Raw genomic sequence first — 54,004 nt, 5'->3', positions numbered from 1 at the left:
ATACATCGATTACTACAACCATGATCGAATCAAGATGGGGCTGGCCGGCCTGAGTCCCGTGGCATACAGGAATCAGGCCGCAGCAGCCTAATCAAAGATTGTCCAACAAATGGGGCGCACCTCAGGGACATCACAAGCCTTGAGGGCTGTGGAGAACCTGTGGGAGCGGGTTCACCCGCGAAGAGGCCGGTACAGGCTTAAGCTGAAAGCCCAGCCAGCGCCTGCTGTGCCTCGTCCAGCTCCAGCTCGCTGAACACCAGCACCCCCGCCCGCCGCAGCAATGCCGTGGTCACCCCTTCCCCCGCCACCTTCACACCAGTGAACGTGCCGTCATAGGTCAACCGGTTGCCACACGAAGGGCTACCCGCCTTCAGCACCGCCACGCGAATGCCGTGCCGGCGCACCAGCTCCAGCGCCCGTTGCGCCCCGGCCAGGAACTCGGCGCTGACATCCTCGCCCGTCACCGTCAGCACCTGCGCGCCACCGTCGAGCACCTCACCACCCTGCCCGCCCGGTATCTCTGCCGGCGGCCGTGGTGTCGGCAAGCCACCGGCCACTTCCGGGCACAACGGCACCACGCGCCCTTCGGCCTGCCAATGCTGCAAAAGGTCGGGGTGGCCACTGGCGCGGCCGTCATAGCGCACTGGCTGCCCCAGCAGGCAGGCGCTGACCAGCACCTTGGGCAGGTCAGAACAGGTCATTGCCACGGCGCCGGAACCACCCGGTCAACGAAAGCCGCTCACGCCCGGCCGGCAGCACCTCATGGGGCACCTCGCCCGACAGGAACACTACCAGGCAGCCAGCCACCGGCTCGACATCATGCTCGACACCGTCCGCCAGGAACATGCGCAACTGGCCACCGTCCTGCGGCTGCCAGTCTTCATTCAGGTACAGCACCGCCGACACCATGCGCCGGTCATCGTCACGGAAGCGGTCCAGATGCCGGCGATAGAATGCCCCCGGTGGGTACAGGGCAAAATGGCACTCGAAATCCTCCAGGCCGAGGAACAGGCCCCGGTTGATGGCCTGGCGCAGTTGGTCCATGGCGGCCAGGTACTGGTCGCAGGCCTCGGCCTGGCCGGGGTCGATCCACTGGATCTGGTCGCCGCGGATGGCCTCGCGTACCTCCTGGGCAGCACCGCGCCCAACCCCCGCGGGGTTGAGTTCGCCTTCGGCATCACGGCGCCGGCACTCGGCCGCCAGCGCGCGCACCAGGTCGGCAGGCAGAAACAGCGCCTGCTGGGACCAGCCATGGGTGGCCAGATCGTCGACGACGGCCGCAAGCATCGGGTGTTCAGGGGAGATGTGCATGGCGCGCATCATATCCATTAGCCATGCCGGCGCACAGCGCCACTTGGCCGAGAAGCTCGCGGATATCTCGACAAACCGGCGCCCGGCCAAGGACAATAGCCACCTGCCGACAGGAGTCCTGAATGCGCCGTCTGTTTTCCCTGATTCTGCTGATGATCTGCACCGTGCCTGTCTGGGCAGACAACCTGGATCAACTGTACAAGGCCGCCGGCTGGCCCGACCAGCGCGCCCATTTCAACGATGCCCTGACCGCCGCCCAGGAACGCTACCGCAACAGTTTGCCACCCGCCGTGTACCAGGCGCTGGTCAACAACAGCAACCAGCGTTTCCAGGCCCAGGCGGTGGACCGGCGCGCCCAGGCGCAGCTGCGCGCAACCTTGGCCAACCCGGCACCGGCGCTGGCCTTTTTCCGCTCGCCGCTGGGCCGCAAGGTGGTAGCCGCCGAGCTCAAGGCCACACGCAAGGATGAACTGGCCAGGAATGCCAAGGGCCTGCCGAAAATCCAGGCCAGCGACGACCGCCTGCTGATCATCGGCCACCTGGCCCAGGCTCTGCCGGCGCGCGAAGCCGGCGCCGAAGTGAGCCTGGCCATCGCTGGAGTGGCGGCCGATAGCCTCAGCTCGATGATCCCCGGCCTGTTCGGCAGCGGCCAGGCCCAGGGCCTGCTCGACGGCCAGCGCCAACGCCTGATGAACCAGATCGGCGAAGACCTCAACAACACCTTGCTGTATGTCTACCGTGACCTGTCCGATGCCGAGCTGGAAGAGTTCGCCACCTTTGCCGAGTCGCCAGATGGCAAGGCTTACTACCAGGCCGCCCTGGCCGCAGTGCGCGCAGGCCTGGCGGTTGGCCAGAGCACCAACGACCTGAAGTGATCAGCCCAGGCGCTGGTCGATGAAGTCGAAGTAGCGCTGGCGAATGCCCGGTAGCTCGTTGGCCAGGTGGTGACGGGCCTCAGGCAGCATCAATATCTGTGGCTCGGCAAACTTGGCCTTGAGTACTTCAAGGTTGTACGGCCAGTCCACTGTGCCATCCGCCTCTCCTTGCACGATCAACGGCCGCCGCGTACTGCGCGGCGCGGCCTCGATGCGCTTGACCCAGGCAATCAAGGCGCCCACCCAGGCCGTTGGCAGGCGGCGCGGTTGCAGCGGGTCGGCTTCCAGAAACGGCAGAAAGGCCGGGTCATTGGTGTTCTCACTGAAACGCCGTTCGATGCCGTTCACGAAGTGACGCAGCACGCGATAGCTCAGCTTCGACCAGCGCCAGGCACAGGGCCGCACCAGCGGTGCCAACAGGATGACCTGGCCATCGATGGGGCTGCGCGCGCCCTGGTTCAACAGGTGGTCCACGGCGATGGCGCCACCGGTGCTTTGCCCGCACAAGTGCCAGGGGCGCGGCAGTTGCAGCGTGCGCGCCTGTTCGAACAATGCCTCCAGCACCTGCTGGTACACCGCGAAATCACTGATGCTGGCCCGCTCGCCGCTGGACAGACCGTGGCCGGGCAGGTCGCAGCTGATCACGGCGAAACCCTGTTTGAGCGCCCAATCGATCACATGCCGGTAGAGGCCCATATGGTCGTAATAGCCGTGCAGCAGGAACAGCGTCGCGGTCGGCTGTTCGGGTAGCCAGACCTGCCCGACCAGGTCGAACCCGGCAGCCTGAAAGCCACCCAGCCAGCTATGTGCCGGCAGGTTCAGGCCATAGAAGCGCTGATAGTCCTGCGCCTGCGCCGACAACGGCTGGCGAGCGGTCAGCGGCGCCAGGCTGGTGCGCAGGAGGTCAGGGTGAAAGGCAGCGGGCATCGGGTACATCCACAGTGAAGCAAGTATTGATCTGGGATATTCAGCTCTGGCTGGCGTCGTGGCAAGCTTGCTCACCTTCGAACCACCAGCACCGCTCCTACAGGGACCGCGGAAACTTCATGAAGACTCGGCTCATCAAACCGCTGTGCACGGCAATCACCCTTCTGGTCGGCGTGACCATCCTCTGGCAGGCCTACACCACCTTCCAGGCCCGCTACCTGCGACCGTTCGACAACCAGGCGACGCTGTTCGATGGTAGCCAGCTGCGACTGCCCACCGAACTGGCTGGCCCCGGCCCGATCCGGGTAGTGCATTTCTGGGACCCGGCCTGCCCGTGCAACGTCGGCAACCAGCAGCACCTGGGCGACCTGGTCAGCCAGTTCGCCAGCCAGGGCGTGATCTTCCACGTGCTGCAAAAGCCCGGCAGCCACGGCCAACTGCCCGCCAACCTCACCGCCCTCAAGCCACTCGCCGGCCTGCCCGGCAGCGAACACCTGCCCGCCTCCCCGGCGGTGGCTATCTGGGACCGGCAAGGCCACCTCGCCTACTTCGGCCCCTACAGTGAAGGCGCGGTGTGCAACGCCAGCAACAGCTTCGTCGAACCGATCCTCAAGGCGCTGCTCGACGGCCGCCAGGTGAGCGCCTCCAATACCCTGGCGGTGGGCTGCTACTGCTCTTGGGCCGGCTGACGCACCCGAGCCGGGTTGCCCACGACTACCGCGCCCGCCGGCACGTCACGGGTGACCACGCTACCGGCACCCACCACGGCGTTGTCACCGATGGTCACCCCCGGCAGGATGATCGCCGCGCCGCCGATCCACACGTTGTTGCCGATGGTCACCGGCCGACCGCTCTCCAGCCCGGTGCGGCGCACCTCGGGGTCGAGCGGGTGGTCGGCGGTATAGATCTGCACGTTGGGGCCGATCTGGCAGTCGTCACCGATACGCACCGGCAGCACGTCGAGGATCACGCAGCTGAAATTCATGAAGGTATTGCGGCCGACGCTGATGTTGTAGCCATAGTCGCAATAGAACGGCGGGCGGATCACCGCGCCTTCACCGACCTGGCCAAAGTGCTCTAGCAGCAGCCCGTGACGTGCGTCGTTGAGCAACTCGACACTGCTGTTGTAGCGGTGCATCCAGTGCTTGTTGGCGATCTGCTCGGCCTGCAGCTCGGGGCAGCCAGCGTGATAGAGCTGGCCTGTAAGCATTTTCTGTTTTTCGCTAAGGGACATGGAAACTCCTTCCTGGGGCTATGCTCTGTTCGCGAATCCGCCGATCATCGGACCACATTTTTCGCTTGAACGCACAAGGAGCCTGCATGAAGCGCAGCCTGACCCTGTTGGCCGTGGTAGTTGCCGTGGCCGCCGGCGCCGGATACTGGTATGTGCAGGGCAAGCTGCCACAACGCGAGGGCGAGGTGGCCATCGCCGGCCTGCAGGCCCCGGTCAGCGTGCGCTACGACGCCCGCGGCGTACCGCACCTGCAGGCGCAGAGCGAACCGGACCTGTACCGTGCCCTCGGTTACGTGCATGCCCAGGACCGGCTGTTCCAGATGGAGATCCTGCGCCGCCTGGCCCGGGGCGAGCTGGCCGAGGTGCTGGGTGACAAGCTGCTGCCCACCGACACCCTGTTCCGCAGCTTGCGCATTCGCGAGCAGGCAGCACTGATGGCCAAGCGTCAGGACCGGCAAGCGCCCGCCTGGCAAGCCCTGCAGGCCTACCTTGAGGGGGTGAACAGCTGGCAGGCCAGCCACCCCAAGCCCATGGAGTTCGACCTGCTGGGCATCACTGCGCGCCCGTTCAGCGCCGAAGACACCCTGAGCATCGCCGGCTACCTTGCCTACAGCTTTGCCGCCGCGTTTCGCACCGAGCCCGCGCTGACCTACATTCGCGACCAGTTGGGCCCCGAGTACCTGAACATCTTCGATCTCGCCTGGCAGCCCGAGGGCGCCTTGGGTACACCGCTGGCCGCTGCCGACTGGCAAAGCCTGGAAGCCCTCGCCCGCCTCAGCCATGAAGCACTGGGTGACGCGGGCATCCCGCAATTCGAGGGCAGCAACGCCTGGGCCGTGGCCGGTAGCCGTACCCGCAGTGGCAAGCCACTGCTGGCCGGCGACCCGCACATCGGTTTCGCGGTGCCGGCGGTGTGGTACGAGGCCGAGCTGTCGGCGCCCGGTTTCAACCTGTATGGCTACTTCCAGGCGCTCAACCCGTTCGCCCTGCTCGGCCACAACCGCGACTTTGGCTGGAGCCTGACCATGTTCCAGAACGACGACGTCGACCTGATCGCCGAACGCACCAACCCGGCCGACGCCAACCAGGTGATGGTCGATGGCAAATGGCAGGCGTTGGAGAAGACCGAGCAGCAGATCGCCGTCAAAGGCGAAGCACCGGTCACCCTCAGCCTGCGCCGCTCGCCCCACGGCCCGATCGTCAACGACGTGCTGGGCGCCACCGCCGGGCCCACGCCTATCGCCATGTGGTGGGCGTTCCTGGAAACCGAAAACCCGATTCTCGACGGTTTCTACCAGCTCAACCGCGCCAATACCCTGGGCAAGATGCGCGAGGCCGCGGCCAAGGTGCATGCGCCGGGGCTGAACCTGGTCTGGGCCAATGCCCGTGGCGATATCGGCTGGTGGGCGGCGGCGCAGTTGCCGATCCGCCCCGACGGCGTCGATCCCGCGTTCATCCTCGACGGTGGCAGTGCGCAGGCCGACAAGCTCGGCTTCTATCCATTCAGCGTCAACCCGCAACAGGAGAACCCGGCGCGCGGCTACATTGTCTCGGCCAACTACCAGCCGCCGGCGGTGGTGCCGGTACCGGGCTATTACAACCTGCCGGACCGTGGCCGCCAGCTCGACCGCCACCTGGCCGACCCCGAGGTGAAGTGGGACACCCAAAACAGCCAGGCGCTGCAACTGGACACTGCCAGCGACCATGGCCCGCGCACCCTTGCACCACTGCTGGCAACGCTACGTGCAGTGGCCGAAGGTGACGAAGAGAAAGAGCTGGTCGAGCAACTGGCAGCCTGGGGCGGCGACTACCCGCTCGACTCTACCAGCGCCACACTGTTCAACCAGTTCCTCTACGAACTGGCATTCGCGGCCCTGCATGACGAACTGGGCGACACCTGGTTCCCGGTGCTGATCAGCACCCGCGCCATCGACGCCGCCCTGCCGCGCCTGGCGGCGGATGCCGATTCGCCCTGGTGGAGCACTCGCGGAGGCAACCAGCGCACCGACCGTACCGCCGTGGTACGCACGGCGTGGCAGAACAGCTTGAAGCACCTGCGGGAGACTGTGGGCAGTGACCCGGCCAGCTGGCAGTGGGGCAAAGCGCATACCCTGACCCACAACCACCCGCTGGGGGTCAAAAAGCCGCTGAACCTGCTGTTCAACGTCGGCCCGTTCGCTGCACCGGGCACCCATGAAGTGCCGAACAACCTCTCGGCGAAAATCGGCCCGGCGCCATGGCCGGTGACCTATGGGCCGTCGACTCGGCGGCTGGTCGACTTTGCCGATGCCGGGCAGGCGCTGACCAGCAACCCGGTCGGCCAGAGTGGTGTGCCGTTCGACAGGCATTTTGCGGATCAGGCCGAAGGGTATGTGCAGGGGCAGTACCAGAAGGCGCAGATGGGGGTGATTCCGGCGCAGAGTACCTTGCGTCTGGTGCCAGTACCGTAGGGCTGCAAAGCGGCCCTCGACAATTTCGAATACCCTACAGCACTCCCGGCCGAGACCCATTCCATGCAAAGACACTTCATCGAAATCGACGGCGCCCGCATGAGCTACATCGACCAGGGCCAGGGTTTCCCGGTCCTGCTCGGCCACAGCTACCTGTGGTCCGCCGAGATGTGGCAGCCACAAATCGAGGCCTTGTCAGCACACTTCCGCGTCATCGTCCCCGAACTGTGGGGCCACGGCGGCTCCGATGCTCCGCCTGCCACGACCATCGACATGAGCGCCCTGGCCCGCCAGCATCTGGCACTGCTGGACGCCCTGGACATTGGCAAATGCCATTTGGTCGGCCTGTCGGTCGGCGGCATGTGGGGCGCGCAACTGGCCCTGGAACACCCCGAGCGGGTAGACCGCCTGGTGCTGATGGACACTTACCTCGGCGCCGAGCCGGAGGCGACCCGGCTCAAGTACTTCGGCCTGCTCGACGCCGCCAGTGCTGCGGGGCTGTTCCCGGAGCCATTGTTGGATATCGTCGTGCCGATCTTCTTCCATGCAGGCGGGCAGACTGTGCCGGAAGTGCGCGAAGGCTTCCGCGCAGCATTGAAGGCGAACAGCGCCGAGGTGATTCGGCACAGTCTCGATCCGATGGGGCGGGTGATCTTTGGCCGGCCAGACCTGTTGTCACGGCTGGGAGAACTGGCCAGTGAGCGGACCATCGTTGTCTGTGGCGACCAGGACATCCCACGGCCGCCGGAAGAGTCCAATGAAATGGCACGGATCATTGGCTGCCTGGCGGCGCAGATTCCGTTTGCGGGGCATATCTCCAGCCTGGAGAACCCGCGGGTGGTGAATGAATTCCTGTTGAACTGGCTGCCGCGCAACCAGTGATATTGCCGGGGCTGCCTTGCAGCCCTTGTGGGAGCGGGTTCACCCGCGAAGCAGGCAACTCGGTGTATGACACCGGCTTTGCCGGTGTTCGCGGGTGAACCCGCTCCCACAACGGCCCCATTTACCCGACTAACCCTGCCACTTGCCCCCTTCCACAATCACGCTTTCCGGCTTGGTGTCATCGCTCAGTTCCTTGCGTACATACTGGTCATACAGCTTCAGCAGAAACTTCTCCTCCCCCAGCTTGGCCAGCTCGGCATTCACCCAGTCACGCAGCTCGGTGTTGCCCTTCTTCACCGCCGGTGCAATCGGGGCTTCTTCACCCAGCAGCTCAGGCAGCACGCGGTAGCCCGGGTTCTGCTTGGCCCAGCTGAACAGAATCAGGTTGTCCTGTGCATAGGCATCGCCACGGCCGGTGGCCAGCGCTTGCAGCGACTCGCTGTTCTTCTCGAACTTGAGCAGTTTCCAGTCCGGATGGTTCTTGGTCAGCCAGATATCAGCGGTAGTGCCGGTGGTGACGATGATGGTCTTGTCGGCCAGGTCGTCGAGCTTCTGCACCGGGCTGCCATCCGCGACGATGGCCTGCACGGCAACGCGCAGGTTGGGGTTGGTGAAGTCCACCGCTTCCTTGCGCTCCGGGGTCACGGTCATGTTGGCGAGGATCAGGTCGACCTTGTCGCTCTGCAGGAACGGGATACGGCTGGCCGGCTCCACGGCAACGAACTCGACCTTGTTTTCATCGCCCAGCAGGTCCTTGGCCAGGCGCCGGCCGATGTCGGTATCAAAGCCCACGTAGCGGCCCTTTTCATCGACGAAACCGAACGGTGGCTTGTCGGTGAACACCCCGACGATCAGCTTGTCACGGGCCTTGATGGTTTCCAGGTAGCTGGTGGACGGCGAGGCCGCCGCGGGCTTGGGTGGTTCTTCAGCCTTGTTGCAGCCGGCCAGCAGGGCCAGGCCGAACAGCGGCACCAGCAGTTTGGTGAGGTTGGCAGTTTTCATGACAGTTCCTTGTGCAGTGTCTTCGGCAGGCTTTCTACGAAGGAGAATTTCTCCAGGAACTGCTGCGCGCGTGCGGTCCGCGGTCGGGTGAAGAAGCTCTCGGGGTCACCCTGTTCAAGGACCCTGCCGGCCTCCATGAACACGATGCGGTCGGCCACCGCGCGAGCGAAGGCCATTTCGTGGGTAACGATGAGCAAGGTCATACCGTCGCGGGCCAGGCCCTGGATCACCTGCAGCACCTCCTTGACCATTTCCGGGTCGAGGGCCGCGGTAACCTCGTCGAACAGCATCACCTCGGGGTTCATGCACAGCGAGCGCACGATGGCGATGCGCTGTTGCTGGCCCCCGGACAACTGCCGGGGAAAGGCGTCGCGCTTGTCCAGCAGGCCGACCCGCGCCAACAGCGCCTCGGCCTGGGCCTGCGCTTCGGCGCGCTCGCGCTTTTGCACCTTGAGCGGGCCAAGCAGCAGGTTGTCGATCACGCTCATGTGGCCGAACAGGTGATAGCTCTGGAACACCATGCCGACCCGCTGACGGATTTCGCGCCAATCGGTGCGCGGGTCGAGCAGCTCCTGCCCGGCCAGGCGCAAGTGGCCGCCGTGGGCCTGCTCCAGGCCGTTGAGGCAGCGCAGCAGCGTGCTTTTGCCACAGCCGCTGGGGCCGAGAATGACTACCACCTCGCCGGCCGCCACCTGGAGGTCGACGTCCTTGAGCACCTGGTGCTCGCCAAAGAACTTGTTGAAACCCTGGAATTCGATCAATGCGCTCATGAGTGGGCCCAGCGGCGTTCCAGCACGCGTGAAGCGGCGGACAGCGGATAACAGACGATGAAGAAGAACAGGAACAAGGCACCGTAGATCAGCACCGACTCGTAGGTGCGTTCGATGATCTGCTGGCCGGCCTTGATCACCTCGACCACGCCGATCAGCACCGCCAGCGAGCTGGTCTTGATGATTCGCGTGTAGATGTTGATGGTCGGCGGGGTCATGCGCTTGAGCGCCTGTGGCAACAGCACGTAGCCAAACAGCTGCCAGCCGGCCAGGCCGATCGACAGCCCCGCCTCGCGCTGGCCGCGCGGCAGCGAACGCAGTGCGCCTCGCACCACCTCACCCACCTCGCTGGCGCCCCACAGGCCCAGCACCAGCACCGCGCACCAGAAGCTGGGGATGCTCAGGGCAAAGAAGATCGGCAGGCCGAAGAACACCAGGTACAGCCAGACCAGCACCGGGATGGCACGGAACAGTTCCAGGTACACCTGCAAGGCGATATTCAGGGCCCGGTTGCCCAAGGTTGCCAACACACCATAAAGCACACCGCCCAGCGTCGCGAAGAGGATGCCCAGCGCGGAGATGGCCAGGGTCTGCGCCGCACCGCCTGCCAGCTGCGGCAACGCCTGCAACAGCAGTTCAGACGCCGAACTGGGCATGTTGCAGCCTCCTTTCGACATGGCGCAGCAGCAACGACAGCGGCAGGAACAGCAGCACGCAGAGCAGGGTCAGCACGGTGAGCATTTCATAGGTCTTGTAGTACAGCGCGATGTAGTTCTTGGTGGTGTAGAGGATTTCCGGCACGGCCACCGCCGACACCACGGTGGTTTCCTTGAGCAGGAAGATAAAGTTGGCGAACAGCGCCGGCAGGCTGAGGATGCCAGCCTGCGGCAGCACCACGTGGCGCAACAGCTGGCCTTCGGACAGGCCGATGGAGCGCCCGGACTCCAGCTGGGCACGGGGCACGGCCTCGACGCCGGCACGCAGCACTTCGGTCAGGTAGGCACCGCCCATGAAAGTCATGGTGATGATTGCCGCGGCAAAGCCGGAAATCTTCAGGCCCAGGCTGGGCAAGGCGAAGTAGACGAAGAACAGCTGGATCAGCAGCGGCGTGTTGCGCGCCAGCTCCACGTAGGCTTTTACCAGGCGCCACAGGTACGGGGTGCGCAATACCAGCAGTGTGGCGTTGACCAGGGCGACCAGCAGCGAGGTGGCGATGGCGATCAGGCCGACCTGCAGGGTCACGCCCACTGCCTTGAGGAAGGCGGGCAGCGTGCTGAGGATGAATGCGGTGTCGAGGGTCATGGGTAAAGCAGGTCTGCAGGGTGCGCGTGGGCACGATAGATAGACTCTAATGATCTAAAAACTTTTTAGTAAATACCTTTATAGAATATTCATATCACCGAGACGTCACGCAGTACCCTGTGGGAGCGGGCGCGCCCGCGAACACCGGCGTAGCCGGTGCCATCCACCGCGTCGCCTGCTTCGCGGGCGCGCCCGCTCCCACAGGGTCCTGCGCCCACAAGCAAAAACGCCGACACATGGTGTCGGCGTTGGGTCATGCAAGGTAATGCAAGCGCATCAGAACGCCGGCAGCACCGCACCCTGGTACTTCTTGGCGATGAATTCCTTCACTTGCGGGCTGGTCAGGGCCTTGGCCAGTTTCTGGATGGCTTCGCTGTCCTTGTTGTCCGGGCGGGCGACCAGGAAGTTCACGTATGGCGAGTCGCTGCCTTCGATCACCAGCGCGTCCTTGGCCGGGTTCAGGCCGGCTTCCAGAGCGTAGTTGGTGTTGATCATGTCCAGGTCGACCTGGTCCAGCACACGCGGCAGCATGGCCGACTCAAGCTCGCGGAACTTCAGCTTCTTCGGGTTCTCGGCGATGTCCTTGGGGGTGGCCAGGGCGTTCTTCGGATCCTTCAGGGTGATCAGGCCAGCCTTCTGCAACAACAGCAGGGCGCGGCCGCTGTTGCTGCCCTCGTTAGGGATGGCAACGGTGGCGCCTTCCTTCAGTTCGCTCAGGCTCTTGACCTTCTTCGAGTAACCACCGAAGGGTTCGACGTGCACGCCGATCACGGTATCCAGGTGGGTGCCCTTGCCTTCGTTGAAGTTCTGCAGGTACGGCAGGGTCTGGAAGTAGTTGGCGTCCAGGCGCTTCTGGTCAACCTGCACGTTCGGCTGCACGTAGTCGGTGAAGACCTTGATCTGCAGGTCCACACCTTCCTTGGCCAGGGTCGGCTTGATCAGCTCGAGGATTTCGGCGTGCGGTACCGGGGTGGCGGCAACTACCAGTTTCTCGGCGGCGGCAGCCAGGCCGGCGAACGACAGGGCAGCGGCCAGGGCAGTGGTCAGCAGGGTCTTCTTCATGGTGGTCCTTGTTCTGGTTCTGGGCCATCGACGATGGCGAATCGGGTGCCCAACCGGTTCACCAGCGGGCGTGAGGCGGACAATACCTAGATTTTTTATTCCGTAACAATATCTTTTATTTAGCTGCTTATTCCAAAAACAGACTGCCATCAGCCACTTTGCTTATGAGCCGTGTCTAGCGCGCGGGGTCGGGCAGGTCGAGGTCCTCGGCCAGGATCTCTTCGCCGTCATTCACCAGCAAGGCGAAGTGGATGACGTTCTCCAGTTCACGGGTGTTGCCGGGCCAGGGGTGCGCCTCCAGAACCTGCTGCGCCGCCTCGCTCACCAGCGGCACAGGCCGCTGCAGGCGCACGCTGTAGATGCCCACGAAGTACTCGGCCAACGGCAGGATATCGCCCGGCCGCTCGCGCAGCGGCGGCAGTTCCAGCGCCCCCTCGCGCAGGTACTGGTACAGGCGCTCGTTGAAACGCCCCGCACGCACCACCCGCGCCAGGTCGATACTGGTGGCGGCCACCAGGCGCACGTCCACTGGTTGCGGCTGTTGCGCGCCCACCCGGGTTACCTCGCGGTTTTCCAGGGCGGCCAGCAGCTTGCCCTGGATGGCCAGCGGCAAGTCGGCGATTTCGTCCAGGTACAACGTGCCGCCGTTTGCCGAGCCGAACCAGCCGGCACGGCTGCTGGCTGTACCGCCCTGGCTGCCGGCGCTGTAGCCGAACAGCTCGGCATCGGCATAGGTAGGGCTGATGCCTGCGCAGTTGACCGACACGAACAGCCCGCTGCGGTCGCTGGCCCGGTGGATCTGCCGGGCCAGCAGTTCCTTGCCGGTGCCGGTTTCGCCACGGATCAGCACCGGCAGGGGTTGCGGCGCCAGCTGCTCCAGCTCTGCGCGCAACTGCTGCGAACGCGGGTCGATGAACACCAGCGCCTTGGCGCGGATGCTCAACGGGCTCTTGTCCAGCTCGGGGAAGGTCAGCAAGGGCTGGCCAAAGGGGTTTTGAAAAGTCATGACGAACTCCCGCCCCAGGCCTGCAGTGGCCGGGCGTCAGGCAAACGGTAAACAGTAAGGGCGATCAGGCGCGGCGCAGTGCGCGCTGCTCGACCCGGCTTTGCAAGCGATACAGGTAGGCGAAGCCTTGTTCCCAGCGCTCATGGCCGGACTTGACGTTGATATGCCCGGCGTTGGTCAGCAGCCCTGCTTCGGCGCCCCATACCTGGGCCAGGTACAGCGCCCTTGGCACGCTCACGGCCGGGTCGTTGTCGGAGCTGACCACCTGGCTTGGGAACGGCAGTGCCTCGGTCGGGATCGGCGCGAAGTTGCGCAGGGCTGGCGCGCAGGTCGGCCGCTCTACATCAGCGGGTGCCACCAGTAGCGCGCCGCGTACACGCCGCAGCAGGGCCGGGCTGGCTTGCGCGGCCCAATGAGCGACGGTGATGCAACCCAGGCTGTGGGCGATCAGAATCACCGGCGAGCGCTCGGCGGCAATCGCCTGCTCCAGCGCTTGCACCCAGTCCCGGCGTTGCGGGGTCAGCCAGTCGTGCTGCTCGACCCGGGCACTGTTGGGCAGGGTGCGCTGCCAGTGACTCTGCCAATGGTTGTCTGGCGATCCTTGCCAGCCCGGCACAATCAGGTAGCGAATCGACTCATTGCGCATGGGGACGCCTCCAGTGAGTTTGCGTGCTTGGAGACAAGTATAGAGAGGGAGTTATATCAGTAAAGGAATAAGAAGCTATTTGTTAATAACTAAAATGCAATCCCTGTGGGAGCGGGTTTACCCGCGAATGCGTCGGTGACGCCTACATCGCATTCGCGGGTAAACCCGCTCCCACAGGGGGCATCGATATCAATGAAATCCAGACAAAAAAAGGGGCCATCCCCTGCCAAGAGATATGGCCCCTAAGCACTTGCCTGAAGAGAAGTGGCAGGTTTAGCGCGCGGTAATCACCGCCAGCTTGCTGATCCCGGCACGTTCGATAGCCGCCATGGCCCGCGCCACCTCGCCGTAGTTCACGCCGTCATCAGCCTGCAGCTGTACACGCACGTCCGCGTCCTTGTCCTTGGCAGACTTGAGGCTGGTTTCCAGCAGGTCGGGCTGGATCTCGTCCTTGTTGATGAACAACTTGCCGTCACCATCGATGCTGACCACCAGCGGGTCCTTCTGCTCCACCGGGGCCACGGCCTCGGTCTTGGGCAAGTTGATGGGGATGGCATTGGTCAGCAGCGGCGCAGTGACGATGAATACCACCAGCAGCACCAGCATGACGTCCACCAACGGCGTGACGTTGATTTCACTGAGGACTTCGTCGCTATCCTGGGTCGAAAAGGCCATGTCAGGACGCCTCCTTCACCGGCTGGGTGAAGCCGGCCTGGGGCCTGTGCACCGCCGGGTGCACCAGCACGCGGAAGGCACTCTTCTGCGCCAGGCTGTAGAAGTCGTGGGCGAAGTCATCGAGGTCGGCGGCGGTGAGCTTGAGGCGGCGCAGGAAGTAGTTGTAGACCAGCACCGCCGGCACCGCGACGGCGATACCCACGCCGGTGGCCACCAGTGCCGCGCCAATCGGCCCGGCCACGGTTTCCAGGCTGGCGGAGCCGGCCGCGCTGATGCCCTTGAGCGCTTCCATGATGCCCCACACGGTGCCGAACAGGCCGATGAAGGGCGAGGTGCTGCCGATACTGGCGACCACCGCCAGGCCGGTTTCCAGCGAGCGGCGCTCACGCACGATCTGCTGGCGCAGGGCACGCTCCAGGCGGTCCTGGTGGTTGATGGCGTGGCTCAGGTCGTTGGCCTGGCTGTCACCGACGGCGATGGCAGCGTAACCGGCCTGGGCAACGCGTGCGGCCGGGCCAGGCAGTTCGTGGCTGGGCTCGGCAGCCGAGTCCAGGCTCGAGGCGGCCCAGAATTGCTGGTGGAAGCGCTTGTCCTGATGCTTCAGCCGCACGAACTGCACGACCTTGACCAGGGCCAGGCCCCAGGTGACGACAGAAAAACCGACCAGCAGCCAGATGACTGCGCTTTCAACGGATTCGAGGGGGGATGCCAGCAGGCTCATGATGATGTCTTCCTGTGTTCTGCGAGAAAGTTAGCGAAGCTTGAAATCGATCGGTACGCTGACCCAGCCGGTCTGGGCCACGTCGCCCTGCTTGGCAGGCACGAAGCTCCAGCGCTTGACGGCGGCCAGTGCGGCAGCGTCGAGGGCATCGCGGCCGCTGCTCTTCTGGATCTGGATCTGCCCGGGCTTGCCGCTGGGCAGCACCTCGACGCGCAGCAGTACGGTGCCTTCCCAACCGCGGCGCTGAGCCATCTGCGGGTACTCCGGCGCCGGGTTCTTCAGGTACGCCGCGTTGGCCGAGGCCGGGGTGACCGGGGCCGGCGCGGGTGGCGCTGGCGGTGCCGGGGCGGCCACAGGGGCTGGCGGCGGTGCCTCGACCGGCTTGGGCTGTGGCTTGGGCTGTTGCTTGACCACCGGCTTGGGTGCGGGTTTTGGCTTGGGTTTGGGCTTGGCGGCCAGTTCGTCGACCACAGGCGGCGGTGGCGGCTGGACCACCGGCGGTGCCGGGGCTGGTGGCGGTGGCTCGACTACAGGCGGCGCCGGCGCGGCGAACTCGATGGTCATGGGCGGTACTTGCGGTGGCACCACCGGCAGCTCGGGCGTTGGTGCCTGGCTGACCCAGTACGCTGCAGCGCCATGCAGGGCCAGCACCAGCAGGCTCAACACCAGCTTGTCGCGGCGCTTGAGCCCACTGACGGGCGTGCGTTGCAGGCGCAGCTGGCCAAGCGGAAGGCGAAGCGTGCGTCCAAGGTCGACCAGGTCGCCCGGGGCCGGGCGCCATGGCTGGTCGTAGGCCCTGACGGCCGACTGGACATTACCCATTGATCAAACTCCTGGGGTCTCGATTCAGGTGTGTGGCTGAATCATCGCGGTCAGGGGCTTATCTCTTAAAGTAATGTTTAAAATTATAGTTAGAACTATACCGAATATACACTTTGGCGAGTTTTCTCAACGCCGCGAGTTTCGCGGGATGTAGCAGAGCGAGCCATGAATCATGCTTTGCACGCATTCAAAATATTCGCGCAAGGCATGAGATTGCCGCGAGGGCTGCGCCGGCGATGGGCTGCAAAGCAGCCCCGACAATCTCCCAGGCAATAAAAAACCCGGGACCAACCCCGGGCTTTTCATCATCAAAGGCGGCTCAGATATCCGCCACCTTCTGCCAAACCTTCGGCCGGAAGAACAACGTCTCCCCTCGCGCCAACCCGGTCAGGCTGTCATGGTCCTTGACCACCTCGGCCTCGATCAGCTCGCTCTGCCCTTCCACCTTCAAGGTTACCCGCGTGGTCGCGCCCAACGGGCGGATATCGCGCACCTCGGCCGCATGGTGCCCTTCGGTCTCGTGCCGCGACAGCGACACTTCGTGCGGGCGGAACAGCACATGATGCCCTTCGCTCAGGGCCAGGCGATTGGAGTCACCGAGGAAGTGGTAGACGAAATCGTTGGCCGGGTGCTCGTACACCTCGCCCGGCGAGCCGATCTGCTCGATCACGCCCTTGTTCATCACCACGATGCGGTCAGCCACCTCCATGGCCTCTTCCTGGTCGTGGGTGACGAACACCGACGTCAGGTTGATGTCCTCGTGCAGGCGCGCCAGCCAGCGGCGCAGCTCCTTGCGCACCTTGGCATCCAGCGCACCGAACGGCTCGTCCAGCAGCAGCACCTTGGGTTCCACCGCCAGGGCGCGGGCCAGGGCGATACGCTGGCGCTGGCCACCGGACAACTGCTCGGGGTAGCGGTCGGACAGCCAGTCCAGTTGCACCATGTTCAGCAGTTCATGCACCTTCTCGGCAATCTTGCTCTCGCTCGGGCGCTCGCCCTTGGGCTTCATGCGCAGGCCGAAGGCAACGTTGTCGAACACACTCATGTGGCGGAACAACGCGTAGTGCTGGAACACGAAACCGACGTTGCGGTCGCGCACGTCATGGCCGGACACGTCCTCGCCATGGAACACGATATTGCCCTGGTCCGGGGTTTCCAGGCCGGCGATGATGCGCAGCAGGGTAGTCTTGCCGCAGCCGGACGGGCCAAGCAGGGCCACCAGCTCGCCGCTGTTGATGTCCAGGTTGATGTTGTCCAGGGCCTGGAAGCTGTTGAAGCGCTTGCTGACGTTACGAACTTCGATCGACATGAATCATTCCTCCGCGGCGCTGTGGCGCAGGCGGTTAATACGGTTCTCGCTCCACTGCTTGAGCAGCAGGATGAAGAGCGCCAGGATCAGCAACAGGCTGGCCACGCTGAAGGCCGCGACGTGGTTGTACTCGTTGTAGAGGATCTCCACGTGCAGCGGCAAAGTGTTGGTCACGCCGCGGATGTGGCCCGACACCACCGACACCGCGCCAAACTCGCCCATGGCCCGCGCGGTGCACAGCACCACGCCGTAGATCAGGCCCCATTTGATGTTCGGCAGGGTCACGTGCCAGAACATCTGCCAGCCATTGGCGCCGAGCAGGCGCGCGGCCTCCTCTTCCTGCGTGCCCTGCTCCTGCATCAGCGGGATCAGCTCACGGGCCACGAACGGCACGGTGACGAAGATGGTGGCCAGGACGATGCCCGGCAGGGCGAACACGATCTGGATATCGTGGTCCTGCAACCACGGCCCGAACAGGCCTTGCGCGCCGAACATCAGCACGTAGACCAGGCCGGCGATCACCGGCGATACCGAGAACGGCAGGTCGATCAGGGTGACCAGGATGCTCTTGCCCCGGAAGGTGTACTTGCTCACGCACCAGGCGGCGCTGACGCCGAACACCAGGTTCAGCGGCACCGAAATGACCACGGCCAGCAGGGTCAGCTTCAGCGCCGACAACGCGTCAGGCTCGAAGATCGCCTCGAAGAAGGTGCCAAAGCCGTTCTTCAGCGCCTGCGACACCACGATTACCAGCGGCAGCAGCAGGAACAGCGCGAACACCAGCCAGCCAAGGCCGATCAGGATGCGCCGCGAGGTGGCGCTGCCCCGGCGGGCGGCATTGGCGGCGGCGGTTGCATTCAGGGATGTACTGGACATGCCGGCCTCCTTCAAGGGGTTTCGATACGGCGCTGCAGCAGGTTGATCAGCAGCAGCAGGATGAAGGAAACCACCAGCATCAGCACGCCGATGGCGGTCGCGCCGGTGTAGTCGTACTGGTCGAGCTTGACCATGATCAGCAGTGGCAGGATCTCGGTCTTCATCGGCATGTTGCCGGCAATGAAGATCACCGAACCATACTCGCCCACGCCGCGGGCGAAGGCCAGGGCAAAGCCTGTCAGCCAGGCAGGCAGCAGCGCTGGCGCCAGCACGTGGCGAAACACCTGCAGCGGCTTGGCGCCCAGGCAGGCGGCGGCCTCCTCCACTTCACGCGGAATGTCGGCCAGTACCGGCTGCACCGTCCGCACCACGAACGGCAGGGTGACGAAGGTCAGCGCCAGGGTGATACCCAGCGGGGTGTAGGCGATCTTGAAGCCCAGGTCGGTGGCGAACTGGCCGACCCAGCCCGAGGGCGCATACAGGGCGGTCAGGGCGATACCGGCTACGGCCGTGGGCAGGGCGAACGGCAGGTCGATCATCGCATCGATGATCTTGCGCCCGGGGAAGGTGTAGCGCACCAGCACCCAGGCCAGCAGGGTACCGATCACACCGTTGATGACGGCGGCGAACAGGGCGGTGCCGAAACTCAGCTTGAGCGCGGCGATCACCCGCGGCGCACTGATGACGTTCCAGAACTGCTCCCAGGTAAGCTGCGCGGCATGCACGAACATGGCGGCCAGCGGTATCAGCACGATCAGGCTGAGGTACACCAATGTGTAGCCCAGCGTCAGCCCGAAGCCGGGTATGACGGGGGAAATGCGGCGTGACATAAATATCCCTGGTTGAACGCACGAAGCCCGGAATCAATCCCGGGCCGGTGCAGGCTTCTGAATCTTGGGGCTGCTTTGCAGCCCAATCGCGACGCAAGGCCGCTCCCACAGGAGATTGCGGTTCCTTGTGGGAGCGGCCTTGCGTCGCGAATGGGCCGCATAGCGGCCCCGCTTTTCCTTGGCGATTACTGTGCCTGATAGATCTGGTCGAACACACCGCCATCGTTGAAGAATTTCGGTTGTGCAGTTTTCCAGCCACCAAAGTCCTTGTCGATGGTTACCAGGTCAAGTTTCGGGAACTGCTTGCCGAATTCGGCTGCGACCTTCTCGTCACGCGGGCGGTAGAAGTTCTCGGCGGCAATCTTCTGCCCGGCCGGGCTGTACAGGTGCTTGAGGTATTCGGTGGCAATCTCGGTATTGCCCTTCTTCTCGGCGTTCTTGTCCACCACCGCCACCGGCGGTTCGGCCAGGATCGAAAGCGACGGCACGACGATCTCGAACTTGTCGGCACCACCGTCTTCCTTCAACGCCAGGAAGGCTTCGTTTTCCCACGCCAGCAGCACATCGCCCTGGCCGTTGTTGACGAAGGTGATGGTCGAGCCACGGGCGCCGGTGTCCAGCACCGGCACGTGCTTGAACAGCTCCTGCACGTATGCCTTGGCCTTCTCTTCGCTACCGCCGGTCTTCAGGCCATAGGCCCAGGCAGCCAGGAAGTTCCAGCGGGCGCCGCCGGAGGTTTTCGGGTTGGGGGTGATGACCGACACGTCTTTCTTGATCAGGTCGCCCCAGTCCTTGATGCCTTTCGGGTTGCCCTTGCGCACCAGGAACACGATGGTCGAGGTGTACGGGGTGCTGGCATCCGGCAGGCGGGTCTGCCAGTTGTCCGGCAGGGTCTTGCCGAGCTTGGCGACTTCGTCGATGTCACCGGCCAGGGCCAGGGTCACCACGTCGGCACGCAGACCGTCGATCACCGCACGGGCCTGCTTGCCCGAACCACCGTGGGATTGCTGGATCTTCACCTTGTCGCCCGGGTGGGCCTGCTGCCAGTGCTTGATGAACTCGGCGTTGTACTGCTGATACAGCTCGCGGGTCGGGTCGTAGGACACGTTCAGCAGTTCGTAGTCCTTGGCGATGGCGGAACCGGCAAAAACAGCACTGGCCAGGGCGGCAAGCGCATAACGGCGGATGGACATGGTGAAGCTCCCGATTGGCATTTTTCTAGTTTTGGATGTGTGGCGCGATCAGCCGGCCTTGTTGCCGGGCTGCTGCAGGCGGAACTTCTCCTTGCGCTCGATCTGTACGACCTGAGCGTTGTGCACAGTGATCTCCACCGCACCGAATCGCAGGTCGCGCAGAGCGCTCTGGATTTCACGCAGAATGGTGGCTTCGTCCTGACCGTCGATGCTACGCAGAGATGCACTCATGCTCGTTCTCCTTGGAGTGAGATGCCGGGCAGGGGTTTGAAGGGGATTTGTTGCCTGGCTTGAGGGCAATAGTAGTGAGGCGGAGTTATTCTTAAAAATACTGTTTAAGAATGTTTATATAACCAAAAACAAACGCTCATCCTGAAGACAACAGAAGGCCCCGTGGGAGCGGGTTTACCCGCGAATGCGGCGGTAGATCCACCATCGCATTCGCGGGTAAACCCGCTCCCACAGGGTTCACTGCACGGCTTCAGGAATGTTTCTGTGGCTCGCGGATCTTGTACCAGGCCACATACAAGGCCGGCAGGAACAGCAGCGTCAGCAGGGTCGCCACGATGATCCCGCCGATCATGGCGTAAGCCATCGGCCCCCAGAACACCTCGCGGGCAATCGGGATCATGCCCAGGCTCGCCGCCGCCGCGGTCAGCAGGATCGGCCGGCGCCGATGGTTGGTGGCTTCCACCACCGCATCCCACGGCGACAAGCCCTGGGCTTCGAACTCGTCGATCTGGGTCACCAGGATCACCGAGTTACGAATGATGATGCCCGCCAGCGCGAGAATGCCGAGAATCGCCACGAAGCCCATCGGCGTACCCGTGGGTACCAGCGCAATGATCACGCCAATCAACCCCAGCGGCGCCACGCTGACCACCAGGAACAGCTTCTGCACGCTGTGCAGCTGGATCATCAGGAACGTCGCCATCAGGAACAGCATCAGCGGGATGACCTTGCGGATCGGCCCCTGGGCCTTGGCGCTCTCCTCCACCGTACCACCGGTGGCCACTTCGAAGCCCACCGGCAGCTTGCTGGCGAATTCGTCGATCTTCGGCTTCAACTGCGCCACCAGGTCGGTAGGCTGGATATCGCCGTTGACCGAGGCCTTGATGGTGATTGTCGGCTTGCGGTCACGGCGCCATACCAGCGGCTGCTCCAGTTCGTAGCGCACGGTGGCGAACGACAGCAGCGGGATCGAGGTGCCGTTGGGCGTGAGGATCTGCAGGTTCTGCAGGGTATCGGGTGAACCCCGCTCGTTGTCCTCGGCACGGGCGACCACGTCGACCAGATAGATGTTGTCGTTGACCTGGGTAATCTGCACGCCGCTGACGATGCTGTTCATCACATTGGCCACGTCCTCCGACGACAGACCAAGCTGGCGAGCCTTGTCCTGGGCGATTTCCACGCGTAGCACCTTACCCGGCTCATTCCAGTCGTAGATCATCTCGCCAATATGCTCGTTCTGGTCGAGCAAGGTGGCCAGCTCGATGGCGTGCTTGCGTACCTCGTCGATATTGGCGCCGCTGACCCGATACTGGATCGGCCGGCCCACCGGCGGGCCCATTTCCAGCGACTGCACGTTGGTGCCGACGCCAACGAACTCTTCGTGCAGGATCTTCTGCAGCCGGTCCATCATGCCCTGGCGTTCTTCGAAGCCCTTGCTGACGATCACCAGCTGCGCGTAGTACGGGTTCTGCAACTGCTGGTCGAGGGGCAGGTAGAAGCGGATCGCGCCCTGGCCGATGTAGGTACTCCAGTGCACCAGGTCCGGGTCGTCCTTGATCCGCGCCTCGAAGCGGTCGACCACCTTGCGCGTCTCCTCGATCGACGCGTTCTGCGGCAGGTTGAGGTCGACGAGGATTTCCGGGCGGTCCGAGGACGGGAAGAACTGGTTCTGCACGAAGCGCTCGCAGAAGATCGCCAGGGCGAACAGCGCCACGGTGCCGATGATGGTCAGCCAGCGGTTGCGCATGCACCACAACAAACCATGCTCGAAGATTCGGCCGACACGGCCCGGCTCTGCTTCATGGGGCTTGAGCTTGGCACTGCTGAGAATGTGCACGCCGAGCACCGGGGCGAAGAACACCGCCACCACCCACGACACCATCAGCGCCACGGCAATCACCGCGAACAGCGTGTAGGTGTACTCGCCCGCCGAACTGGCGTTGAGGCCGATCGGCACGAAACCGGCCACCGTCACCAGGGTACCGGTTAGCATGGGGAAGGCCGTTGAGGTATAGGCAAAGGTCGCCGCCTGCTCCTTGCTTTCGCCCATTTCCAGCCGCGTGACCATCACCTCCACGGTGATCATCGCATCGTCCACCAGCAAGCCCAGGGCGATGATCAGCGCCCCCAGCGAAATCCGCTGCATGGTGATGCCACTGTATTCCATGAACACGAACACCATGGCCAGCACCAACGGGATCGAGCAGGCCACTACCAACCCGGCACGCACGCCGAGGCTGACGAAGCTCACCGCCAGCACGATCACCACCGCCTCGAACAGCGCACTGGTGAAGCCGCCGACCGCTTGCTTGACCACCACGGCCTGGTCGGAAACGGTGTGTACCCCGACGCCCACCGGCAGGTCTTCGACCACTTGATCCATGCGCTTTTTCAGCGCCGCACCAAACACCTGGATATTGCCACCGGCCTTCATGCCGATGGCCAGGCCCAGCGCCGTCTGGCCGTTGTAGCGGAACATCGGCGAAGGGGGATCGACGTAGCCGCGCTCGATATCGGCGATATCGGCCAGGCGGAAGAAGCGGTCGTTGATCTTCAGGTTGACGGTTTGCAGGTCCTTTTCCGAAGTGAACTGCCCGGAGGTACGCACCGAGATACGCTCCGGTCCGGCCTCGATCACCCCGGCTGGGGTCACGGCGTTTTGCGATTGCAGGGCCTGCATGACCTGGCGCTGGTCGATGCCCAGGGCTGCCAGCTTGCGGGTGGAGAAGTTCAGGTACAGCACTTCGTCCTGGGTGCCGATCAGCTCGATCTTGCCGATGTTGGGTACATCGCGCACTTCGGCCCGCGCCTGTTCCACGTAGTCGCGCAGCTGGCGCAGGGTCAGCCCGTCGGCAGTGAAGGCGTAGATCGAACCGAACACATCGCCGAATTCATCGTTGAACCCGGGCCCCTGGATACCCGCCGGGAATTCACCACGAATGTCCTGGATCTTCTTGCGCACCTGGTACCAGATTTCCGGGATGTCCTTGGCCTTGGTGGTATCGCGCAGGTAGACGTAAACCGTGGATTCGCCTGGGCGGGTGTAGCTTTTGGTGTAATCGAGGGAGTCGAGTTCCTCGAGCTTTTTCTCGATACGGTCGGTGACCTGGTACAGGGTTTCGTCCTGGGTCGCGCCGGGCCAGCGGGTCTGGATGACCATGGTCTTGATGGTGAACGACGGGTCTTCCTCACGGCCCAGGTTGAAGTAAGAGAAAATCCCCATCAGCAGGCCAACGAACATCAGGTACCAGACGAACGATTGATGCTTGAGTGCCCAGTCGGACAGGTTGAAGCTTCCTTTCATTGCGCATCCTCGTCGAAGGTGACCTTCTGGCCAGGCTTGAGGCTGTTGACGCCGGCGGTGACCACACGCTCGCCGGGCTGTACGCCAGCGGTCAGCACGATGCTGTCGGCGGTGCGGTCGATCAGGGCCACGTCACGGGTGGCCACGGTCTTCTGTTGCGTATCGATCACCCACACCTGGGTCTTGCCGTCACGCTCGAGCAAGGCACTCAAGGGCAGTTCGCTGCGCGGCGACACCTGCGAACTCAGAGTCACGCTGATGGCAGTGCCCAGGTGGAAGGCCGCCGGTGTGCTGGCCAGGGTCAGGCGGGCGCGGCGGGTGCGGGTGGTGGCGTCGGCCTGGGGCTCCAGCTCGCGCAGGCTGGCGGTGGTGTTGATGGTCGGGTCCAGCTGCGAAGCAACGGTGAAGGTCAGGCCTTTGCTCAACTGCTCGGCCAGGCCGATCGGCAGGTCGATCACCGCTTCCTTCACATCCGGCCGGGCCAGGGTTACCACGGCCTGGCCGGCGGTGACGGTTTGCCCGGCTTCGGCCTTCCAGGCGGTGATTACCGCGGCGTGGTCGGTGCGCAGGGTGCTGTAGTCGAGCTGGTCACGTGCCTGGCTGAGTGCAGAGCGCGCCTGCTCCAACGCCGCACTGGTGGTTTTCAGGTTGGTCTGGGCGATATCCAGCTGGGCCTGGGCGCCTACGCCACGGTCGTACAGCTGTTGCTGGCGGCGGGCATCGGCCTGGGCGTTGATCCACTGCGCCTGCACCTTGGCCAGGTCGCCTTCGGCGGCGCGCAGCTGGTTCTGCTGGTCGGTCGGGTCGAGCGTGGCCAGGATGTCACCCGGTTTCACCTGGGCGCCCACATCCAGCCAGCGCCGGGCAATACGTCCGGAAACCCGGAAACCCAAGGTGCTTTCGAAACGTGCCTGGATACTGCCGGCGAAACGGCCCAACTGCGACTGCACCTGGGGTTCGACCTTGACCGACAGCACCGGCCGAATCGGCTCTGGTACCTCGTCCTCGCTACTGCAACCGGCCAGCAGCACGCCAGCCGACAGCATCAGCAGCAGGCGCTTCATAGCTCACCCCCTTGGGCCCTGGCGTCGACCTTCTGCACCTGCATGCCGGGGTGCAGCAACTGCCCGCCATTGACCACCACGGTTTCGCCGCCCTTCAGGCCACTGGCGACCACGATCCTGCCGGTGAGGTAACGGCTGACTTCGACCTTGCGCAGCTCTACCTTGTCGCCCTCGCCCACTACCCAGACGGCAGGCTCATGCAGGGCCTTGGTCAGTGCCGACCATGGCAGCTCGACACTTGGCCGGCCCTGGGCATTGGTGGTGGCGGTAACCGGTGCACCCAGTTGCATCCCTGGCGGTACATCCCTCAGCCCGACCTTGACCTGTACCGTGCCGCTTTGTGCGGACACCGTGGGGGTGATTTCGCGCACGAAGCCACGGGCCTGGACCTTCGGGTCATCCAGCAGGCTGACGATCACGCCGGCATCGCTGGGCGGGGCCACCAGCAGCGATTCGTAGACGTTGAACACCGCGTCGCGGTCGCCATCGGTGGCCAGGCTGAAGATCGGCATGGTCGCCTGCACCACCTGGCCGACCTCGGCCTGGCGCTCGGTGATGACACCATCAGCCTCGGAGACCAGCGCGGTATAGCTCAGTTGTTCGTTGGCGTTGGCCAATTGCGCCTGTGCGGCCTTGAGCGCGCTCTGGTTGCTGCGCAGCGCGGCTTCGGCGGAATCGTATTCGCTCTGACTGGTGTAGCCCTTGGGCAGCAGTTTTTGCTGGCGCACGAAGGCGGCGCTGGTCTGGGTGACCCGCGCCTGCGCGGCGAACACCTCGGCCTTGGCCGAGTCGACATTGTTCTGCAGGTCTTTCGGGTCCAGCCGCGCCAGCACCTGGTTGGCCTTGACGTGATCGCCCACATCGACGCTGCGCGAAATGATCTTGCCGCCGACGCGGAACGACAGGTCGGTCTGCACCCGTGCCTGCACATCGCCGGTCAGGGTGACCCTGGCAGCGAAATCGGTGGGTGATACCTGTTGCACGCCTACGCGTGGCAGTGTTTCGGTGGTTTCTTCCTTACTACAGCCCGACAGCAGGGACACAAGCCCCAGGCAGACGACCAACAGCGGACGTATCAACGTCATGCAGGCTCCTTGCTTGCGCGCAAATGATTCGTGGGATGCGACTGTCAGCGTAGTTCAGGGTTGGACAAACGGCACTGGCCATATGCGCAAGGGAGGCATACCGAATGCTGGCGACACAGGGCAGGTTCGGCACAAGGTTTTCGTTGAAAACCTGGCATTTCTGCCAGTAGCCGATTATCGCCAGGGCATTACATAGTGTCCCCAACCGGTCGCCCCGACAGTGGCACCACAGAGAGGCATTTTTCTGTTCCCCCTTGAACCCTCGGAGGCCCCATGGCCGCTGCAAAAAGTTTACGCCGCTTCTACCAGAACGGCCGTGTTTCCACCGAACTCGGCGGGTCTGTATCACGCTCCATCTTCCGGCATCAGGGTAGCCTCCTGGCGCAATGCACGTCAGGTGCTGAGGTATCGCGCTCAATCATGACGGTGAACAATACCAACACCGTCATGAGCGAATTTGGACACGCCGGTAAGGTGCAGTTCGCTTATACCCCCTATGGCCGACGCCCGGCCCAGAGCGAAGCGAACAACCCCTTGGCATTCAACGGCGAGCAACTGGACACGGCAACAGGCGGTTACTTGCTAGGCAATGGCTATCGCCTGTTCAGCCCCACGCACAAGAGGTTCTGTAGCCCAGATAATTCAAGCCCGTTTGATGAAGGTGGCCCGAACGCTTATGCGTACTGTGCCGGGGATCCGGTAAATAGTACTGATCCTACGGGGCACTTTTCCCGTCGGGCATTCTTGATAGCTACGTCAGCAGCCTTGGGGGCAACATTAGTAGGAGTCATTGCATCGGCCACTACGAAGTCCAAAACAGCCGAAATTATTGCAGGCACTGCATTTGCTGCTACTGCTATTGTGGGTGCTTATATTACTCTGAGGTCAAACAATATACGGCCACTAGTTGCACAGCTCTCGCAGCGCAGGCAGCGAACAGCAGTTGAACCTCCTCCCTACGACACACTCTTCCCCGAAGTTCCACCTCCGTCTTACGCGAATGCAACCCGTCCCACGGATATTGAAATGACCACATTCGCTAATATCGGAGACAGTCAGAGAGTCAGCATTCCCGGAGCTGCACCTCCCCCTTACCAGGTGGCTATGTCCGCTAGTAATGTTCGCAACCCGGAATGAAGTTCAGGGTTCAATGACGGAGATCAGTTCGGCATTTTCAGCGCCTGCGCGGGCCTTTTCGCGGGCACGCCCGCTCCCACAGGTATTGAGCAAACCCTGAAGGCTGCAGATGATCCTGTGGGAGCGGGTTTACCCGCGAAGGGGCCGGTACAGGTCAGAGCTGCACTGAAGCCTTGTTCAGTCCCAGTTCAATGTCATCAATCAATGCTTTGGCAAAGCCACTGAGAATTCTCGCGGCGCTGCCGGCCAGGCGGTCATTTTCCATCTCGGCTTCAGTCGTCAGGTGATTGATGCACCCGAGCATTACGGAGAGTTCGGAGAAGGCATGGTTGAAGGGGATGTTGGCCTGGACGCGGAACAGGTCCATGCAGGTTTCGCGGCCGACGGTGCTGCTGTTTTTTGGGTGATTTGGAACGTGCGTTGTCATGGTCGGAATCCAATGTCGTTTATGGAACCGCCAGCTCATCTTTCTCACGGATAAGGGGTGGCAGCCGTACACGGGGTGAGAAAACCGAGGACATTGAACCCGGCCAGGCCGAGGCCTGCCCACGCAAGGCCGCCATGACAGGAAGCCTGTTCAACATCGAGCGGGTTTCTCACACCCGGTCACCTTGGTTGGCGACTCGACGACGTTATCCCTGGGGCATTTCCCCAGCAACAGAGCAGCTTCCACACGGCTCGTAGGATAATTCCCAAGCCGATCCAACTGAAGCCTTTGGTTTGAGTTGATGAAAAGTCGTACGCCTTGAGGGCCCCTTCGCGGGTGAACCCGCTCCCACAGGGTTATGTGCAGCCTTCAGGACCTGTGCAATACCTGTGGGAGCGGGTTTACCCGCGAATGGGCCGGTACTGCCATCCACAAATCTCTGCCATATCCAGAAACCATCATCTACATAGCACCTGCATCTCAGCCACTACCCTTGAGAGGTCACCCGCTTTTCAAGGAAGAAGCCAATGTCGCGAGCCCAGTCTCACCTGCTTCGCCGTGGTCGCTATTCAGAACTTGGCCGGCTCTATCTGCTGACCACCGTCACCCACCAGCGCAAGCCACTGTTCCATGACTTCCACCATGCCCGGTTGGTCATTCACCAACTGCGGCAATCAGACCAGGAACACGCCTGCCGATCACTGGCTTGGGTGCTAATGCCGGACCATCTGCATTGGCTGATCGAGTTGAACGGTACGACGTTGGCCACCTTGATGCGCAGGTTCAAATCCAGGTCCAGTCTGGTTTTGCATCAGGCGGGGGTTGAGCAAGATCCGGTATGGCAGCCTGGGTATCAGGACCGGGCATTAAGAAGGGAAGAAAGCATGGTGCATGTCGCCAGGTACATTGTGGCCAACCCCTTGCGGGCAGGCCTGGTCAGGAGTGTCAGGGACTATCCACATTGGGATGCAGTCTGGCTTTGAATCGGTGTTGCGGCCTTCGCGGGTAAACCCGCTCCCACAGGGATCACCACTGACCTGAAGGCAGTGATGTCCTTGTGGGAGCGGGTTTACCCGCGAAGAGGCCGTGTCAGGCCGACGCAGCAACCTGCGCCGGGCGCTTGACCTGCGGCTGCGACGCGTTGGCCGCTGCACCCTCTTCGATGGCCTGCTGAATCGCCTTGCGACGGCGCTCTTCAGCCTGGCGGCTGAAGTACCAGACGAAGAAGGTCACCAACGACACCGACAGCAGGATCAGGCTGGCCACGGCGTTGATCTCCGGCTTCACGCCCAGGCGCACCGCCGAGAACACTTCCATCGGCAAGGTGGTCGAACCCGGGCCCGACACGAAGCTGGCCAGCACCAGGTCATCCAGCGACAGCGCGAACGACATCATGCCGCCCGCCGCCAGCGATGGCGCAATCATCGGGATGGTGATCAGGAAGAACACCTTCCACGGCTTGGCACCCAGGTCCATCGCCGCTTCCTCGATCGACAGGTCCAGCTCACGCAGGCGTGCCGACACCACCACCGCCACATACGCCGCACAGAACGTGGTGTGGGCGATCCAGATGGTGACGATGCCGCGCTCCTGCGGCCAGCCGATCATCTGCGCCATGGCCACGAACAGCAGCAACAGCGACAGGCCGGTGATCACCTCGGGCATTACCAGCGGTGCGGTGACCAGGCCACCGAACAGCGTGCGGCCCTTGAAGCGGGTCACCCGGGTCAGCACGAACGCCGCCAAGGTACCCAGCGCCACCGCAGCCACCGCCGTGTAACAGGCGATTTCCAGCGAACGCATCACCGAACCCATCAGCTGGGTGTTGTCGAGCAGGCCGACATACCACTTCACCGACCAGCCACCCCATACCGTCACCAGCTTGGAGGCGTTGAACGAGTAGATCACCAGGATCAGCATCGGCAGGTAGATGAACAGCAAGCCGAGCACCAGCATCAGCTTGGAGAAACTGAAGCGCTTCATGCCCTGCCCTCCATTTCTTTGGCCTGGCTGCGGTTGAACAGCAGGATCGGCACAATCAGGATCGCCAGCATTACCACCGCCAGCGCAGAGGCCACCGGCCAGTCACGGTTGTTGAAGAACTCTTGCCACAGCACCTTGCCGATCATCAGGGTTTCCGGGCCGCCGAGCAGTTCAGGAATCACGAACTCGCCCACCACCGGGATGAACACCAGCATGCAGCCGGCGATGATGCCGTTCTTCGACAGCGGCACGGTGATCTTCCAGAAGCTGTTGAAGGTGCTCGAACCCAGGTCCGAAGCGGCCTCGAGCAGACTCGGGTCGTGCTTCACCAGGTTGGCGAACAGCGGCAGGATCATGAATGGCAGGTACGAATAGACCACGCCGATGTACACAGCCAGGTTGGTGTTGAGGATCTGCAGCGGCTGGTCGATCAACCCGGTCCACAGCAGGAAGCCGTTGAGCAGGCCGTTGTTGCTGAGGATGCCCATCCAGGCATAGACGCGGATCAGGATCGCGGTCCAGGTCGGCATCATGATCAGCAACAGCAGGACTGTCTGCGTCTCCTTCTTGGCGTTGGCAATGGCGTAGGCCATCGGGTAGCCGATCAACAGGCACAGCAGGGTGCTGAAGAAGGCCATCTTCAGCGAGCCCAGGTAAGCCGAGATATACAGCTCATCCTCGGTCAGCAAGCCGTAGTTGGCCAGGTTGAGTACCAGCTGCAGCTTGTCTTCGACGTAGCTGTAGATCTCGGTATACGGCGGGATCGCCACGTCGGCTTCGGCGAAGCTGATCTTCAGCACGATGAAGAACGGCAGCATGAAGAACAGGAACAGCCAGATGAACGGCACGCCGATCACCAGATGCCGCCCCTCCGGGATGATGCGCTGGAGTGCTCGCTTGAGCTTGCGAGGTTTCATGACCGCAGTACCACGCCGCTGTCGTCTTCCCACCACACGTACACTTCATCGCCCCAGGTCGGGCGTGTGCCCTGGCGCTCGGCGTTGGCGACGAACGACTGGACGACCTTGCCGCTCGGCAGCTCGACGTAGAACACCGAATGGCCGCCCAGGTAGGCGATGTCGTGGATCTTGCCGCGCGACCAGTTGTGCTCGCAGGTCGGTTGCTGGGTGGTGACCAGCATCTTCTCCGGGCGCAGGGCGTAGGTGATGTGCTTGTCTTCCACCGAAGTGGTGATGCCGTGGCCGACATAGATCTTGCGCTCCAGCTCCGGGCTGGCAATGATCGCGTGGCCTTCGGCGTCGTCAACCACTTCACCTTCGAACAGGTTGACGCTACCGATGAACTCGCACACCAGGCGGCTGGTTGGGGTCTCGTAGATGTCCACTGGCGAGCCGATCTGGGCGATCCAGCCCAGGTGCATGATGGCGATGCGCTGGGCCATGGTCATGGCCTCTTCCTGATCGTGGGTCACCATCACGCAGGTCACACCCACGCGCTCGATGATCTCCACCAGTTCCAGCTGCATCTGCGAACGCAGTTTCTTGTCCAGTGCGCCCATCGGCTCGTCGAGCAGCAGCAGCTTGGGGCGCTTGGCCAAGGAGCGGGCCAGAGCCACGCGCTGGCGCTGGCCGCCGGACAGCTGGTGCGGCTTGCGCTTGGCGTACTGGGTCATGTGCACCAGCTTGAGCATCTCGGCCACGCGGGCGTCGATCTCGGCCTTGGGCATCTTGTCCTGCTGCAGGCCGAAGGCGATGTTCTGCGCCACGGTCATGTGCGGGAACAGCGCGTAGGACTGGAACATCATGTTGATCGGCCGCTCGTAGGGCGGCATGTCGGTGATGTCGACGCCATCGAGGAGGATCCGCCCTTCGGTCGGGCGCTCGAAGCCGGCCAGCATGCGCAGCAAGGTGGACTTGCCAGAACCGGAGCCACCCAGCAGGGCGAAGATCTCGCCCTTGCGGATTTCCAGGGACACATCGTCCACGGCTACCGTTTCGTCGAACTTTTTCGTAACCCGGTCGATCTTGACCAGCACCTGCTTGGGTTGCTGGCCACCCTCGAGGGCTTTTTTATAGGCACCGGAGGCAACTGCCATGAGTGAAACTCCCAACAAGATTTTTGTGCCCGGGAGCCCTGTTCTACAGGTGCCGCCGCGGGCCTGGATTTTTACTTGCCCGACTTGACCTTGGTCCAGCTACGGGTCATCAGCCGTTGCACCTTGGGTGGCAACTCTGAATTCACGAACATCTTGTTCAGCACTTCCTGCGGTGGGTAAACCGCGGCGTCAGTCCTCACGGCCTGGTCCATCAGGTCGCCAGCCTTGGGGTTCGGGTTGGCGTAACCGACGTAATCACTGACCTGGGCGATAACCTCAGGCTTCAGCAAATAGTTGATGAAGGCATGCGCCTCTTTGACGTTCCTGGCGTCCTTGGGGATCGCCAGCACGTCGAACCAGAGGTTGCCGCCTTCCTTGGGAATGGCGTAGGCCAGGTTCACGCCCTTCTTCGCCTCTTCAGCGCGGGCCTTGGCCTGGAACACATCACCCGAGAAGCCCGCCGCGACGCAAATGTCGCCGTTGGCCAGGTCGGTGATGTACTTGGACGAGTGGAAGTAGGTCACGTACGGGCGTACCGCCAGCAGTTTCTTCTCGGCGGCCTGATAGTCCTTGGCATTGGTGCTGTTGGGGTCCAGCCCCATGTAGTTGAGCACCGCCGGCAGCATTTCGTCCGCCGAGTCGAGGAAAGCCACGCCGCACTTGGCGAGCTTCTTCATGTTCTCGGGTTCGAACAGCACTGCCCAGGAGTCGATGGTGTCCACGCCCAGCGCGGCCTTCACCTTGTCGACGTTGTAACCGATGCCGTTGGTGCCCCACAGGTAAGGCACGGCGTACTGGTTGCCCGGGTCGTTCCTTTCCAGACGCTTCATCAGCGCCGGGTCCAGGTTGGAATAATTGGGCAGCAGGTTCTTGTCGAGCTTCTGGAACGCGCCCGCCTTGATCTGCTTGCCGAGGAAATGGTTGGACGGCACCACCACGTCATAGCCGGTATTGCCAGCCAGCAGCTTGCCTTCCAGGGTTTCGTTGGAGTCGAACACGTCTTGCACGGGCTTGATGCCCGTGGCTTTCTCGAAGTCCGCGAGTGTGGTCGGGCCGACGTAGTCGGACCAGTTGTAGAAGTGCACCGTAGGCGCCGCTTGGACGCTGCATGCCAGCGTCAGGCCCGCTCCAGCCATCAAGGCCTTGCGGAATACAGAAATGGACAAGTGGGTGGTCCTCACAATCAGTGCCTGGGTAGCGACAATGCTGCCGCACACGCAAAACCGGCGCGCAACTTACCTTCGCAGCTTCGATGCCGCAATCATCAATTGCCTTTCACTGGCTCTGGGCCGGGAACCCCGGCCCAGAGGTGCCGCATCGGGCTTATTTGCCCGACTTGATCTTGGTCCAGCTACGGGTGATCACACGCTGGGCAGACGCCTCAGGCGCAGCGATCGCGTACAGCTGCTTCTTCACTTCAGCAGGCGGGTAGATGCTCGGGTCGCTGGTAATCTCTTTGTCCACGAACTGGGTGGCGGCAGCGTTGCCGTTCGGGAAACGCACGGCGTTGGTGATTTCAGCCATGATTTCCGGTTGCATCAGGAAGTTCATGAACTGGTAGGCAGCGTCTTTATGCTCGGCATCTTTAGGGATAGCGACCATGTCGTAGAAGGTACCAGCACCTTCCTTCGGAATGACGTAGTCCACTTTGACCTTGTCGCCGGCTTCGTGGGCACGGGCCTTGGACTGCTCCAGGTCACCCGAGTAACCGACGGCTACGCAGATGTTGCCGTTGGCCATGTCGCCGATGTACTTGGACGAGTGGAAGTAGGTGATCGAAGGACGAATCTTGAGGAACAGGTCCTCGGCGGCCTTCAGGTCTTCCTTCTTGGTGCTGTTGCTCGGCAGGCCCAGGTAGTGCAGCGCAGCCGGCAGCATTTCGGTCGGGGCATCCAGGAAGCTCACGCCGCAGCTCTTGAGCTTGGCGATGTTCTCAGGCTTGAACACCACGTCCCACGAGTCGATCTTGTCCACGCCCAGCGCGGCCTTGACCTTCTCCGGGTTGTAGCCGATGCCGATCGAGCCCCACATGTACGGGAAGGCGTGCTTGTTGTCCTTGTCGCTGGCATCGCCAACGGCCTTGAGCAGGTCGGTGTCGAGGTTCTTCCAGTTCGGCAGCTTGGAACGGTCCAGTTCCTCGTACACGCCAGCCTTGATCTGCTTGGCCAGGAAGTTGTTGGACGGCACCACGATGTCGTAGCCCGACTTGCCGGCCAGCAGCTTGGCTTCGAGGGTTTCGTTGCTGTCGAAGACGTCGTACTTGACCTTGATGCCCGACTGCTTCTCGAACTTGGCGATGGTGTCCGGAGCGATGTAGTCCGACCAGTTGTAGACGTTCAACACCTTGTCTTCAGCCTGAACAGCGGTAGCCATGGCACCCATCAGGGCGGCGGCCAGCAACGTCTTGCCCATTTTATTCATGCGTATTGCTCCAGAATTTTTTATTTAGCCATCTGTTCAGCAGCCAGGACCTACGGTGCAGAGCGCGCGGCGACTGAAACAGTCGCTAGTCTGGCAAGTTACAAGGCTCTGTTTCAAGGAAAGCAGGGCCTTGTAACGACTTAATGTCACATCGCTAGCCTAGCAAACTGTCAGCGGATCGCTTCGAGCGTCAGATCAAGGCATTTACGTGCCTTTTCCACCAGTTCGTCGATCTCCGCGTGGCTGATCACCAGCGGTGGCGCGATGATCATGGTGTCCCCCACCGCGCGCATGATCAGGCCGTTGTCGAAGCAGAAGGTACGGCAGATCATGCCCACGCCCTTGCCTTCGTAACGGCTGCGGGTGGCCTTGTCCTTGACCAGCTCGATCGCGCCGAGCAGGCCCAGGCCGCGTACCTCGCCCACCAGCGGGTGGTCCTGCAGTTCACGCAAACGCTTTTGCAAATACGGTGCCGCTTCGGTGCGCGCCTTCTCGACGATTTTCTCGTCGCGCAGGATGCGCAGGTTTTCCAGGCCCACCGCCGCCGCTACCGGGTGGCCGGAGTAGGTGAAGCCGTGGTTGAAGTCGCCGCCTTCGCTGAGTACCTGGGCCACGGTGTCACGCACGATCACACCGCCCATGGGGATGTAACCGGAAGTCAGGCCCTTGGCGATGGTCATCAGGTCGGGCTTGAGGTCGTAGTAGTCGGAGCCGAACCACTCGCCGGTGCGGCCGAAACCGCAGATCACTTCGTCGGCGACGAACAGGATCTCGTACTTGGCGAGGATCTCCTTGACCTTCGGCCAGTAGGTTTCCGGCGGGATGATCACGCCACCGGCACCCTGGATTGGCTCGGCGATGAAGGCAGCGACATTGTCTTCGCCGACTTCGAGGATTTTCTTCTCCAATTGCTCGGCCGCCCACACCCCGAATTCATCCGGGGTCATGTCGCCGCCTTCACCGAACCAGTACGGCTGCGGGATATGCACGATGCCCGGAATCGGCAGGCCGCCCTGCTCGTGCATGCCGCTCATGCCGCCCAGGCTGGCACCGGCCACGGTGGAGCCGTGATAACCGTTGATGCGGCCGATGATGGTCTGCTTCTGTGGCTTGCCTTTCAGCGCCCAGTAATGGCGGACCATGCGCAGCACGGTGTCGTTGCCTTCGGAGCCGGAGCCGGTGAAGAACACATGGGTCATGCCTTGCGGCGCCACGTCGGAGATCGCCTTGGCCAGCTCCAGCGCAGGCGGGTGGGCAGTCTGGAAGAACAGGTTGTAGTACGGCAGTTCGCGCATCTGCTTTTCTGCCGCCTGCACCAGTTCTTCACGGCCATAACCCACCGCCACGCACCACAGGCCAGCCATGCCGTCGAGGATCTTGTGCCCCTCGCTATCCCACAAATGCACACCCTGGGCCTTGGTGATGATGCGCGGCCCCTTCTCCTTCAGCTGCTTGTAGTCGCTGAAGGGCGCGAGGTGATGCTCCCCGCTCAGGGTTTGCCATTCACGGGTTTGCGGGTTGTTGACGCTCATGTGCTTCTCCGTTGTTCGACAGCCGCGTCCTGCGGCACCAAGGTTGATCAGACAGCAAACAGCAGGAACTCACGCTCCCAGGAGCTGATGACTCGCTTGAAGTTCTCGTGTTCGGCGCGCTTGGTGGCGACGTAGCCGGTAATGAACTTCTTGCCCAGGTACTGCACCAGCGCACGGCTGTTTTCCATGCGTTCCAGGGCATCTTCGATGGTCAGTGGCAGGCGCAGGTTGCGGCGTTCGTAGCCACGGCCCTGCACCGGCGCGCTGGCGTCGATGCCTTCGACCATGCCGATGTAGCCGCACAGCAGGCTGGCGGCAATGGCCAGGTAAGGGTTGGCGTCGGCGCCCGGCAGGCGGTTCTCGACCCGGCGGCTTTGCGGGCCGGCGTCTGGCACGCGCAAGCCGACAGTACGGTTTTCTTCGCCCCACTCCACGTTCACCGGCGCCGAGGTGTCGGGCAGGAAGCGGCGGAACGAGTTGACGTTGGGCGCGAACAGCGGCAGCGCCTCGGGGATGAACTTCTGCAGGCCACCGATGTGGTGCAGGAACAGTTCGCTCATGCTGCCATCGTCGTTGCTGAAGATATTCTTGCCGGTGGCCACGTCGACCACGCTCTGGTGCAGGTGCATGGCACTGCCTGGCTCGCCGGTCATGGGCTTGGCCATGAAGGTGGCGGCCACGTTGTGCTTGAGCGCAGCCTCGCGCATGGTGCGCTTGAACACCAGGATCTGGTCGGCCAGGTGCAGGGCGTTGCCATGCCGGAAGTTGATCTCCATCTGCGCCGTGCCGTCTTCATGGATCAGCGTGTCGAGGTCCAGCTGCTGCAGTTCGCACCAGTCGTAGACGTCTTCGAACAGTGGATCGAATTCGTTGGCGGCTTCGATCGAGAACGACTGGCGGCCGGTTTCCGGGCGGCCCGAACGGCCTACCGGGGGTTGCAGCGGGAAGTCCGGGTCTTCGCTGCGCTTGGTCAGGTAGAACTCCATCTCCGGCGCGACGATCGGCTGCCAGCCCTTGTCAGCGTAGAGCTTGAGGACTTTCTTCAGCACGTTGCGCGGCGACAGCTCTACCGGGTTGCCCTTCTTGTCGTAGGTGTCGTGGATCACCTGGGCGGTCGGCTCGATGGCCCATGGCACCAGGAACACGGCGTTCTCGTCGGGGCGGCAGATCATGTCGATGTCCGCCGGGTCGAGCAGTTCGTAATAGATGTCGTCGTCGACGTAGTCGCCGGTCACGGTCTGCAGCAGCACGCTCTCGGGCAGGCGCATGCCTTTTTCGGCGATGAATTTGTTGGTAGGCGAAATCTTGCCGCGCGTGATGCCGGTCAGGTCACTGATCATGCATTCGACTTCGGTGATCTTGTGCTCTTTCAACCAATCGGTGAGCTGGTCGAGGTTGTTACTCATAAATACCTCAGGAGGTAAGGTGGTCCGCGCACTGATTCTGGATGGAGTACATTGCTAAAGCAAAAACCCCCGCGCAGAGCCACAGTGGATACACTGAAAACAGGTGCGTCCGTAATGAGTTCGAAAGGCAGAAAGACGAAACGAAGGGCGGCAAGCCGCTACGAGGGCAGGTCCGGGAGCGCCAAACGTCAATTATTGCGGCCAGGGCGGCCACGCCATTGACGAAGCTTGCAAAAATGACGGATGTACCTGATGGCACCGCGCAGGCAGTGCTTTCAGGTCGCGGCAAGCGGACCATGTGACCCTCGTATTATTGTGTTCTGGGTTGAGACCGAGCTTAGCCTTGTTCATTTTTTTACACAACACCTCCGTAAAAAATAAAACACGGCTTGTCGGAGATAGCCCTTTCCGCGGGAAATAGCGGATAATGGCTTGCCCCGATATGCAGCAAATCTGCCGTCGATGTGCCATTTCAGGGCATCATGGGGTTGGCTTGACATCAGTTTGTCTTTTCGATTGACTGGTCTTGCAAGCCCCCCTTGATTGATATTTTTGACAACAAAGGTGTTGCATCATGTCGGTACCCCCGCGTGCCGTTCAGCTTAACGAAGCGAACGCGTTCCTTAAGGAACATCCTGAGGTTCTCTACGTTGACCTTCTGATTGCAGATATGAATGGTGTGGTGCGTGGCAAGCGCATAGAGCGCACCAGCCTCCACAAGGTTTACGAGAAAGGCATCAACCTGCCTGCCTCCCTCTTCGCCCTGGATATCAACGGTTCCACCGTCGAAAGCACCGGGCTGGGCCTGGACATCGGCGATGCTGACCGCATCTGCTATCCAATCCCTGACACACTCTGTAACGAGCCGTGGCAAAAGCGCCCTACCGCCCAGTTGCTGATGACCATGCACGAACTCGAAGGCGAGCCGTTCTTCGCCGACCCGCGTGAAGTGCTGCGTCAGGTGGTGAGCAAGTTCACCGAGATGGGCCTGACCATCTGCGCCGCGTTCGAGCTGGAGTTCTACCTGATCGACCAGGAGAACGTGAACGGCCGTCCGCAGCCGCCGCGCTCGCCAATTTCGGGCAAGCGCCCGCAGTCGACCCAGGTGTACCTGATCGACGACCTCGACGAATATGCCGACTGCCTGCAGGACATCCTGGAAGGCGCGAAGGAGCAAGGCATCCCGGCCGACGCCATCGTCAAGGAAAGCGCCCCGGCGCAGTTCGAAGTCAACCTGCACCACGTGGCCGACCCGCTCAAGGCCTGCGACTACGCGGTACTGCTCAAGCGGTTGATCAAGAACATCGCCTACGACCATGAAATGGACACCACCTTCATGGCCAAGCCCTACCCGGGCCAGGCAGGCAACGGCCTGCATGTACACATTTCCGTGCTGGACAAAGATGGCAACAACATCTTCACCAGCGAGGATCCCGAGCAGAACGCCGCGCTACGTCACGCTGTCGGCGGTGTGCTCGAGACCCTGCCCGCGTCCATGGCGTTCCTTTGCCCGAACGTCAACTCGTACCGCCGCTTCGGTGCGCAGTTCTATGTACCGAACGCGCCAAGCTGGGGCCTGGACAACCGCACCGTGGCCCTGCGCGTGCCGACCGGTTCGCCGGACGCCGTGCGCATCGAGCACCGCGTGGCCGGTGCCGACGCCAACCCGTACCTGATGATGGCTGCCGTACTGGCCGGCGTGCACCATGGCCTGACCAACAAGGTCGAGCCGGGTGAGCCGATCGAAGGCAACTCGTACGAGCAGCTGGAGCAGAGCCTGCCGAACAACCTGCGCGATGCCCTGCGCGAGCTGGACGACAGCGAGATCCTGAACAAGTACATCGATCCGAAGTACATCGACATCTTCGTCGCGTGCAAGGAGAGCGAGCTGGAGGAGTTCGAGCATTCGATCTCCGACCTCGAGTACAACTGGTACCTGCACACCGTGTAAACGAAAACGCCGCCCACAAGGGCGGCGTTTTTGTTTCGAGATCGGTGTCGCCTGCTTCGCGGGTAAACCCGCTCCCACAGGGACCGCGCCGGCCTCAGGTCCGGTGAAGATCCTGTGGGAGCGGGTTCACCCGCGAAGAGGCCGGTACAGGCTTACAAGGGCTTCTCGAAAATCTTCGAATTGCGCTGGTAGTTGTACAGCGAAGCCCGCGCCGCCGGCAGCCGCTCGACCCCGCTCGGCGCAAACCCGCGTTCGCGGAACCAGTGCGCGGTACGCGTCGTCAGCACGAACAGGGTGTTCAAGCCCAACTGCCGCGCCCGGCTTTCGATGCGCTCCAGCAGCTCGTCGCCACGCCCGCCATGACGGTACTCCGGGTTCACCGCCAGGCACGCCAGCTCGCCGGCGTCGGAATCGGCAATCGGGTACAACGCCGCACAGGCGATGATCATGCCCTCGCGCTCGACCACGCTGAACTGCTCGATCTCCCGCTCCAGCACCTCACGCGAACGGCGCACGAGGATGCCCTGCTCTTCCAGCGGGCTGATCAGCTCCAGCAAACCGCCCACGTCCTCGATGGTCGCCTCGCGCACCACTTCGAACTGCTCCTGCGACACCAGCGTGCCGCCACCACCACGGGTGAACAGTTCGGTCAGCAAGGCGCCGTCCTCGGCATAGCTGACGATATGGCTGCGCGCCACGCCGCCTTTGCAAGCCTCGGCCGCGGCGTCCAGCAGCTCGCCCTGGTAATCGCTGCCCAGGCGCTGCAAATGCGGGGCAACCTGCTGTGGGCGCAGTTCGCGCACCAGCTTGCCGTCCTCGTCCAGGAGGCCCGGCTCGGCGCCGAACAGCAGCAGCTTGTCGGCCCCCAGTTCGATGGCGGCGCGGGTGGCCACGTCTTCGCAGGCCAGGTTGAAGATTTCCCCCGTGGGCGAGTAGCCCAGCGGCGACAACAGCACGATGGAGCGCTCGTCAAGCAGGCGGCTGATGCCCTTGCGGTCGACCCGGCGCACTTCGCCGGTGTGGTGGTAGTCCACGCCTTCGAGCACGCCGATCGGCCGCGCCGTTACCAGGTTGCCGGACGCCACGCGCAGGCGCGAGCCCTGCATCGGCGAAGCGGCGATGTCCATCGACAGGCGTGCCTCGATGGCCAGGCGCAAGGCGCCGACGGCATCGATCACGCAGTCCAGGGTGGCGGCATCAGTGATGCGCATGCCACGGTGGTAGTGCGGGGTCAGGCCGCGATCAGCCAGGCGGCTTTCGATCTGCGGACGCGAGCCATGCACCAGCACCAGACGCACGCCCAGGCTGTGCAGCAGCACCAGGTCGTGGACGATGTTGCCGAAATTAGGGTGTTCCACCCCATCGCCAGGGAGCATGACCACGAAGGTGCAGTCGCGATGGGCATTGATGTACGGGGAGGCATGACGCAGCCAGTTGACGTAGTCGGGCATGACAGGGCCTGTGGATAAGTGGACGGAGAACGGCGATACAGGGGGCGTTCAGGATCATCGTCGGAACAGGCTTGCGGTCACGCGCGGTCTCCTCTAGGCAGGAACGAATCAGTCCGGTTGACGTTTAGTTCAGGCAATAGTGCCGGATCAGGTCACGCAATAGACGCACGGTAGGCTCGATTCGTGACATTTCAAGGTATTCGCCGGGCTGGTGGGCACAGGCGATGTCGCCGGGGCCCAGCACGATGGTCTGGCAGCCCAGTTGCTGAAGATAAGGCGCTTCGGTGCCGAACGCCACCGCTTCGGCGCGGTGGCCGGTAAGGCGCTCCGCCACTTGCACCAGCTCGGCGTCGGCAGCCTGCTCGAATGGCGGCACCTCCGGGAACAACGGTGCATAGTCGATGCGCACCTCAAAGCGCTCTGCCACGGGCACCAGCTTGGCGCGGATGGCCGCGCGCAGTTGCTCCACGTCCATGCCTGGCAGCGGGCGCAGGTCGAATTCCAGGGCGCACTGGCCGCAGATACGGTTGGGGTTGTCGCCGCCATGGATGCAGCCGAAGTTCATGGTCGGGGTCGGCACGGTGAATTGCGGGTTGCGGTAGGTCTGCTGCCATTGCTGGCGCAAACCCATCAGCTCGCCCATCACTGCGTGCATGGCCTCCATGGCGCTGCGGCCCAGGCTTGGGTCCGAGGAGTGGCCGCTGCGCCCGAGGATGTCGATGCGGTCCATGAGGATGCCCTTGTGCATGCGGATCGGCCGCAGCCCGGTGGGCTCGCCGATCACCGCCGCACGGCCGAGCGGCTGACCGGCCTCGGCCAGGGCACGGGCGCCGGACATGGAGCTTTCTTCGTCACAGGTGGCAAGGATCAGCAGCGGCTGCTTGAAATCGTGCTCCAGCAGTGGGATGACCGCCTCGATGACCAGGGCGAAGAAGCCCTTCATGTCGCAACTGCCCAGGCCGACCCAGCGGCCGTCGGTTTCGGTCAGTTTCAGCGGGTCGCTGGCCCACAGCTGTTCGTCATAAGGCACGGTGTCGCTGTGCCCCGCCAGCACCAGGCCACCCGGGCCAGTGCCACGGCTGGCCAGCAGGTTGAACTTGCCGGGGCTGACCTGGCGAATGTCGCAGTTGAAGCCAAGGTCACCCAGCCAGCCGGCCAGCAGGTCGATGACCAGACGGTTTGACTGGTCCAGCGCAGGCTGGGTGCAACTGACCGAGGGCGCGGCGATCAGGGCGGCGAACTGGTCTTTCAGCGTCGGCAACGGCATGCGCGTACTCCTCGGAAGCGTTGCCCATCATAGCAATGCCGTCCAACCGTGTGGGCTTCTTCGCGGGTAAACCCGCTCCCACAGGGAAAGCGCCGCACCTGGGGGCAGCACAGTACCTGTAGGAGCGGGTTTACCCGCGAAGAAGCCACCACGATCCAACAGACGAGAGCCGACTCCTGTAGACTGCTGGGCAACCACGCCCCCTTCTTCGAGCCTGTGATGCACAAAGAAACCGAACTCAAGCTCCGCGCCAGCCGCGAGACCCTTGCCGCCCTGCGCGAGCACCCTCTGCTGAAAAAGCGCAACAAGTCCGGCTGGCAGACCCGCGAACTGCTCAACCAGTACTTCGACACCCCGGAGCGCGAGCTCTCCGCTGCCCGTGTCGCCCTGCGCCTGCGCCGCGATGGCGAGGCCATCATCCAGACCCTCAAATGCCGCGGCACCAGCGTGGCCGGCCTGTCCGAGCGCAACGAGCACGAATGGCAGCTGGACAAGGTCAAGCTCGACCTGAAGAAGCTCGACGACAGCTGCTGGCCCGCGCAACTGGCCAACCTGGACAAAAAGACCATCAAGCCGCTGTTCACCACCGACTTCAGCCGTGAATACGCCGAAATCGCCTGGGGCCGTGGCAAGAGCAAGGTGGTGATCGAGGCTGCACTGGACCAGGGCTTCGTGATCGCCGGCAAACGCAAGGAAGAAATCTGCGAGCTGGAACTGGAACTGCGCGAAGGTGAACCGCAGGCCCTGCTGGAACTGGCCGCCGAGCTGGCCGCCAGCCTGCCGCTGATGCCATGCGACATCAGCAAGGCCGAGCGTGGCTACCGCCTGCTGGAGCCGGACAGCTACGAGCTGGGCCTGCCGCACACCGAGCTGGAAGCCGAAATGGCCGTGGATGACGCCTACGCCGCACTGGCCTGGCAACTGCTGGGCAGCAGCCAGCGCCTGGCCGAGCAATACCGCCACAACGGCCACTGGCGCCTGCTGCAGGACTGGGTCGAGTGCCTGAGCGAACTGCGTGCGATTACCGCCAGCCTGGGCCAGGCCGCGCCGCGCGCCACCACCCGAGACCTGCGCAACAGCCTCGACGCCCTGCTCGAAGACTGGCGCCCGCTGGTGCAGGCCGGCAACGAAGACGAAGACATCCGCCGCGCCGCCCCAGAGCAGTTCGCCGAAGAGCTGGAAGACGTACGCTGGGGTCAGTTCTCGCTGGAAACCTCGCGCTGGCTGCTGGCCCGTGCCTGGACCGTGGAACGCAAAGGCCGTGGCGAGCGTCAGGGCAAGGCGCAACTGGCCAGCTGGCTGGCGCACCTGCTGGGCGAGGAAGGCCGGGCATTGAAGCTGCCGCTGTACACCCAGCGTCCGGAAGACCTGGCCGAGCAGCTGCCGCGTATCGAACAGCTGCTGGCCTGGCTGCACCATGCCCGTCAGGTGCTGGAAGCGCCGCAGATGGACCGCCTGTATGGCGACCTGAAGAAGCTGCATGAGCTGGCCGAGCAGCCAATCAGCGATGAAGTGCTGGAAGCACGTATCGAACAGGCCCGGGCGGTGGATCAGAGCCGCGGCTGGAAGCACCTGCTCAAGGCTTGATACCGCGTCGCTTTCTTCGCGGGTAAACCCGCTCCCACAGGGCTCGCGCTGCTCTCTGGCTCACTGATAACCCTGTGGGAGCGGGTTTACCCGCGAATGCCTCAACGCGACAGTGGCAGGCTGGTGGTGGACTTGATCTCCGACAACGCCACGATCGAGTTCACCTCCTGAATCCCCGGCACGTTCGACAGTTTTTCGAAGAAGAACCGTTCATAAGCCTCGATATCCGGGGTGACGATGCGCAATAGAAAGTCCACCGACCCCATCAGCACATAGCACTCCAGCACCTCTGGAAACCCGCGGATCGCCTCGGTGAACTCGGTGAAGTTGGAACGCCCATGGGCGTTCAGTTTTACCTCGGCGAAAATCTGCGTGTTCAGGCCGACCTTCTTGCGATCCAGCAAGGTCACCTGCCCGCGAATCACCCCCTCCTCCTTCAACCGCTGGATACGCCGCCAGCACGGCGATTGCGACAGCCCCACGCGTTCGGCGATCTGCGCGCTGGACAGCGAAGCGTCCTCCTGCAGCAGTTCGAGGATACGGCGGTCGTAGGCGTCCAGCTCGCTTTGCATTGATAATTCTCCTTGGCAGTACCGCACGAATAGAACAATTCGCCAATACAGCGAAACGATCAAATCATAGCGAAAAAATACCGCCACCAACGTGCAAGAATTTCTCCCACACTTGCGGAGACCGACATGAACGCACAGCCTCGTACCGACGCCTGGGCCGCCAGCAGCGCCCACAGCACCGTGCACTATCGCCTGCAGGCCGAGGCCGAGCCTGACAGCCTGTGCCGGGTGCTCAACCTGTTTGCCCTGCAGTTCCTGACCCCACACAGCGTGCAGGTCAGCCAGCAGGATGACTGGCTGGATATCGAAGTTGGCATCGGTGGCCTTAGCTGGCACCGGGCCGAAGTGATTGCGCAGAAACTGCGGAACCTGGTGTGTGTGGGCGAGGTGAGCCTGAGCAACCTGCAGCGGGTGGAGCTGGCGGTGGTCTGAACCATGCTCGGTGCTTTTCCCGGCCTCTTCGCGGGTAAACCCGCTCCCACAGGTACTGCACAACATTCAGGTTTGTGCGGTCCTGTGGGAGCGGGTTTACCTGCGAAATGGCCGGGACAAGCAAAGCAAAATCCCGAAACCTTTCACCTTCGGTAACCCTCCCTCGCCCGGCTACCCTTGATCAGCACTCCCCTATCAGGCACGGACGCCAACCATGCACACCCCCGACAACCCGGCACTCGACCTCAAACGCGTGCTCCAGGCCCTGCTCATGGACGAGCACCTGCACGCCAACGACACCCTGCAGGTACTCGAACACGCCGCCACCCACCCAACCACCCACCCGCTGGAGCAGATCGCCGCCTGCGCCCTGGAAGACCGCAGACAACCTGGTCAGCCCCTGGACCTGGACCGCCTCTGCCAATGGCTGGCCAACAAGGTCGGCCAGCCCTACCTGCGCATCGACCCGCTGCAACTGGACCTGCCCCAGGTCACCGGCCTGATGGCCCCGGCCTTCGCCCAGCGCCATGGCATCCTCATCGTCGCCGCCGACACCTCCAGCGTCACCGTCGCCAGCGCCCAGCCCTACCAGGATGACTGGCAGGCCGATCTCTCCCGCAGCCTGGGCCGGCCGATCCATCGCGTGCTGGCCAGCCCGCTGCAGATCCGCCAGGCAGGGCAGTCGTTCCACCGCCTGGCCCAATCGGTAAAGAGCGCGCAATCCCAGCAGTCAGCCAGCCTGGGCGAACTCCAACAGCTGCTGGAGCTGGGCAAGCGCCAGGCCGAGGCCAGCGCGGACGACGCGCACATCGTGCATATCGTCGACTGGCTGCTGCAGTACGCCATCGAGCAGCGCGCCAGTGATATCCACCTGGAGCCACGCCGCGAGCAAGGCCAGCTGCGCTACCGCATCGACGGCCTGCTGCACAGCATCTATGCCTTTCCCGTCGGGGTAACCCTGGCGCTGGTCAGCCGCCTGAAACACCTGGGGCGCATGGATGTCGCAGAAAAACGCCGGCCGCAGGATGGCCGGCTGCAAAGCCGCCTGCCTGGCGGCGGTGAGGTAGAACTACGGCTGTCGACCCTGCCGACCCCGTACGGCGAAAAACTGGTGCTGCGCCTGTTCGACCCTCATCAGTTGCAGGAAGGCTTCGAACGGCTCGGCCTGGAAGGGCCACAACTGGACCAGTGGCAAGGCCTGCTGCGCCAGCGCCAGGGCATCATCCTGGTCACCGGCCCCACCGGTTCCGGCAAGACCAGCACGCTGTACGCCAGCCTCAAGCTGCTGGCCACGCCGCAAGTCAACCTGTGCACCATCGAAGACCCGATCGAGCGCCTGGAACCCGCCTTCAACCAGTTGCAGGTGCAGCCCGCCCTCGACCTGGGTTTTGCCAACGGGGTGCGGGCCATGCTGCGCCAGGACCCGGACATCATCATGATTGGCGAAATCCGCGACCGCGAAACTGCCCTGGTGGCGGTGCAGGCGGCCCTGACCGGGCACCTGGTGCTGTCGACCCTGCATACCAACGACGCCTGCGGTGCAATCACCCGCCTTCAGGAACTGGGTGTGGCCGACTACCTGATAAAGGCGACGCTGGTCGGGGTCATGGCCCAGCGGTTGGTGCGCACACTGTGCGCGGATTGCCAGGGGGAGGCAGCGGTGCCCGGTGGCCAGCCGTGCCGCACCTGTCGCGGCACCGGGTTCCATGGCCGCACAGGGTTGTTCGAGCTGCTGGTGCCCAGCGACAGCCTGCGCGCCCAGATAGGCCCGGGCAGCGACCTGGCCAGTTTGCGGCGTCAGGCCGTAGCTGATGGATTGCTTGATCTGCGCCGCTGCGGCGAGGCCAAAGTGGCCAGCGGGCAGACCTGTGCAGAGGAAGTGCTACGGGCTTGTTCCTGAGCAAAAATCCTTTGTATTCAAGGAACTTGCAGCCCTGTAGCAGGATCAAACCGCGCATCTTCAACCCTCACCCTTCGAGGTGTTTCAACATGCGTGTCAAAACCGCCATCGCTGCTGCTGCCTTGCTTTCGCTACCTATCGGCTCGGCCATGGCCGATACCTTCTGGCGTAACGTGATGACTACCGGTGCTACCACGGCATCGAGCTATCTGACCTCCGGGGATCACAAGCTGGTGATGGCGGCGCAGGATGACGCCGGCAGCTTCGTGGCCAGCGAAGGCGCAATCCGCGGGCCGTTCCTTGAAGCGGCGATTCGCCAGGCCCGCGCGGAGAACCCGGGGATGCAGGCTTCCGACATGGAACTGGCCAATGCCATCCTGGCCAAGAATGCGGTAGCCGAGTAACCGCGTCGCCTGCTTCGCGGGTGAACCCGCTCCCACAGGTATTGCGCAGTACTCAAAACTTGTACAAGCCTTGTGGGAGCGGGTTTACCCGCGAAGAGGCCGGCAAAGGCAAATTACAATTAGCGATAAGCCTCCACCGGCACACAAGCACAGAAGAGATTCCTGTCCCCATACACGTTGTCGACCCGGTTCACCGCTGGCCAGTACTTGTGCTGGCGCACGTGAGCACTGGGCGCCACCGCCTGCTCCAGGCTGTAGGGCCTGTCCCACACCGCCAGCACATCGGCCAGGGTATGCGGCGCATGCTTGAGCGGATTGTTCTCCGCCGGCCAGTTGCCCTCCTGCACTTCGCCAATTTCCGCCCGAATCGCCAGCATTGCCTCGACGAAACGGTCCAGCTCGGCTTTCGATTCACTCTCGGTCGGCTCGACCATCAGCGTGCCCGGTACCGGGAACGACATGGTCGGCGCGTGGAAGCCATAGTCCATCAGGCGCTTGGCCACGTCCTCTTCGCTGATGCCGGTCAGCGCCTTCAGCGGCCGCAGGTCGAGGATGCACTCATGCGCCACCCGCTGGTTGCGCCCGCGGTACAGCACCGGGAAGGCACCCCCCAGCTGGCTGGCCAGGTAGTTGGCCGAGAGGATCGCCACCTCGCTGGCATCGGCCAGCTGCGGGCCCATCATGGCAATGTACATCCAGCTGATCGGCAGGATGCTCGCACTGCCCCAGGGCGCGGCGCTGACCGCGCTGTTGTTCGGGTCCAGGCCGGGCACCGGCACCACCGGGTGGCTGGCGACGAACGGCTTGAGGTGCGCGCCGATACCGATCGGGCCCATGCCCGGGCCACCACCGCCGTGGGGGATGCAGAAGGTCTTGTGCAGGTTCATGTGCGAAACGTCGGCGCCGATATCCGCCGGCCGTGCCAGCCCCACCTGGGCATTGAGGTTGGCGCCGTCCATGTACACCTGGCCACCGTGCTGGTGGACCACTTCGCAGATTTCGCGAATACCCTCTTCATACACGCCATGGGTCGACGGGTAAGTGATCATCAGGCACGACAAACGGTCCCCGGCCGCGTGAGCCTTGGCCTTGAGGTCTGCCAGGTCAACGTTGCCATCATCGTCGCAATCGACAATCACCACCTCCATGCCGGCCATTTGCGCCGACGCCGGGTTGGTGCCGTGGGCCGACGACGGGATCAGGCACAGGGTACGTTGCGGCTGGTGGCGGCTGCGGTGGTAGCGGGTAATGGCCATCAGGCCGGCGTACTCACCCTGGGCACCAGAGTTGGGCTGCATGCAGATGGCATCGAAGCCGGTAATGGCGCACAGCCAGCTTTCCAGTTCGTCGATCATCGCCTTGTAGCCGGTGGCCTGGGCCGCCGGAGCAAACGGGTGCAGCTGGGCAAAGCCAGGCCAGGTGATAGGGATCATCTCGCTGGTGGCGTTGAGCTTCATGGTGCAGGAGCCCAGCGGGATCATCGACTGGTTCAGCGCCAGGTCCTTGTTCTCCAGCTGCTTGAGGTAGCGCAGCATCTCGGTTTCGCTGTGGTGCAGGTTGAACACCGGGTGGGCCAGGAACGGCGTGCGCCGCACCAGGCTGGCAGGGATGCCTTCGGGCAGGGCCAACTGGTCGAGTGCAGCGATATCCAGGCCGTGGTCCACCCCCAGGAAGATGTCGAACAGGCGCAGCACCGTCTGCTCCGAGCAGGTCTCGTCCAGGCTCACGCCCAGGTGCCCGCGGCCGAGGATGCGCAGGTTGATCTGCGCGGCTTCGGCACTTTCGATGATGGCCGCCTGGGTGCCGCCGACGTCCAGGGTGAGGGTGTCGAAGAAATGCTGGTTGAGGCGCTTGATGCCCTTGGCTTCGAGGCCGGCGGCCAGGATGAAGGTCAGCCGGTGCACACGCTGGGCAATGCGCTGCAGGCCTTCCGGGCCGTGGTACACCGCGTAGAAGCCGGCAATGTTGGCCAGCAGCACCTGAGCCGTGCAGATGTTGGAGTTGGCCTTCTCGCGGCGGATATGCTGCTCGCGGGTCTGCAGGGCCATGCGCAGCGCGGTGTTGCCACGGGCATCGCGCGACACGCCGATGATGCGCCCCGGCATGGCCCGCTTGTAGTCATCGCGGCAGGCGAAATAGGCCGCGTGGGGGCCGCCATAGCCCATCGGCACGCCAAAGCGCTGGGTCGAGCCCAGCACCACATCGGCGCCCAGCTCCCCGGGCGGTGCCAGCACCACCAGGCTGAGCAGGTCGGCGGCGACGCAGGCCAGGGCATGCTGGCTGTGCATATGGTCGATCAGCGGGCGCAGGTCGCGTACCTCGCCGTGGGTGTCCGGGTACTGCAGCAAGGCACCGAAAACTGCGTGTTTGCCAAGGTTATCCACAGAGTCGACGATCAGCTCGAAGCCAAAGCCCTCGGCGCGGGTCTTGAGTACTGACAGGGTCTGCGGGTGACAGTGTTCGTCGGCGAAAAAAGCGTTGCTCTTGTTGCGCGCCACTCGCTTGGCCAAGGCCATGGCCTCGGCGGCGGCGGTGGCTTCGTCGAGTAGCGAGGCATTGGCCAGGGCCAGCCCGGTGAGGTCGATGACCATCTGCTGGAAGTTCAGCAGCGCCTCCAGCCGGCCTTGGGCAATTTCGGGCTGATAGGGGGTATAGGCGGTGTACCAGCCGGGGTTTTCCAGCACGTTGCGCAGAATGACCGTGGGGGTGATGGTGCCGTGGTAGCCCATGCCGATCAGGCTGGTCCAGACCTGGTTCTGCCCGGCGTAGCCGGCGAGCTTGGCCAGGGCGGCCTGTTCGTCCAGCGCCGGCGGCAGGTCGAGGGGGCGATTGAGGCGGATGTCTGGCGGTACGGTCTGCTCGATCAGCTCACTGCGGCTGGCGACACCCAGCGCGTTGAGCATGGCCTGCTGCTCCGCGGCATCGGGGCCCAGATGGCGACGCAGGAAAGGGTTGAGCTCTTGCAGTTGATGCAGGGATGGCGACTGGGACATGACGACGCTCTCTTCCTGGAACAGCTCTCATGGAGACTTACAAGTCTAGGAAGGGATTGCCGATTTTGCGGGGAAAGTTGCTTGCAGGCCCGGCCTCTTCGCGGCTAAAGCCGCTCCCACAGGGACCGCACAGGTATCAGACGCTATGCAGTACCTGTGGGAGCGGCTTTAGCCGCGAAGAAGGCGACGCGGTCTTACTCGCCGATCAAAGCCTTGTAGCCAGCAGCATCCAGCAGCTTGTCCAGCTCGGCCGGGTTGCTTGGCTTGAGCTTGAAGATCCACGACTCGTAAGGTTCTTCGTTGAGCAGTTCAGGGCTGTCGGCCAGCTCTTCGTTGACCGCGATCACTTCGCCGGCGACCGGGGCATAGATGTCCGAAGCGGCTTTGACCGACTCGACCACACCGGCAGCATCGCCAGCGCCAAACACCTTGCCGACTTCGGCCAGCTCGACGAACACCACGTCACCCAGGGCTTCCTGAGCGTGGTCGCTGATACCCACGGTCACGGTGCCATCGGCTTCCAGGCGAGCCCACTCGTGGCTTTCGGCAAAACGCAGGTCGGCGGGGATATTGCTCATGTCTTGAATTCCTCGATTGGCTCAGCGGTACGCCCGCCGGTTAAAAATTGTTCAGATCAGGATCTTGCCGTGGCGCACGAAGGTCGGTTTGACCACCCGCACCGGGTACCACTTGCCGCGGATTTCCACCTCGGCCCGGTCGCCGGTGGCCATGGGCACGCGGGCAAGGGCAATGGACTTGCTCAGCGTAGGCGAGAAACTACCACTGGTGATCTCTCCTTCGCCAATCCCGGCCACACGCACCACCTGATGGGCACGCAGCACGCCGCGCTCCTCCAGCACCAGGCCGACCAGTTTTTCCTGCACGCCCTGTTCGATTTCCGCCAGCAGACCGGCGCGACCGATGAAGTCACGCTCGGCCGGCTCCCAGGCGATGCTCCAGCCCAGGTTGGAGGTGAGCGGGGTGTGAGTTTCGTCGATATCCTGGCCGTACAGGTTCATGCCAGCTTCCAGGCGCAAGGTGTCGCGGGCGCCCAGGCCGCTGGGGGCGATGCCTGCGCCGACCAGGTCGTTGAAGAAGGCCACGGCCTGCTCGCCCGGGAGCATGATTTCCAGGCCATCTTCACCGGTATAGCCGGTGCGGGCAATGAACCAGTCACCTTCGGCAACACCTTCGAACGGGCGCAGTTCGCGGATCAGCGCCGCGCGCGCGGGGCTGAGCAGGGCCGCGACCTTTTCGCGGGCATGCGGGCCCTGGATGGCAAGAATGGCCAGGTCGGAGCGGACCTGGAAGTCCACGGCAAAGCCCTCGCGCTGCAGTTGCAGCCAGTCGAGTACTTTGGTCCGGGTGGCAGCGTTGGTGACCAGGCGGTAGCCGAGTTCCGTGCGGTAGACGATCAGGTCGTCGATCACCCTGCCCTGTGCCTGCAACAGCAGGCTGTACAGCGCCTTGCCGGTGTCGTCGAGGCGGGCCACGTCGTTGGCCAGCAGACGCTGCAACCAGACAGTGGCGTCGCAGCCATCGACATCGATCACGGTCATGTGGGAAACATCGAACACCCCACAATCGCTGCGCACCTGATGGTGCTCCTCGACCTGCGAGCCATAGTGCAGGGGCATGTCCCAGCCACCGAAATCGACCGTTTTGGCGCCAAGCGCCAGGTGCAGGTCATACAAAAGCGTGCGCTGTCCCATGGGTTTCTCCTTCCGGGCGTGGCGAAGCGGCGGCGGTCGATGACATTGGGTCGTCAGCTTTTCTTATCAGCTTTTGTTGCAGACACCCGCCGCGCGAGTGCCGCGCATTGTAGCCGCAAGGGCGCCAGCTGGCACCCTCAGTGACTGTGACCGGGTCGACGTGCCGAACGGCGGATCAGGCCGATGACCGGCAGCAAGCCCACCAGCACCAGGGTCAGGGCCGGCAGCGATGCACGCGCCCACTCACCCTCGCTGGTCATCTCGAATACCCGTACCGCCAGGGTGTCCCAGCCGAACGGGCGCATCAGCAAGGTGGCCGGCATTTCCTTGAGCACGTCGACGAACACCAGCAAGGCGGCGCTGAGGGCGCCAGGCACCAGCAGCGGCAGATACACCTTGAAAAACAATCCCGCACCACCGACGCCCAGGCTACGGGATGCCTCGGGCAATGACGGGCGGATACGCTCCAGGCTGCTCTCCAGCGGCCCGTAGGCCACTGCGATGAAACGCACCAGGTAGGCCAGCAGCAAGGCGGCCAGGCTGCCCAGCAGCAGCGGTTTGCCGGCACCACCCAGCCAGCTGGACAGCGGGATGACCAGATGATTGTCGAGGTAACTGAAGGCCAGCATGATCGACACCGCCAGCACCGAGCCGGGCAAGGCATAGCCCAGGTTGGCCAGGCCGACCCCGGCGCGGATCCCGCCCGTCGGCGCCTGGCGCCGGGCAAAGGCCAGCAGCAACGCCACGCACACCGTGACCAGCGCCGCCATGCCGCCCAGGTACAGGGTGTGCAGCACCAGGCCGACATAGCGCTCGTCCAGGTCATGCCGGCCGCGCTGCCAGAACCACGCCAGCAGTTGCAGCAACGGGATGACAAAGGCACAGGCAAACACCAGCAGGCACCAGCCACTGGCCAGCAATGCCTTTACCCCGCGCAGGTGATACAGCGCCTGCCCGCGCGGCCGCTCGTTGCCGCTGCGGCTGGCCCCCCTGGCGCGGCGCTCGCCATACAGCACCAGCATCACCGCCAGCAGCAACAGGCTGGCCAGCTGGGCCGCGCTGGACAGGCTGAAGAAGCCGTACCAGGTCTTGTAGATGGCCGTGGTGAAGGTGTCGAAGTTGAACACCGCCACCGCGCCGAAGTCGGCCAGGGTTTCCATCAGGGCCAGGGCAATACCGGCACCGACCGCAGGCCGAGCCATGGGCAGGGCCACGCGCCAGAACGCTTGCAGCGGGGACAGCCCCAGCACCCGCGCCGCTTCCATCAGGCCCTTGCCCTGGGCCAGGAATGCGGTGCGCGCCAGCAGGTAGACATACGGGTAGAACACCAGCACCAGGACGACGATCACCCCGCCGGTGGAGCGCACCCGCGGCAGGCGCATCGGCCCGAACACCTCGCGCAGGGCACTTTGTACCGGGCCGGCAAAATCGAGCAGGCCGACGAAGACGAACGCCAGCACGTACGCTGGGATGGCGAACGGCAGCATCAGCGCCCAGTCCAGCCAGCGCCGGCCGGGGAACTCGCAGAGGCTGGTGAGCCAGGCCAGGCTGACGCCCAGCACGGTGACGCCAATGCCCACGCCCGCTACCAGGGTCAGGGTATTGCCCAGCAGGCGGCTCATCTGGGTGTCGAGCAGGTGCGACCAGATCTGCAGGTCGATCGATTGCCAGGACAGCAGCAGGACGCTCAGGGGCAGGAGCACCAGGGCGGCGACCAAGGTGACCGGGAGGTACCAGCGGCGTTGGGGGGTGTGGGGCAAGGCTTGATTCTCGATTGCGATGGCGACCGCTGCGCGGTCGTTCGCGGGTGAACCCGCTCCCACAGGACCTGCACTGCCTTTGAGTGTTGTGCGGTCCTGTGGGAGCGGGTTTACCCGCGAAAGGGCCCTTGCAGGCCCCGGAAGGATAAAGCCTGGCGCTTAGTTCCAGCCAGCCCGATCCATCAAGCGAATCGCTTCAGCCTGGCGCTTGCCGGCAATTTCCACCGGAATGCTGTCAGCCTTGAAGCTGCCCCACGCCGCTACTTCGTCCGATGGCTTGACCTTCGGGTTGGCCGGGAACTCCTGGTTGATGTCGGCGAACAGCTTCTGTGCTTCCTCGCCTGTCATCCACTCCACCAGCTTTTTTGCCGCCTCCGGGTGTGGCGCATGCTTGGTCAGGCCGATGCCCGACAGGTTCACGTGCACGCCGCGGTCACCCTGGTTGGGCCAGAAGATCTTCACCGGCAGTTTCGGGTTCTGGTTGTGCAGGCGGCCGTAGTAGTAAGTGTTGACCACGCCCACGTCGCACTGGCCGGCTTCGATGGCCTGGATCACCGCGTTGTCGTCGGAGAATACGTCGGTGGACAGGTTGTTGACCCAGCCTTTGACGATCTGCTCGGTCTTCGCCTCGCCGTGGGTCTCGATCAGGGTGGCGGTCAGCGACTGGTTGTACACCTTCTTCGCCGTGCGCAGGCACAGGCGGCCTTCCCACTGCTTGTCGGCCAGGGCTTCGTAGGTGCTCAGCTCTTGCGGCTTGACCCGTTCGGTGGAGTAGATGATGGTGCGGGCGCGCAGGCTCAGACCGGTCCAGTCGTGGGACGAGGCACGGTACTGCGGCGGGATGTTCTGGTCGATGATGTCGGACTTGATCGGCTGCAGGATGCCCATTTGCTCGGCCTGCCACAGGTTGCCGGCATCGACGGTCAGCAGCAGGTCGGCCACACCGTTGTCGCCCTCGGCCTTGATGCGCTGCATCAGCGGGGCTTCCTTGTCGGTGATGAACTTGATCTTGACCCCGGTCTTGGCGGTATAGGCATCGAACACCGGCTTGATCAGCTCGTCGATGCGCGAGGAGTACACCACCACTTCGTCCGCTGCCTGGGCGATGCCGCCGAACAGGGTCAGGGCCAGGGCGGCCAGTAGGGGCTTGCGTGGCAACATGGAAAGCACTCCTCGGATCGTATGAGAGGCGCAAATGGTAGTGAATCCCATTTTCCGACTCATCTACATAGGCGTTACCGGATGTTGCAGAGGGGGCTGCTGTGCAGCCCATCGCGACACAAGGCCGCTCCCACAAGAGATTGCGTCCCCCTGAACTGCGCCCCTGATGTTGGACAAAAATCCAACCTCAGGGGCGTTTCACATGAGCAAGCACACCAGACAGTTCAAGCTTTCCGCCATCCAGGCTTTTCTGCAACGAGGCCTTGGCTACCGTT

General features: G+C 63.3%; 51 protein-coding genes. 13 read left to right on the top strand and 38 right to left on the bottom strand.

Translation table 11 applies throughout. From position 1 onward, the window contains the following. Positions 1–91: IS3 family transposase (locus tag J5M71_RS23260; RefSeq protein ID WP_156327459.1), on the top strand; the 91-nt coding region annotated here is incomplete at its 5' end. 106 nt (positions 92–197) lie between these two features. On the opposite strand, the gene J5M71_RS23255 is transcribed toward J5M71_RS23260, so the two are convergent. Together J5M71_RS23255 and J5M71_RS23250 are read right to left on the bottom strand one after the other, a co-directional pair. Continuing rightward, positions 198–701, bottom strand: coding sequence for a DUF523 domain-containing protein (locus J5M71_RS23255; protein ID WP_207837511.1), 504 nt, complete (start codon positions 699–701; stop codon positions 198–200). Beyond that, the gene (locus J5M71_RS23250; RefSeq protein WP_207837517.1) at positions 688–1,320 is read right to left on the bottom strand and encodes a 2OG-Fe(II) oxygenase; all 633 of its coding nucleotides are present in this window, start codon (positions 1,318–1,320) and stop codon (positions 688–690) included. Before J5M71_RS23250 ends, J5M71_RS23255 begins: the two co-directional genes overlap by 14 nt. A gap of 113 nt (positions 1,321–1,433) precedes the next feature. Between J5M71_RS23250 and J5M71_RS23245 the strand changes: the two genes are divergently transcribed. After that, on the top strand, positions 1,434–2,186 hold the full coding sequence (locus J5M71_RS23245; protein ID WP_063912124.1) for a DUF2059 domain-containing protein: 753 nt from the start codon (positions 1,434–1,436) through the stop codon (positions 2,184–2,186). Here the strand turns inward: J5M71_RS23245 and J5M71_RS23240 are convergent, their stop codons facing one another. Continuing rightward, entirely contained in the window at positions 2,187–3,113 is a 927-nt protein-coding gene (locus J5M71_RS23240) for an alpha/beta hydrolase (RefSeq protein ID WP_207837508.1), read from the bottom strand. A gap of 119 nt (positions 3,114–3,232) precedes the next feature. Here J5M71_RS23240 and J5M71_RS23235 point away from each other — a divergent pair, with 119 nt between their 5' ends. Continuing rightward, positions 3,233–3,802 carry a DUF6436 domain-containing protein gene (locus J5M71_RS23235; RefSeq protein WP_207837506.1) on the top strand — a complete coding sequence of 190 codons (570 nt, stop codon included), beginning with the start codon at positions 3,233–3,235 and terminating at the stop codon, positions 3,800–3,802. On the opposite strand, the gene J5M71_RS23230 is transcribed toward J5M71_RS23235, so the two are convergent. Beyond that, positions 3,781–4,347, bottom strand: a complete 567-nt coding sequence (locus J5M71_RS23230; RefSeq protein WP_087499796.1) for a sugar O-acetyltransferase — start codon at positions 4,345–4,347, stop codon at positions 3,781–3,783. The two genes, J5M71_RS23235 and J5M71_RS23230, sit on opposite strands and share 22 nt — an antisense overlap. Before the next feature lie 86 nt (positions 4,348–4,433). Between J5M71_RS23230 and J5M71_RS23225 the strand changes: the two genes are divergently transcribed. After that, the gene (locus J5M71_RS23225) at positions 4,434–6,797 is read left to right on the top strand and encodes a penicillin acylase family protein (protein ID WP_207837504.1); all 2,364 of its coding nucleotides are present in this window, start codon (positions 4,434–4,436) and stop codon (positions 6,795–6,797) included. A 63-nt stretch (positions 6,798–6,860) separates the two neighbouring features. Further along, a complete protein-coding gene (locus tag J5M71_RS23220; RefSeq protein ID WP_207837502.1) occupies positions 6,861–7,679 on the top strand; it encodes an alpha/beta hydrolase in 819 nt (272 codons plus the stop codon). 129 nt (positions 7,680–7,808) lie between these two features. Here J5M71_RS23220 and J5M71_RS23215 read toward each other — a convergent pair whose 3' ends face one another. The 18 genes from J5M71_RS23215 to J5M71_RS23130 form a co-directional block, all read right to left on the bottom strand. Then, complete coding sequence (locus J5M71_RS23215) at positions 7,809–8,681, bottom strand: transporter substrate-binding domain-containing protein (protein ID WP_207837500.1); 873 nt, start codon at positions 8,679–8,681, stop codon at positions 7,809–7,811. After that, the gene (locus J5M71_RS23210) at positions 8,678–9,451 is read right to left on the bottom strand and encodes an amino acid ABC transporter ATP-binding protein (protein WP_207837498.1); all 774 of its coding nucleotides are present in this window, start codon (positions 9,449–9,451) and stop codon (positions 8,678–8,680) included. Before J5M71_RS23210 ends, J5M71_RS23215 begins: the two co-directional genes overlap by 4 nt. Further along, positions 9,448–10,107 (bottom strand): amino acid ABC transporter permease, encoded by a 660-nt coding sequence (locus tag J5M71_RS23205; RefSeq protein WP_207837497.1) that lies wholly within the window; start codon positions 10,105–10,107, stop codon positions 9,448–9,450. Before J5M71_RS23205 ends, J5M71_RS23210 begins: the two co-directional genes overlap by 4 nt. After that, positions 10,088–10,753 carry an amino acid ABC transporter permease gene (locus tag J5M71_RS23200; RefSeq protein ID WP_207837495.1) on the bottom strand — a complete coding sequence of 222 codons (666 nt, stop codon included), beginning with the start codon at positions 10,751–10,753 and terminating at the stop codon, positions 10,088–10,090. Before J5M71_RS23200 ends, J5M71_RS23205 begins: the two co-directional genes overlap by 20 nt. Positions 10,754–11,029: 276 nt before the next feature. Then, positions 11,030–11,815: a MetQ/NlpA family ABC transporter substrate-binding protein gene (locus tag J5M71_RS23195; RefSeq protein ID WP_063912133.1), complete on the bottom strand. Its 786-nt coding sequence runs from the start codon at positions 11,813–11,815 to the stop codon at positions 11,030–11,032. A gap of 175 nt (positions 11,816–11,990) precedes the next feature. Next, positions 11,991–12,821, bottom strand: a complete 831-nt coding sequence (locus J5M71_RS23190) for a sigma 54-interacting transcriptional regulator (RefSeq protein ID WP_207837492.1) — start codon at positions 12,819–12,821, stop codon at positions 11,991–11,993. A gap of 64 nt (positions 12,822–12,885) precedes the next feature. Continuing rightward, complete coding sequence (locus J5M71_RS23185; RefSeq protein WP_207837490.1) at positions 12,886–13,467, bottom strand: alpha/beta hydrolase; 582 nt, start codon at positions 13,465–13,467, stop codon at positions 12,886–12,888. A gap of 273 nt (positions 13,468–13,740) precedes the next feature. Continuing rightward, on the bottom strand, positions 13,741–14,142 hold the full coding sequence (locus J5M71_RS23180; protein WP_207837488.1) for a biopolymer transporter ExbD: 402 nt from the start codon (positions 14,140–14,142) through the stop codon (positions 13,741–13,743). 1 nt (position 14,143) lies between these two features. Continuing rightward, the gene (locus J5M71_RS23175) at positions 14,144–14,863 is read right to left on the bottom strand and encodes a MotA/TolQ/ExbB proton channel family protein (RefSeq protein ID WP_063912137.1); all 720 of its coding nucleotides are present in this window, start codon (positions 14,861–14,863) and stop codon (positions 14,144–14,146) included. A 30-nt stretch (positions 14,864–14,893) separates the two neighbouring features. Next, a complete protein-coding gene (locus tag J5M71_RS23170) occupies positions 14,894–15,685 on the bottom strand; it encodes an energy transducer TonB (protein ID WP_207837486.1) in 792 nt (263 codons plus the stop codon). Positions 15,686–16,004: 319 nt separating this feature from the next. Continuing rightward, complete coding sequence (locus J5M71_RS23165) at positions 16,005–16,994, bottom strand: sulfate ABC transporter ATP-binding protein (protein WP_013974693.1); 990 nt, start codon at positions 16,992–16,994, stop codon at positions 16,005–16,007. 3 nt (positions 16,995–16,997) lie between these two features. Beyond that, positions 16,998–17,870, bottom strand: coding sequence for a sulfate ABC transporter permease subunit CysW (gene cysW / locus J5M71_RS23160; protein WP_063912139.1), 873 nt, complete (start codon positions 17,868–17,870; stop codon positions 16,998–17,000). Positions 17,871–17,881: 11 nt separating this feature from the next. Further along, positions 17,882–18,700, bottom strand: coding sequence for a sulfate ABC transporter permease subunit CysT (gene cysT / locus J5M71_RS23155; protein ID WP_063912140.1), 819 nt, complete (start codon positions 18,698–18,700; stop codon positions 17,882–17,884). Between the two features lie 185 nt (positions 18,701–18,885). Then, a complete protein-coding gene (locus J5M71_RS23150; RefSeq protein ID WP_207837484.1) occupies positions 18,886–19,893 on the bottom strand; it encodes a sulfate ABC transporter substrate-binding protein in 1,008 nt (335 codons plus the stop codon). Between the two features lie 48 nt (positions 19,894–19,941). Further along, a complete protein-coding gene (gene oscA, locus J5M71_RS23145) occupies positions 19,942–20,124 on the bottom strand; it encodes a sulfur starvation response protein OscA (RefSeq protein WP_016712582.1) in 183 nt (60 codons plus the stop codon). Positions 20,125–20,374: 250 nt separating this feature from the next. Continuing rightward, positions 20,375–23,428: an efflux RND transporter permease subunit gene (locus J5M71_RS23140; protein ID WP_207837482.1), complete on the bottom strand. Its 3,054-nt coding sequence runs from the start codon at positions 23,426–23,428 to the stop codon at positions 20,375–20,377. After that, positions 23,425–24,492, bottom strand: a complete 1,068-nt coding sequence (locus J5M71_RS23135; RefSeq protein WP_207837480.1) for an efflux RND transporter periplasmic adaptor subunit — start codon at positions 24,490–24,492, stop codon at positions 23,425–23,427. The genes J5M71_RS23140 and J5M71_RS23135 overlap by 4 nt, the downstream gene beginning before the upstream one ends. Beyond that, entirely contained in the window at positions 24,489–25,577 is a 1,089-nt protein-coding gene (locus tag J5M71_RS23130) for an efflux RND transporter periplasmic adaptor subunit (protein WP_207837478.1), read from the bottom strand. The genes J5M71_RS23135 and J5M71_RS23130 overlap by 4 nt, the downstream gene beginning before the upstream one ends. A 273-nt stretch (positions 25,578–25,850) precedes the next feature. Between J5M71_RS23130 and J5M71_RS23125 the strand changes: the two genes are divergently transcribed. Continuing rightward, the gene (locus J5M71_RS23125; RefSeq protein ID WP_233687593.1) at positions 25,851–26,714 is read left to right on the top strand and encodes an RHS repeat-associated core domain-containing protein; all 864 of its coding nucleotides are present in this window, start codon (positions 25,851–25,853) and stop codon (positions 26,712–26,714) included. A 154-nt stretch (positions 26,715–26,868) separates the two neighbouring features. Here J5M71_RS23125 and J5M71_RS23120 read toward each other — a convergent pair whose 3' ends face one another. Beyond that, complete coding sequence (locus J5M71_RS23120; RefSeq protein ID WP_015272215.1) at positions 26,869–27,141, bottom strand: DUF3077 domain-containing protein; 273 nt, start codon at positions 27,139–27,141, stop codon at positions 26,869–26,871. 527 nt (positions 27,142–27,668) lie between these two features. Between J5M71_RS23120 and J5M71_RS23115 the strand changes: the two genes are divergently transcribed. Then, positions 27,669–28,124: a transposase gene (locus J5M71_RS23115; RefSeq protein WP_207837475.1), complete on the top strand. Its 456-nt coding sequence runs from the start codon at positions 27,669–27,671 to the stop codon at positions 28,122–28,124. Between the two features lie 106 nt (positions 28,125–28,230). Here J5M71_RS23115 and J5M71_RS23110 read toward each other — a convergent pair whose 3' ends face one another. The 7 genes from J5M71_RS23110 to J5M71_RS23080 all read right to left on the bottom strand — a co-directional run bounded on the left by J5M71_RS23110 (position 28,231) and on the right by J5M71_RS23080 (position 36,539). Further along, positions 28,231–29,124, bottom strand: coding sequence for an ABC transporter permease subunit (locus J5M71_RS23110; RefSeq protein WP_003258560.1), 894 nt, complete (start codon positions 29,122–29,124; stop codon positions 28,231–28,233). After that, positions 29,121–30,002: an ABC transporter permease subunit gene (locus tag J5M71_RS23105; protein WP_172827500.1), complete on the bottom strand. Its 882-nt coding sequence runs from the start codon at positions 30,000–30,002 to the stop codon at positions 29,121–29,123. Before J5M71_RS23105 ends, J5M71_RS23110 begins: the two co-directional genes overlap by 4 nt. Before the next feature lie 35 nt (positions 30,003–30,037). Beyond that, positions 30,038–31,180 carry a polyamine ABC transporter ATP-binding protein gene (potA, locus tag J5M71_RS23100; RefSeq protein ID WP_207837473.1) on the bottom strand — a complete coding sequence of 381 codons (1,143 nt, stop codon included), beginning with the start codon at positions 31,178–31,180 and terminating at the stop codon, positions 30,038–30,040. A 71-nt stretch (positions 31,181–31,251) separates the two neighbouring features. After that, positions 31,252–32,346: a polyamine ABC transporter substrate-binding protein gene (locus J5M71_RS23095; RefSeq protein ID WP_207837471.1), complete on the bottom strand. Its 1,095-nt coding sequence runs from the start codon at positions 32,344–32,346 to the stop codon at positions 31,252–31,254. 157 nt (positions 32,347–32,503) lie between these two features. Then, entirely contained in the window at positions 32,504–33,601 is a 1,098-nt protein-coding gene (locus tag J5M71_RS23090; RefSeq protein WP_063912148.1) for a polyamine ABC transporter substrate-binding protein, read from the bottom strand. 170 nt (positions 33,602–33,771) lie between these two features. Beyond that, positions 33,772–35,133 carry an aspartate aminotransferase family protein gene (locus J5M71_RS23085; protein WP_063912149.1) on the bottom strand — a complete coding sequence of 454 codons (1,362 nt, stop codon included), beginning with the start codon at positions 35,131–35,133 and terminating at the stop codon, positions 33,772–33,774. A gap of 47 nt (positions 35,134–35,180) precedes the next feature. Next, positions 35,181–36,539, bottom strand: coding sequence for a glutamine synthetase family protein (locus J5M71_RS23080; RefSeq protein ID WP_013974708.1), 1,359 nt, complete (start codon positions 36,537–36,539; stop codon positions 35,181–35,183). 41 nt (positions 36,540–36,580) lie between these two features. Between J5M71_RS23080 and J5M71_RS23075 the strand changes: the two genes are divergently transcribed. Both J5M71_RS23075 and J5M71_RS23070 read left to right on the top strand, forming a co-directional pair. Beyond that, positions 36,581–36,841 carry a hypothetical protein gene (locus tag J5M71_RS23075; RefSeq protein WP_207837469.1) on the top strand — a complete coding sequence of 87 codons (261 nt, stop codon included), beginning with the start codon at positions 36,581–36,583 and terminating at the stop codon, positions 36,839–36,841. Positions 36,842–37,113: 272 nt separating this feature from the next. Then, a complete protein-coding gene (locus tag J5M71_RS23070) occupies positions 37,114–38,490 on the top strand; it encodes a glutamine synthetase family protein (RefSeq protein ID WP_063912151.1) in 1,377 nt (458 codons plus the stop codon). Between the two features lie 152 nt (positions 38,491–38,642). Here the strand turns inward: J5M71_RS23070 and argA are convergent, their stop codons facing one another. Continuing rightward, positions 38,643–39,941 (bottom strand): amino-acid N-acetyltransferase, encoded by a 1,299-nt coding sequence (gene argA, locus J5M71_RS23065; protein WP_063912152.1) that lies wholly within the window; start codon positions 39,939–39,941, stop codon positions 38,643–38,645. 124 nt (positions 39,942–40,065) lie between these two features. Beyond that, positions 40,066–41,208 (bottom strand): acetylornithine deacetylase, encoded by a 1,143-nt coding sequence (gene argE / locus J5M71_RS23060; RefSeq protein ID WP_207837467.1) that lies wholly within the window; start codon positions 41,206–41,208, stop codon positions 40,066–40,068. Positions 41,209–41,427: 219 nt separating this feature from the next. Between argE and J5M71_RS23055 the strand changes: the two genes are divergently transcribed. Next, positions 41,428–42,795, top strand: a complete 1,368-nt coding sequence (locus tag J5M71_RS23055; protein WP_207837464.1) for a CYTH domain-containing protein — start codon at positions 41,428–41,430, stop codon at positions 42,793–42,795. A gap of 101 nt (positions 42,796–42,896) precedes the next feature. Here the strand turns inward: J5M71_RS23055 and J5M71_RS23050 are convergent, their stop codons facing one another. After that, positions 42,897–43,367: an Lrp/AsnC family transcriptional regulator gene (locus J5M71_RS23050; RefSeq protein WP_063912155.1), complete on the bottom strand. Its 471-nt coding sequence runs from the start codon at positions 43,365–43,367 to the stop codon at positions 42,897–42,899. 126 nt (positions 43,368–43,493) lie between these two features. Here J5M71_RS23050 and J5M71_RS23045 point away from each other — a divergent pair, with 126 nt between their 5' ends. The 3 genes from J5M71_RS23045 (at position 43,494) to J5M71_RS23035 (ending at position 46,103) form a co-directional block, all read left to right on the top strand. Then, entirely contained in the window at positions 43,494–43,799 is a 306-nt protein-coding gene (locus tag J5M71_RS23045; RefSeq protein ID WP_003259353.1) for a hypothetical protein, read from the top strand. Positions 43,800–44,013: 214 nt separating this feature from the next. After that, positions 44,014–45,699 carry a GspE/PulE family protein gene (locus tag J5M71_RS23040; protein WP_207837462.1) on the top strand — a complete coding sequence of 562 codons (1,686 nt, stop codon included), beginning with the start codon at positions 44,014–44,016 and terminating at the stop codon, positions 45,697–45,699. Between the two features lie 89 nt (positions 45,700–45,788). Beyond that, positions 45,789–46,103, top strand: a complete 315-nt coding sequence (locus J5M71_RS23035) for a DUF2388 domain-containing protein (protein WP_063912157.1) — start codon at positions 45,789–45,791, stop codon at positions 46,101–46,103. 119 nt (positions 46,104–46,222) lie between these two features. Here J5M71_RS23035 and gcvP read toward each other — a convergent pair whose 3' ends face one another. The 5 genes from gcvP to J5M71_RS23010 form a co-directional block, all read right to left on the bottom strand. After that, on the bottom strand, positions 46,223–49,096 hold the full coding sequence (gcvP, locus tag J5M71_RS23030; RefSeq protein WP_207837459.1) for an aminomethyl-transferring glycine dehydrogenase: 2,874 nt from the start codon (positions 49,094–49,096) through the stop codon (positions 46,223–46,225). Positions 49,097–49,290: 194 nt separating this feature from the next. Then, positions 49,291–49,674, bottom strand: a complete 384-nt coding sequence (gene gcvH, locus J5M71_RS23025) for a glycine cleavage system protein GcvH (protein WP_207837456.1) — start codon at positions 49,672–49,674, stop codon at positions 49,291–49,293. Positions 49,675–49,725: 51 nt separating this feature from the next. Then, on the bottom strand, positions 49,726–50,808 hold the full coding sequence (gene gcvT / locus J5M71_RS23020) for a glycine cleavage system aminomethyltransferase GcvT (protein ID WP_207837452.1): 1,083 nt from the start codon (positions 50,806–50,808) through the stop codon (positions 49,726–49,728). Positions 50,809–50,945: 137 nt separating this feature from the next. Continuing rightward, positions 50,946–52,568: an iron ABC transporter permease gene (locus tag J5M71_RS23015; RefSeq protein ID WP_207837449.1), complete on the bottom strand. Its 1,623-nt coding sequence runs from the start codon at positions 52,566–52,568 to the stop codon at positions 50,946–50,948. A 159-nt stretch (positions 52,569–52,727) separates the two neighbouring features. Next, complete coding sequence (locus tag J5M71_RS23010; protein ID WP_207837445.1) at positions 52,728–53,729, bottom strand: extracellular solute-binding protein; 1,002 nt, start codon at positions 53,727–53,729, stop codon at positions 52,728–52,730. Positions 53,730–54,004 lie beyond the last annotated feature (275 nt).

The organism is Pseudomonas sp. 43(2021) (assembly GCF_017490805.1).
Lineage (GTDB): Bacteria > Pseudomonadota > Gammaproteobacteria > Pseudomonadales > Pseudomonadaceae > Aquipseudomonas.
The sequence above is the reverse complement of the archived record's forward strand: the minus strand, read 5'-3'. Positions and strand labels throughout refer to the sequence as shown.

What these genes read in the sequence shown, in the direction of transcription:
- J5M71_RS23090 (WP_063912148.1), bottom strand. Translation starts at nt 33,601, where the DNA reads ATGAATAAAATGGGCAAGACGTTGCTGGCCGCCGCCCTGATGGGTGCC.
- J5M71_RS23175 (WP_063912137.1), bottom strand. Translation starts at nt 14,863, where the DNA reads ATGAGCCTGCTGGCATCCCCCCTCGAATCCGTTGAAAGCGCAGTCATC.
- J5M71_RS23115 (WP_207837475.1), top strand. Translation starts at nt 27,669, where the DNA reads ATGTCGCGAGCCCAGTCTCACCTGCTTCGCCGTGGTCGCTATTCAGAA.
- J5M71_RS23180 (WP_207837488.1), bottom strand. Translation starts at nt 14,142, where the DNA reads ATGGCCTTTTCGACCCAGGATAGCGACGAAGTCCTCAGTGAAATCAAC.
- oscA (WP_016712582.1), bottom strand. Translation starts at nt 20,124, where the DNA reads ATGAGTGCATCTCTGCGTAGCATCGACGGTCAGGACGAAGCCACCATT.
- J5M71_RS23255 (WP_207837511.1), bottom strand. Translation starts at nt 701, where the DNA reads ATGACCTGTTCTGACCTGCCCAAGGTGCTGGTCAGCGCCTGCCTGCTG.
- J5M71_RS23045 (WP_003259353.1), top strand. Translation starts at nt 43,494, where the DNA reads ATGAACGCACAGCCTCGTACCGACGCCTGGGCCGCCAGCAGCGCCCAC.
- J5M71_RS23245 (WP_063912124.1), top strand. Translation starts at nt 1,434, where the DNA reads ATGCGCCGTCTGTTTTCCCTGATTCTGCTGATGATCTGCACCGTGCCT.
- J5M71_RS23170 (WP_207837486.1), bottom strand. Translation starts at nt 15,685, where the DNA reads ATGGGTAATGTCCAGTCGGCCGTCAGGGCCTACGACCAGCCATGGCGC.
- J5M71_RS23215 (WP_207837500.1), bottom strand. Translation starts at nt 8,681, where the DNA reads ATGAAAACTGCCAACCTCACCAAACTGCTGGTGCCGCTGTTCGGCCTG.
- J5M71_RS23040 (WP_207837462.1), top strand. Translation starts at nt 44,014, where the DNA reads ATGCACACCCCCGACAACCCGGCACTCGACCTCAAACGCGTGCTCCAG.
- J5M71_RS23085 (WP_063912149.1), bottom strand. Translation starts at nt 35,133, where the DNA reads ATGAGCGTCAACAACCCGCAAACCCGTGAATGGCAAACCCTGAGCGGG.
- J5M71_RS23125 (WP_233687593.1), top strand. Translation starts at nt 25,851, where the DNA reads ATGGCCGCTGCAAAAAGTTTACGCCGCTTCTACCAGAACGGCCGTGTT.
- J5M71_RS23240 (WP_207837508.1), bottom strand. Translation starts at nt 3,113, where the DNA reads ATGCCCGCTGCCTTTCACCCTGACCTCCTGCGCACCAGCCTGGCGCCG.
- J5M71_RS23185 (WP_207837490.1), bottom strand. Translation starts at nt 13,467, where the DNA reads ATGCGCAATGAGTCGATTCGCTACCTGATTGTGCCGGGCTGGCAAGGA.
- J5M71_RS23165 (WP_013974693.1), bottom strand. Translation starts at nt 16,994, where the DNA reads ATGTCGATCGAAGTTCGTAACGTCAGCAAGCGCTTCAACAGCTTCCAG.
- potA (WP_207837473.1), bottom strand. Translation starts at nt 31,180, where the DNA reads ATGGCAGTTGCCTCCGGTGCCTATAAAAAAGCCCTCGAGGGTGGCCAG.
- J5M71_RS23190 (WP_207837492.1), bottom strand. Translation starts at nt 12,821, where the DNA reads ATGACTTTTCAAAACCCCTTTGGCCAGCCCTTGCTGACCTTCCCCGAG.
- J5M71_RS23120 (WP_015272215.1), bottom strand. Translation starts at nt 27,141, where the DNA reads ATGACAACGCACGTTCCAAATCACCCAAAAAACAGCAGCACCGTCGGC.
- J5M71_RS23075 (WP_207837469.1), top strand. Translation starts at nt 36,581, where the DNA reads ATGGAGTACATTGCTAAAGCAAAAACCCCCGCGCAGAGCCACAGTGGA.
- J5M71_RS23225 (WP_207837504.1), top strand. Translation starts at nt 4,434, where the DNA reads ATGAAGCGCAGCCTGACCCTGTTGGCCGTGGTAGTTGCCGTGGCCGCC.
- J5M71_RS23250 (WP_207837517.1), bottom strand. Translation starts at nt 1,320, where the DNA reads ATGCGCGCCATGCACATCTCCCCTGAACACCCGATGCTTGCGGCCGTC.
- J5M71_RS23130 (WP_207837478.1), bottom strand. Translation starts at nt 25,577, where the DNA reads ATGACGTTGATACGTCCGCTGTTGGTCGTCTGCCTGGGGCTTGTGTCC.
- J5M71_RS23210 (WP_207837498.1), bottom strand. Translation starts at nt 9,451, where the DNA reads ATGAGCGCATTGATCGAATTCCAGGGTTTCAACAAGTTCTTTGGCGAG.
- J5M71_RS23235 (WP_207837506.1), top strand. Translation starts at nt 3,233, where the DNA reads ATGAAGACTCGGCTCATCAAACCGCTGTGCACGGCAATCACCCTTCTG.
- J5M71_RS23140 (WP_207837482.1), bottom strand. Translation starts at nt 23,428, where the DNA reads ATGAAAGGAAGCTTCAACCTGTCCGACTGGGCACTCAAGCATCAATCG.
- J5M71_RS23035 (WP_063912157.1), top strand. Translation starts at nt 45,789, where the DNA reads ATGCGTGTCAAAACCGCCATCGCTGCTGCTGCCTTGCTTTCGCTACCT.
- J5M71_RS23050 (WP_063912155.1), bottom strand. Translation starts at nt 43,367, where the DNA reads ATGCAAAGCGAGCTGGACGCCTACGACCGCCGTATCCTCGAACTGCTG.
- J5M71_RS23200 (WP_207837495.1), bottom strand. Translation starts at nt 10,753, where the DNA reads ATGACCCTCGACACCGCATTCATCCTCAGCACGCTGCCCGCCTTCCTC.
- J5M71_RS23080 (WP_013974708.1), bottom strand. Translation starts at nt 36,539, where the DNA reads ATGAGTAACAACCTCGACCAGCTCACCGATTGGTTGAAAGAGCACAAG.
- J5M71_RS23230 (WP_087499796.1), bottom strand. Translation starts at nt 4,347, where the DNA reads ATGTCCCTTAGCGAAAAACAGAAAATGCTTACAGGCCAGCTCTATCAC.
- argE (WP_207837467.1), bottom strand. Translation starts at nt 41,208, where the DNA reads ATGCCGTTGCCGACGCTGAAAGACCAGTTCGCCGCCCTGATCGCCGCG.
- J5M71_RS23055 (WP_207837464.1), top strand. Translation starts at nt 41,428, where the DNA reads ATGCACAAAGAAACCGAACTCAAGCTCCGCGCCAGCCGCGAGACCCTT.
- J5M71_RS23150 (WP_207837484.1), bottom strand. Translation starts at nt 19,893, where the DNA reads ATGTCCATCCGCCGTTATGCGCTTGCCGCCCTGGCCAGTGCTGTTTTT.
- J5M71_RS23070 (WP_063912151.1), top strand. Translation starts at nt 37,114, where the DNA reads ATGTCGGTACCCCCGCGTGCCGTTCAGCTTAACGAAGCGAACGCGTTC.
- gcvT (WP_207837452.1), bottom strand. Translation starts at nt 50,808, where the DNA reads ATGGGACAGCGCACGCTTTTGTATGACCTGCACCTGGCGCTTGGCGCC.
- gcvP (WP_207837459.1), bottom strand. Translation starts at nt 49,096, where the DNA reads ATGTCCCAGTCGCCATCCCTGCATCAACTGCAAGAGCTCAACCCTTTC.
- J5M71_RS23205 (WP_207837497.1), bottom strand. Translation starts at nt 10,107, where the DNA reads ATGCCCAGTTCGGCGTCTGAACTGCTGTTGCAGGCGTTGCCGCAGCTG.
- J5M71_RS23195 (WP_063912133.1), bottom strand. Translation starts at nt 11,815, where the DNA reads ATGAAGAAGACCCTGCTGACCACTGCCCTGGCCGCTGCCCTGTCGTTC.
- cysW (WP_063912139.1), bottom strand. Translation starts at nt 17,870, where the DNA reads ATGTCCAGTACATCCCTGAATGCAACCGCCGCCGCCAATGCCGCCCGC.
- cysT (WP_063912140.1), bottom strand. Translation starts at nt 18,700, where the DNA reads ATGTCACGCCGCATTTCCCCCGTCATACCCGGCTTCGGGCTGACGCTG.
- J5M71_RS23220 (WP_207837502.1), top strand. Translation starts at nt 6,861, where the DNA reads ATGCAAAGACACTTCATCGAAATCGACGGCGCCCGCATGAGCTACATC.
- J5M71_RS23135 (WP_207837480.1), bottom strand. Translation starts at nt 24,492, where the DNA reads ATGAAGCGCCTGCTGCTGATGCTGTCGGCTGGCGTGCTGCTGGCCGGT.
- gcvH (WP_207837456.1), bottom strand. Translation starts at nt 49,674, where the DNA reads ATGAGCAATATCCCCGCCGACCTGCGTTTTGCCGAAAGCCACGAGTGG.
- J5M71_RS23110 (WP_003258560.1), bottom strand. Translation starts at nt 29,124, where the DNA reads ATGAAGCGCTTCAGTTTCTCCAAGCTGATGCTGGTGCTCGGCTTGCTG.
- J5M71_RS23010 (WP_207837445.1), bottom strand. Translation starts at nt 53,729, where the DNA reads ATGTTGCCACGCAAGCCCCTACTGGCCGCCCTGGCCCTGACCCTGTTC.
- argA (WP_063912152.1), bottom strand. Translation starts at nt 39,941, where the DNA reads ATGCCCGACTACGTCAACTGGCTGCGTCATGCCTCCCCGTACATCAAT.